Origin of the sequence: Peribacillus sp. TH16, from assembly GCF_016651095.1 — a bacterium.
GTDB lineage: Bacteria > Bacillota > Bacilli > Bacillales > DSM-1321 > Peribacillus > Peribacillus butanolivorans.
This window is the reverse complement of sequence record NZ_JAEKEM010000005.1, coordinates 57,672-115,342: the sequence shown is the minus strand read 5'-3', so window position 1 is coordinate 115,342 and position 57,671 is coordinate 57,672. Positions and strand designations below refer to the sequence as shown.

The following is a 57,671-nucleotide window of genomic DNA, read 5'->3' as shown; positions in this document are numbered from 1 at the left end:
TTTGGGCAGTGCTGTGGCTAATGACTTTGAAAGGGGAAAATGAGAGAAATATAGTGAAAAGTGAATCTACCTTAGTTTCCGAGAAAGTAAAATGGTCAGAGATATATCCACTTTTTCTATCTTCTACTTTTATCTTTACTTGCCTTGCTCTTTTCATGGCTTACTGGATTCTTACATGGTCGTTTATATGGATGCCGACCTACCTTGTTAAAATTATCCATTTAACACAAACTCAGATGGGCTATGCTGTAATGTTCATAGGCCTTGGTTCTGCTCTTGGTGGTATACTTATCTCATTTATATCAGATCGGTTACTTAAAAAAACAAAAAATCTTCGACAATCCCGTGTGCTTGTTGCTGGACCATCTCTAATATTAGCAGCTGTATGTTTTTATTCTACAACAGTTGTCCAAAGTACAATTGGAGCAATTATTGCCTTATTTTTGGGAATGGCGTTTGTAAATGGTATGTTTCCACTTGCACCCCAGATTGTGAATCACTTACTTCCTGAACGAAGAGGATTAATGTCAGGTGTTTTGCTAGGGATTGCAAACTTGTCAGGAATTATTGGTCCAGCTGTAATTGGTTTTGTTGTCCAATCTGCAGGAGATAACATTAGGGTCGGTTTTAATTACTCTGTTCTATTGACTGCCACTTTATTATTAATTGCCAGTCTTATTTTCTGCATTTTTACTAAACCTGATAATCATACGAAAAAATCATCGTTATCTTCTAAGGTTATAAATTTATAGAAAAGTAACAGATAGGAAAACTAACCACCGACCTCTCCGTATACCGTGTGTACCATCCGGTATAACGCTGGTTCAATTAAGTTAAATTCAGAATTGAAAAAGCCGAAGCACTGAATAAAAAAGAGCATGGTTTGCAAATGAAATTAGTAAGTGAATTAGAACGTTAAAAGCCTACATCCCGTTTTTAAGGATGTAGGCTTTTATTGAATTAATATTAGTTCTTTATTTTAAATGTATTTGTACATTATAATTCTAACACAACTACACAATTGTACAATTACACAAATTCATATTTTCTTCTTTATATTATAGATAATCATTCTTGTTCCACCTGTTTTTTCACTTATATTTTTCACTTGTTGCTTTGAAATAAAGTTTGATCAATAACACCTCATAAGCCGGCATTTTACGATAAATAAAAAGAATCCATTTTGAAAAAAGATTGATCAAAATGGATTCTTATCCAGCAGATTTAAGTTTCGGTTTTATAAAAAAGTTTAATTATTTTCTATCTGTCTGCTCTACAATCGTGCCATATTTGTTGAAAACATTGCAAAGCAAGCCCCTTAGAATGTTGATTCTTCACTCCCACCAATGCTTCATTTCACTGAATCTAACGTCCCATAGTTTAGCGTTCCCGGAAACGATAATCGTAATTTCGTTTTCTTTATAATAAAATGGTATCTCTACAAATTCTGCGCCTTTATTATATTGTTCATTGAACTGAGCTCTTACTTTTCCATCTGCCAGTATAGTGACTTCTCCCTTGAAATCACCATTGTCTGGAATGCCATAATAAGAATAGAGTATGACATCTTTCTTGTTCCCCAAGATGTAAGTGTATGATTTGCTTTTATCCCCTTCACTGTTATACACATTCATTTTTGGTTCTATTTTCTTGCCTGCTACGGTGATACTTGGAAGATTTTCAGTCATAGGCATGGTTCCATTCATTTCTTTCACATCGTGTAATGCTTGAATCGGGCTTTCTCTTGTCGCTACAACATAATTGATAGTTTCCGAGACCACGATTACCCCAACTAGAAGAACACCAATAGATAGAGCCGAAGCAATAAGCTTTTTATAAGAAATTTTTGAAGAAAATCCAACTCTATAGGCGATAAAACCTATCGTTGCACCTAATGTATTGGATATAACATCATCTACATCAAAGCTGCCAAGATAAGTTAAAGCCTGCAGCGATTCCAAAACGAGAATCGTTAAGACAAACAAGGATATGAACTTCCCAAAACTGGAACGATACAACAGAGGAATTACTACTCCAAAAGGGATAAAAGCAGCAATGTTTCCAAAGTTATATAACCACGAAAAAGTTGGTTTTGGAAATTGAAGCGGAACTCCTTCTGGAACAAGCATAAATACATATTCATAATCGCCGGTTGCATGATCTAATCTATTAAAAGCAAAGAACATAAAATATAAAATTAAAATTGTATATAAAATGGTTCCTACAATGATAAATTTCCGTAATTTCGCTTCCATAATCTCTCCTTAATTTCGACATATCATTTACAATAAATCTTATCCTACTAAAATATCAGCTCAAAAAAAACGGGAATATGATAATTCCTGTTCGTTTTTTGTAAACGGTTAAACTTTGTTCAAAACGGTACGACTTTCTTATAAACAATACATCTTATTTCAAACCAACAATAATTGGTAAGAGGTTATTTTTGATTTATTCATGAAATATATATTTGAGAAAAATAAAATTAAAGGCTATGCAAACATTCATCCTATAATAAAGAAGGATGAATGTTTGCTTACTATAAACAATATCTTCACTTAGTATACAACTTTTTTGTCTAGTACATAACTTTATTGTAAAGTATACAATTTTTTGTAATTTAACAGGATCTTTAATCAAACAGTATTTTAAATAATCGAACTTTGTTTTAAATGATCAATCTTTTTTATAAAACTACATCACTGACTCATTTTCATTGAGCAAACGGATTATTTCATTGGAACTATCAGATTAATTATTTGAATAGTCTGAAAATTTTTGATATAATAGAAAAAAGGTCAAGGAGTTGGTTTCCTATGGAAAATAATTTGGCTAATACACCACTACAACCTGAAATAAACGTCAAGGATTCTGAATTTGCTGAAATGGTGATAAACAAAGCCCTTCTTAACTTCCGAAAAGAGCAAATCCGAAAAGAGATTGACCAGTCATTACAGGATAAAAACAAAGAAGAATTCCTACGATTAACAGAGGAATTGAAAAACATTTCTTAAAATGTTGTTTATAAAATGAACTTAACATATTTGTAACTTTAAGAAGTACGCCAAAACGCCAATCCCATATCTATAAGGGATTGGCGTTTATTTGATTTTTATCGATTAAGCACGATATTATAAATAAGTTATTATTTGTTCCAAAACTCGTCCTTTTCTGAACACACCACTGTTCGATTTGAAAAGGACGTTTTTTATTGCCTTTATCGTAACAAAACTCTGTTCATTATTCTATGTTCAATAACCTATCTATTTTTATCTTATGTTACAATAAATATAAAGGGAAAATAAGAAAGAGTGATTTGAGTGTTAATTGGATATGCACGTGTGTCGACAGGATTACAAAATTTAGATTTACAGATGGACGCTCTTACGCAATATGGCTGTTCCAAAATTTTTCACGATAAAATGAGTGGGGCAAAAAGACAGCGTCCTGGTTTAGAGGAAGCACTTCAGTATGCACGTGAAGGCGATACGATTGTTGTTTGGCGATTGGATCGATTAGGACGCAATATGCAAGATTTAATTCAAATTGTGAATAGCTTAAATGAACGTGGTGTGGGCTTCCACAGTCTACAAGAAAATTTAACAATGGACAAAAGTAATGCCACAGGCCAATTGATGTTTCATCTATTTGCGGCATTTGCGGAATTTGAACGTAATTTAATTGAGGAACGTTCGGCTGCCGGACGAGCTGCAGCTAGAGCACGTGGTCGACTTGGAGGACGTCCTGAAAAATTTGGACCGAAAGATATTGAAATGATGAAATCACTAATTGAAAATGGTACACCGATTAAAGACGTAGCAGAAAAATGGGGTGTATCTCGAACAACGATTTATCGGTATTTAGAAAAGCAGGAATAATGAAGAAACCCAGCTAATCTTCTCTTATGAAGGTAGCTGGGTTTTAAAGTTACATGTGCAAAATAGCACTTAAAATAAGTGCAAATTATCGCCTAAAGTGACATCCTTTCAATCTACTTATCTAATTCATTTATTATACAACTTAAATTTTACACACAAAATCCACTTAAAATAGCATTTTTAATAATTTACTATGAGTGTACTCTAAATTTACAAATGTTCATTTGAAATAAGGATAAGGTTGTAACTTTGATTTAAATGGATTTCGAAAACGTTCCTATTGGGGTACTCTATTGGAACGAATTTTTGAGAGGTTTTTTTTCAATAGAAGACTCGATAAGATAAAAGCACTGAACTTAGGTAATTTGGACAAGCATGTATTTTTTCATCCCATATATATAGTAGAAAAAGGAGTGTTGTATATATGGGATGGTATAACAAAAGCTACAATCAGCGTCCTCCACAGCTTCCAATCCCACCAGAACCACCAGAACCACCAGAACCACCATCAGTATCAGTCTAAGCTTAAATTGGGGTACAGACATCAAAATGGAAATCTGCTTAGCTTGTAATGGGCTGGGCTTTTTTACTTTTTACGGTATGGCGGAAACTATCAGAACCTTGTTATTGAAAAGAAAAGAATGGAAATTAATACAAATAAAAAAACTCCCCGCAGGGAGCTTTCTAATACCAAAACAAAATCCAATCTTTCCTAATCCACGTTTTCCTTCCATCTCTAAACCTTACTATGTAATATTGATCATTTCCGATACCAACGATTATCCCTACTATGAAACTGTTCCATCTATTCTTTGCCTTGCCTACATAAACTTTCATATTTAACATTTGAATTCCCCCTCTTACTTAATCAAGTGGAGTATATTCTATTAAAATAAACCGTTTAAACCCTCTAGCCATTCAAAATAAAAAAACTCCCCTTATTTATTCATTCGCAGGATTTCATAATCCTTGAAAATATATTAACGGTTAAAAGCAATGAGTTCAGATCATTTTGGCTTCCGGAAGCATAGTTAAATAAAGGAGTAATAGAAAACTCCATATTCTACTAAGTGAGTATTCGAGAGCTATAGCTATCATACCGAGGGAGTTCAACAAACGTAGTGACTAGAACTGTTAAAACGATGAAGATGACGCAACCAAAAGATGTTTGAATCTAATAAGCTATAGTCATTTTTAATCATTTTAATAATCAGTTTATTCTGATATTATAAAAGGGATAAAGATTGGAGGAGGAAATAACATAAAAAGCTTATTTTCAATCTTAAGTACCTTTGTGTTAGTTCTGGTAGGTGGAATGGTATTAGGTACTTCTTCTGCTCAAGCAAGTGTTCCTCAGTATTCTTTTCAAACAGAAGATGGAAAATGGGATGGTGAAATTGGAAATCCTAACAATGGTAGTGACTTAGAGGTAGAACTAGTTTCCCCAATCTATTTAAAGACTTCTTCTGGAAGTAAGTTATTGACTAATTATAGTAATGTATGGTCTCGTCTCTGCAATGCTAGTACTGGAAAGTGCACAGGCTATCATAGCTTAGCAGGTGGAAAGACATTATTCACAGGTATGAAAATAGGTAAATTTTATGTTGATGTGAAAGATGGATACTCTTCTGGCAAAGTATATGGAAAACTACAAATTGTTTTCAAATAACTTGTATTACTTGCTACCCACTCTTAGTGGGTAGCTTTTTATATGAAAAGTTTCTAAAATAAATTAATATCTAAATATTTTTGTATAATTTACTAAAATTGATCTTTACCACTGCCCTTTTTTCCAGAAAAAGAAGTGAAGTTAACTGAATTGACTAGTAAGTTCACAAACGCTACACGAGCCATAATACTAAAAGATACAGTAAATGGTGTTTGTGTAGACATGAAATAAAGTTTGATACTTTGTTAATGAACTAACGGGGCAGGTTAATGGAAGATGAAAAGGGAGAAATAGAATGTTTAATAATTAAGGGGTTAAACCGTGAGAAACCAACATAATCAAGAAAAGACATCCAAATTAAATAAACTCTTTAAGATGTACGAAAAAGGATTAAAGAAGTTTTTAGACCTATTGTTTACAAGATAAATTATACCTCTTGTTAAGCTAACGGGTGCTTTACTTCATTACCAAGCGAATCAGTAGCTCCTTTTGTTATGCAACAAACGGTGCAGGGCAGGTTAAAGAAGGGATTTGGACTACGAAAAAAAGACATTCTGTTTTCAAGAATGTCTTTTATTAATTTATTATTGTATTTTAAGTTTTTCTTTTTCAACAATATCCTTAGCAATATCTTCAATGGTTACATTTCCCAGTACCTTTTCCATAGCAAATTGAGCTGCTGACAACACAGGAGTGATCGAATCTTGAATGTTCCTGCCCACAAGGCAATCAGGGTGCGGATTTTCATGCACACTAAACAATTCTTTTTCCTGCACAACATCGACCGCCTTATAAACGTTAAGTAATGTTATATAAGAAGGTTCCTTGGCTAGTTTTGCCCCTGCAATACCAGGTTGTACTTCAATTAACCCTGCCTTTTTTAACATACCCATAATTTTTCTTATCAAGGTTGGGTTCGTGTTTACGCTCCCCGCTAAGAACTCCGATGAGCTTATTCCCTCTTTATTTAATTCAATAAGAGCTAATATATGAACACCAACGGTAAATCGGCTGCTGATGGACATATCATTCACCTACCTTTTACTTCATCGCAAAGTTTATTACACAGATTAATCATGTATTTAATTTGATTACAACGTATTATACCTTAAAATTTGAAGAAAATATAAAAGGTTTATAAATTGGTTGACAAGACAACTACATGTATCTATTATAAATACATGTATTAGATATAGATACAGGTTAATGCATGTTTAATTTGAATATAAAAAATTATTGGAGGAATACCAAATGAAAATATTAGTAACAGGAGCAACAGGAAAGTTGGGAACGAAAGTTGTAGAAACCTTATTGAAAACTGTACCAGCTAATCAACTGGCTGTAAGTGTGCGAAATCCAGAGAAAGCTGAAGAATTAAGAACTCGCGGAGTAGACGTACGTCAAGGAGATTTTGATCGTCCAGAAACATTGGATACAGCTTTTGCAGGAATTGATCGCTTGTTAATTATTTCTGCGGATGGAGACAATGAAACAAGGATACGTCAGCATTCAAATGCGGTAGTTGCGGCAGAGCGTGCTGGAGTTAAATTTATTGCTTATACTAGCTTGGCCAATGCAAAGGAAAGTAAAAATTTTCTTGCTCCAACGCATCAGGCAACAGAAGAATCCATTCTGAAAACAGGCATTCCATACTCCTTCTTACGCAACAACTGGTATTTGGAGAATGAAATTTCAAGTATTCAAGGTGTTCAAGCAGGAGCTCCTTGGGTGACATCAGCAGGAAATGGCAAGGTAGGATGGGCACTACAACAAGATTATGCAGAAGCTGCGGCATCGGTACTATCTGGTAACGGACACGAAAATACAATCTATGAGCTTTCTGGCAAGTTATTGACTCAGGAAGAACTTGCATCTGCAGTTGGTAATGTATTGGGTAAAGAAGTACCTGTTCAACAGGTTGATGATGCTACTTATGCTGATATTATGAAAAGTGTTGGCTTACCTGATTTCCTTATTCCTATGCTCATTGATATCCAAAAAGGCGTTCGAGAAGGCACCCTTGAAGTAGAAAGCAATGATTTCGAAAAACTTCTTGGACGGTCAGCTACACCAATTAGTGAGGGCTTAACTCAGATCATTAAAGGTATCTCTTAAACAGCATAATTGAACTTAATTTAAACTAGAAAGGTCGGTCGGTTTTAAATATAAGAATCATGCAACGCCAATAAGAGATTACTTGTATTCAATATGTAAAATGTTCATGGGGAAGGTTGCTAAGGCAGCCTTTTTCTTATAGAGCTAAAGGGGCAGGTTAGTTGAACAAGAAAACATTATAAAAGCGACTATATAGCGTGGCGGTAGTGATATGGGAAAGAAAATATGGCTATTGATTAGTTTAGTTCTGACGGTAGTCCTAATATGGTGGATAAGTAAACTAAGCAATGATACTACCGTTGTTTAACATTTACAAGAAGGTTTTAAAGGATGTTTTAATATTTAGTTTAACCAACCTAAAGAGAAAGAACTGGAAATCATAGATGATATCTTGCTATTAGGGATAGCGTCAGGAAAATGCGGATTTACAACGTTAAGGAATTTAAATATTAAAAAGCCTAATTTCTCCATTTAGTGCGAAGAAATTAGGCTTTTTTATTGCTCTATTAAAGTTTCATTTTGTTAGAGTTAGTTTAGTAATCCGCCATATCTGATTAAAAGTTGGTGTAAAGGGTAGATTACTTCTATAAATATTAATGAGGTGATGGAAATGTCTAACATGATGAAACAAGAAGAAATGGAAACATTAAGAGAGTTAATTAAAGACGTAGACACGGCCATGCTGACTACGGTTACTGATGAAGGGCTTGTTTCTCGTCCTATGAAAACACAAGAAGTAGAGTTTGATGGTGACTTATGGTTTTTCACTAAAAAAGAAACTGATAAATATGAAGAAATTTTACATGATCAAGATGTTAATGTGGCTTATGCAGGTAAATCCTATGTTTCCGTCCGTGGAAGAGCAGAAATCGTTGATGATTTAGACAAGAAAAAGGAATTGTGGAGCAAAGTATATGAGAAAATTATGCAAACTTCTTATGATGATCCTAACGTTGTCTTGATAAAGGTAAAAGCGGAAGCAGCCGAATATTGGGAAACCGGTAATTTTACGAAGAAAATCGCCTTTCTCTATAAACGCATGACAGGGCAAAGTTCTAAATCGACAGATGTTAATGAAACGGTTGAATTGAATAAATAACAGCAAAAAGGGTTGTCTGGTTAAAGGACAATCCATTTTGCTATGTTGATCCATTTGTAGCTATATTAAACTCTAGGTTAATACTTCAGAAAGGAAGATGGGAACGTTCGATCCAAATCAAGAATATTGTTATTGACGTAGCTTCCTTAATCAACTAACGGGTGCGTTAGTTCTAGCGTAGGAAATTCGGTGCTATATTTTTCATAAAATGTATTATCATAGTTTTTCGTGTTTTGTCGTCTGGACCATAATTAGAGTGTTCAAAATAGCTATTATTCCCCAGAAATAGGAATCAAATTTGAAGAAGCCGACCAATAAAGGTCGGCTTTTTTCATACTATTTTTATCAGAAGCCTCCGTAACCGCCTCCGCCGTATCCACCGCCGCCACCAACAAAGCTAGCTCCAACAATGATTAAGAGTATAAACAAAACGACTATAAAGGCGAAACCTCCACCAAATCCAAAACCGTCGTCACACCTTGATTCACAACCTGACATACAGAAACCTCTCCTTATTTGTTTTTAAGGAGGAAATTAATTAAATGGGTAATATCACTTAATGCTCTAATTAGGAAAATGACACAAAAGTCTCCATCTCTGTTCATAGGATAAAATTTGGAGGTACCTCTTATTGAGATAACGGATGCGTTAGTTCTATAAGAAGAAGTAAAAAAAGCAGATTCCTTAACGTAGAGGAGATCGACTTTTCAGGTTGGAATTCTTTTAGCATATAAAATTTCCGAAATGGGCGGTATAGCATTGTTGCTACCGTTCGTAAAAGTACACTTTTTCGAACGGCTACCTATAAGAAAGATATACAAGATTATATTAATAAATAGGGACTCTGGACATTTTTAGCATAGACATAGACTTCCTGGAAGCAATTCGCGATATACATGTCGCGAATTTTTTTTGTTCAACAATGGCGCGTAGCACCCATTTCATAGATGCTTGTCCAATCCAATTTAATGCCAGTTTCATAGGATAGAAGTAATGCCTTAGAAAAGGGGTGAAAAAATTGGGTAAGGATAAAAAAGATAAAAAATGTAAAGATTGCGGCCATAGCAAATGCAAATGCAATGATAAAAAATGTAAAGATTGCGGCCATAGCAAATGCAAATGCAATGATAACAAATGTAAGGATTGCGGACATAACAAATGCAAATGCAAATCTAAACAAGGACCACAAGGCGTTCAAGGACCACAAGGCGTTCAAGGACCTCAAGGACCTCAAGGATTCCAAGGACCACAAGGCGTTCAAGGACCACAAGGCGTTCAAGGACCTCAAGGATTCCAAGGACCACAAGGCGATCAAGGACCTCAAGGAGTCATCGGAGTAAATCTTATTTATGTAGCAAATTTTAATGATAATACTGTTTCTGTGATTGATGGTGCAACCAATGCAGTAATTGCTACCATTCCGGTTGGAATCAATCCAGCGGGGGTGGATGTCAATCCGTTAACGGACCGTATTTATGTAGCAAATAGGCTTAGTGATAACGTTTCTGTAATTGATGGAGGAACCAATACGGTGATTGCTACCGTTCCAACCGGGGATGAACCGGGGGATGCAGCAGTCAATATAGCTACTAATGCCATTTATACGGCAAATTTTAATTCATTGGACGCTACTGAAGACGTTACCGTAATTAGTGGATTGACCAATACGGTGGTTGCTACCATTACCATTCCAGGTCTCAATTTAGCCACTGGGATAGGCGCCAATCCATTGACTAACCGAATTTATGTAGCCAATTTCAATTTTGATACCGTTTCTGTAATAGATGGAGCAACCAATGCAATAATTACTAACATTGCCGTCCAAGTTAATCCATTCAGAGTAGGGGTCAACCCAGTCACTAACCGTATTTATGTTTCTAATTTCACCAGTAATACTGTTTCCGTGATTGATGGAGTAACCAATACGGTGATTGCTACCGTTCCGGTTGGGACTACTCCAGGTGAAGTGGGAGTTAATACAACTACGAATGCTATATACGTACCAAATCGAACCACTAATGATGTTTCAGTGATTAGTGGATTAACGAACACTGTGATTGCTACTATTCCGGTCGGGACTAATCCTAATGGAGTAGGAGTCAATCCGATAACCAATCGTATTTATGTAACAAATCAAGACGATAATAGCGTGTCCGTAATTGATGGAGTAACCAATACGGTAATTGCAACCATTCCAGTTGGCGATCGTCCATTTTCGGTAGGAGTCAATCCTTAAGGAAGTTTTGCTAGTTTGGTTCTTTTTACATGACAAAAAGCCAAGGATTTTCTAAAAAATTGTGGCTAACTGTTTCCTTTGATTTTGATGTACGTCTCATTAGAATATACATGTAACTGACTGATTTGTTATCCCCTATATCTATATAAAAAAGTGAGGTAATTCTATATGATCAATGGTGAATTATTAGATGGATTGATCAAACTTGTTGAGGATGCAGGGGGTGTTCTTTTTATCCAAACAGGTACACTAGCTGAACGCCCTCAATCTCAACCAGTTGGAAATTTGTTTATTGATACGAAAACGCGTATCATGTATCGGTTTAATGGACAAATTTGGGAATATTTACTGAGTTCATCTGATGTGATTGCTCCTTCTGTATCTGAAGAAGTCACTGAATCAATTGAAACTGCTGAAGCTACAGATCCTTCCCCAATTATTCGGAAAAAGAGCCCTTTTTAAATTTATATAATTGAATTGGGCTCGATTCCGAACGGTGAAATTTCTCTACAAAACAGCTGTTTGTTGCTATCGTTCGTAAAAGTAGACTTTTACGAACGGTTCTTTTTTGTGCAAAATCATCTGGTTTTAACGTTCATTAAAGATAGAAATCATTTTACGAACGTTCGTGTATTTAGATACACTTTTACGAACGTTTTTGGTAGAATAAGAGAAAAGTAGAAGAGGGAGTGAAAAAATGGATATTCGTAAATTTGGATACATACGAGTCAGCAGCAAAGATCAAAATGAAGGGCGACAATTTCAGGCAATGAAAGAAAAGGGGCTTGATGAACGAGATATCTTTATGGATAAACAGAGTGGGAAAAATTTTGAACGAGAACAATATCAACTATTAAAACGGATGATCCGAAAAGGGGATGTCCTATATATTCATTCACTTGATCGTTTTGGACGAAACAAGGAAGAAATTCTAAAAGAATGGAATGACATCACGAAAAATATCCAGGCAGATATCGTTGTGATGGATATGCCTTTGTTGGATACAACTCAATTTAAGGATAGTTTAGGGACTTTCATTGCAGATCTAGTTTTACAAATCCTTTCTTGGATGGCAGAAGAGGAACGGGACCGTATTCGAAAACGGCAGCGTGAAGGAATTGATGTGGCTTTGCAAAACGGTGTGCCTTTCGGCCGACCGAAAGCACAAGTAACGGAAGAGTTTAAAGAAGTCTATGATTTTTGGAAAGCAGGAGAGATGACAGCCGTTAAAGCTATGGCGGAATTAGGCGTTAAAAAGACGACTTTTTATAAGTTGGTTAAGGAATATGAGAGAGACCTTCAAATTATCAATATATAATAGAAGAAACTCGTTAAAGGCAGTTCTGATGCAAATATGATTTGATAGAAAAAAAGGACTCTTATCCACCGTAATGACGCGAGGTTTAGAAACATGTAAAGACCGCAAAGCTTTCTTGAATAAGTGCTTTGCAGTCTTTTTGTCTCTTGTTTTACTGAAATAAAAATCAATCGTGTTTCCTTCGGAATCCACTGCACGTACAGATACAACCATTGACCTTTTACTTTGATATAGGTTTCATCGACTCTCCAGGAGTCATTTGTTGACTTAAGATGACGTCGTACTCGTACTCTTTCATCTAATTCCGGTCCATATTGATGAACCCCAACGCATAATCGGTGTGTGTGCCATCGATAAGCCACGTTCTTCCATCATCTCCACTAAATTATGAAAGCTCAAGTTGTATCATACCATTTCACTGTTAATAAAATCATGTCAGACTGATAATGTTTCCATTTGAATAAATATTTTTCCACATACTGATCACGCACCTTTTCTAGACTAATAGTATCAGAATGTTCATGATTTAGAGATTAATTGCAATTATCTTGGAGTTTTTACTCAGGAAACCAATTTTGGGCGTTTTCAAAATTCACAAAATATTTTAAATTTTATAATTGACGCAACTATATTAAAGCGTTATCATTATTTTACCGATTAGTTTGTTTAATAAACAAACTAATATTTAAAAGTGATTCTCTCGCTTTAATTTTTTTACATTAACATATGAATTACTACAAATTTATTATCTACTTACATTTTTTAAGTCAATAATGTAAGCGTTTTTATTATCAAAATCTTTGCAACCAGAATAGAAGAGAAAGCAGGGAATATCCATGTCTAGAAAAGATAGAAAGGTTACATTACGTACTAGTATCGGTTTTGGATTAACAGACATAATGGGTGGTGGGGCTTTTACCATTATTGGAGCTTGGCTACTATTTTTCTTTACAACGTTTGCTGGTTTATCACCGGTACAAGCCGCTTCTATCATTGCCATTGCTCGCATTGTCGATGCAGTTATCGCTTTGTTTGTTGGAAGTATATCAGATAATTTCTTTAAGTATAAGTTAGGTAGAATGTTCGGTAGACGTCGCTTTTTCCTATTAATCGGTTCACCTCTAATGCTTACTTATGTTTTATTATGGGTATCAGGAATGAACTACTGGTACTATCTTTTCACTTATTTACTATTCGAAATAATTGCAGCGATGGTATTAATCCCTTGGGAAACACTACCTTCTGAAATGACAAAAGATTTTAAAGAAAGAACTAAAATGTCAACATCAAGAATGTTTCTTTCTGGTACAGGTACGTTTTTAGCTACTTTTGTTCCAGGGCAATTAATTGCTTATTTTGGAGATAACAATGCCAACGCTTACTTAATTAACGGTGCCTTCTTTGCTATACTATTTGCAATCTGTATATTTATTTCGTATAAATCATCATGGGAAAATAAGCTTTCACCTGAGGAAGAAAAAGCAATCCTCGAAAAAGCAAATGAGACTAAAGGATTTGGTGAAACATTAAAAGCCATTGGTTCTGTGCTTAAGGAATTTGCTACAACTTTTAAAATCAAGAGTTTCCGAAAACATTTAGGAATTTATCTTTTCTCATTTACTGGGAAAGATGTATTTAATACAGTATTCATATATTTCTGTATATTTGCATTAGGTACATCTTCTACACTTGGTGCTAATTTACTTTCATTAAGCATCATTGGTATACCGGTGACAATCTTAGCAGGATTTTTGATTGTTAAAGTGGGACCTGCAAATTTATTTAAAGTAGCTTATTCTATAATGATCTTATGTTTAATTGGATTTTATGTTATTTATTTAACTCAACCAAGTTCAATGATCGTTTTGTTATTTATAATTGCTGGGATTTATCAAGTTGGTAGAAGTATATTGGAATTCACTCCGTGGAATGTTTTCCCATTTATTCCGGATATCGATGAAATCGTAACAAGACAAAGACGTGAAGGTCTCTTTGCTGCAGTTATGACATTTGCTAGAAAATCTTCTGTAGCAATTGCTACTATGGCTGTTGGTCTTCTATTAGAATATGGTGGTTTTGTCGAAGGATCAGCAACACAAACACCTGAAGCAATTCATACTATCGTATATACGTTAGTGATTGGGACTTCACTGTTGCTAGTAATTTCAATGTGCATAGCTTTCACTTTCAAATTAAATAAAAAAACACATGAAATCTTAGTAGATGAAATTGATCGTTTAAAAAATAATGGTTCTAAAGCAGACGTTAATCCAAAAACGAAAGAAGTTGTTGAAAGTCTGACTGGTTATGCTTATGAAAATGTATGGCCTGAGGATCCAACCGAAAAGGAGAACGCTTCTTAACTTGTTAACTATTAAAAATCGAGTAGGAGGGGGCGACTAACCCCCTCCTACTCGATTTTATGTTAGGATTAATAATATTTCGAACAGCCAATCAAGAGGGATTTTCTTAAAGTCCTTGGTTTTCCTCAAATCTCGTTTGTACCTAAATTAATGTATTTCCTTGATGTGAGATAATCGAATGGAGAAAATATTTTGATTTTTATCCGTTAAGGACAGGGTTTGTTCATAAAGGTTCAGTTTATACATATGGCCCTTGCAAGTTTCTAAAAACCCATCTTTAAAATAAGTGATTGTCATTATGCCATTTTTTTTCAATGATTTTAATATCATTTGATCATCTCCTTCCTGTCTGGTTTATAAAAGTAATTTTTATGCTAGCAATCCATTATTTATGATAAATAGTAAGAAAGCTAGTGTAACAATCGGTTGTATAACATATAGTATACACCAATAATTGCAAACGCTTTCATCGATATATGAACGTTGTGTGAAAATATCAATTTCTGTAGGATGCATTATATTATAGATTGACCTTCAAAGTAGCAATAAATAATAGAAGAAACTCATCAAAATGAAGCTTTTGTTAAACGAAACAAAGGCTTACTTCTATGTATAGAGGCTTTCACCTTCTAGTTAATAATTAATAATATTTTAAGCTGACTCAACGATTCACGAACAATTCTTTGTCCGTAATTTTTTTTCATACATTCAGAGAAAACGACTAATTTAAATTAGAATATTCAGATTGTTGATGGTGACTCTAACAATTGATTCGTATTATTACTTAGGTCTTTTTATGACTCCCGGTTAATAAAATTTGAAAGATGGTTTTTTTTAAGGGGGATTTAGCTATGACTGAGAATTCACAAGAATTTAATATGAGAATAGCATCTGGAATGTTTGTTGCGCGTTCATTAGATGAAATACGTTTTTGGTCTAGAATTATGAAAGAACACTCTTTATTTCTTAGGCTAGGATTTAGATGTGAAGATACACAGTTAATTGAAGAAGCTAATCAGTTTTATCGATTGTTTGAAAGGATTGAACAGCAATCACATTCATTTACAAATCAAACCGATCCAGAACAAATTAAAAGATTTAATTCGGAAGTCCAACAGGCTGCAACAGGTATATTCGCATTTAAGCGAAAAGTATTAGGACTGATACTAACCTGTCAATTACCAGGAGCAAACAATTTTCCTCTTTTAGTGGATCATACAAGTAGAGAAGCCAATTATTTTAGAAAAAGATTAATTGAATTAAACGAAGGGAAATTGAAACCACTACCTGATGCTATCATTAAAGAGAATGTTTTCTTTTTAAGAATAATGGCCGACCACGCTAAATTTATTGGACACTTACTTGACCCATCGGAAAGAAAGCTTGTAGATATGGCGAGAAACTTTAGCAATGATTTTGATCAATTGGTCTTTCAGGCTACTGATTTAGAGTCTATGAAACCACAATCACAGACCGTTCCTCTCTTGGATCAGTTTCTTGATCAGAATCGAGTGTCTGTAGTATCACTGCGAGATTTTAAGAAAACTGCCCGGGATCTAATTGAGGAATGTAAAATTAAGAGTATTATCCATCCTCTTTTGGCGGATCATGTTTTCCGAGAAGCCGAACGATTCCTTGCAATTATTGATATGTTTGAAGCACATTTGATGGAAGAAAAATAGCAACCTAAATAAGTTACAAATGTATGGAAAATTCATTCCTTAATTAAGAACTAGCGTTTTTTTTTGTCTTATATTGATTAAGAAGATTATGTAGGGAAATTCTTCATAGAGATGAAGGAATCAACCAATTTGAACGATAACAGACGATCTTTGAAGCAAATATAAAGTTGAAGTTTGGATAAAACCATCATTGATGAAGTTGCAGTAAGGGTAAGGGGGCGGAATTTCCCCTTTTTTTGATTCGTGTGGATTTACAACAATAAGAAGTACTTCCATAGGTATTTCAAAAAAAAACCACTAAAGTAAAAAATATGATTAGGAAATAATGACCTTTACCGTGTTTGCTTAAGGAAACTTTTTTTGACAGATGTTATTTCTATGGACTAACAACAAAAGATTGCTATAGACCCACCCACTTAATGCTTGGTAATATAATCAAGTGTTATATTTGGAGGGATAGCCATGGAACAACAGAAGTATAATGAGTTAAAAATGGGTGAACGGGGAGTTATCCTTAGTATCTGCACTTATATATTTTTATCTGCTGCAAAGTTATTTATAGGTTATTCAGCAGACTCAGAAGCTTTAAAAGCAGATGGGCTAAACAATTTGACTGATATCATTGCTTCGATCGCAGTTCTAATAGGTCTGAAAATAGCACAAAAGCCGGCTGATGAGAACCATCCATACGGTCATTGGAAATCCGAGACTGTAGCATCGATGGTTGCTTCTTTTATTATGGTGGCTGTTGGTATTCAAGTTTTATATACAGCTATCTCTTCGGTATTCGAGGGAAGAAAAGAATCTCCTGATTTAATCGCAGCATGGACAGGCATGTTCTGTGCAATAGTTATATATTTCGTATATCGATATAATAGGAATTTGGCGGAGAAAATTAATAGTCAATCAGTAATGGCTGCAGCAAAGGACAACCTTTCAGATGCCTGGGTAAGTATAGGTACGGTAGTCGGAATTATTGGTTCTCAATTTAACCTTGCATGGCTTGACCCTGTAGCAGCTGTTATCGTAGGTCTATTGATTTGTAAAACTGGTTGGGATATTTTCCGAGAAGCTTCACTTAATTTGACAGATGGTTTCGATGAAGAACTGATAGAAACTTATAAAAAAACCATTCTTAATACCTTTGGTGTAAAAGGAGTTAAGGATATCAGAGCAAGGAATTACGGTAATAATACTGTTGTAGATGCTGTTATTCTCGTTAATTCTACTTTGGAAATTAAAGATGCACATGACATTTCTACAAAGGTTGAAAATGTATTAAAAACCGAACACGATGTCTATGAGGTTCATATTCATGTAGAACCGAACTAAAAAGCCGATTATTAAGAAGTGACAACTTGTATGGTACTTTACTGTGTGGTAGTCGGGCATCTTTTGACAATAGTGGATGATGATTAGAAGGGTTTTCCCCCTTTTTTGAGACTCATATAATGTATTGATCGGACAAAATTGTTGAAGGCGTTAAACGAATGAAAAAACTGTGTGGCAAAACAAGCAAAACTAAAAAAGCAGTGGATGTCTGTGAGGGAAAAATCCAATTAGTTGGATTTGGCACATTTGAAGTGCGCGACTGGGCAGCCTGAACTGATAGAAACCCACAAACAGAAGAAGAAATACATATTGCAACTTCAAAAGTTCCCGCTTTTAAAGCAGGTAAGGAATAAAAAGAAGCTGTTAAATAAATTTATTTAATGATAATCGTGAAAAGGGCTCTGGAGATGATATAGTCACCAGAGTTTTTTTGTTTATGTAATTTTTTATTTAAGTGTACTTTTGAAATTTATTATCACTTTACTTAATCTTTACCTTTACAATTTTCCCTCCGGCTTTTTTACCTGCCTGTTCCAATAATTTCGCAAATTTTTTCTTTGTCTCTGTATCCTTCTTAATCTTTTTCATTTTTATATCCCTCGCAATTTAATATTCTTGCTAAATAGTATGACCATGGAAAAGGGAATTCATACTTTATCCGGTTCTAATGCTTGCTTTTCCCCACTATATTGTTAGTAAAGTGGAAAACTGACAAAGTGACCTTAAGGTATTTTCCCATTTTTGCAGAATGTGAGGAGAGAGGAGGGAGGGGATGTCGTCTTTGAACCCTTTTTTCAATGAATGGAAGAAAACGAATCCTAAAGAAAAAGTTATTCAAAAAAAATCTTTGGAAAATCCATCACATCAAATAACGTCGGTGAGAAAAGTGAGAAAGGACAAGCAGCATGATATTAAATTCCCTGTAGATTATGTTATGAAGGTCAAGCTCCGGACGCTTTGCCAAGCATTAAGCCCCAAATATCATCAAAAGACAGGAAAGCCTTTGACACAAACGGCCTGTAATACTTTGTTGCTGCGGTTTGGACTAGCAAGGTGGAGGGATGTGGATTATGTTATGGATTACAAAGACACGAAGGAATATATGCATACCTACCTATTGGAAACGGAATATGGTCAAAAAGGGGGCTTACATGAAGTCGCGATTTTGAAGGATCTTTCTGATCGTAGAGTCGTTTATTTCATGATCCATCATGCTGTTTCCTGGCTGGAAAGAGGGGGTTCCGTTGAAGAAATCCTATAGTCAATTCAGTCTTCTATCGAACAAGCTGCTTTATGGGACTAAGGAAAAAAGGGGTTTTTTAGATTACCTATTGCCTAAATATAGGTATCTACAGATTGAGGTACCCTATTATGAATATTTGAGAGGTGAGGTATTCGTTGAAGACATTAAGGACTTGTTTGAAGAGGCTCCTCAAAATTTGACATTGTATCACCTGATTGCCCTCTTGTATTTTGATTTTCTGGAACAAGTGAAAAAAGGAGCCAAATATGACCAGCTATGTTCCTTTTTGATTTCTTCCAAGAAAAAATTTCTTCAACGCCCGATGATCGAAAAAAGGGTGTTGAAACAGGTGACAACCAATCTTTTCTCTTTTGAGCAAAGGGAAGAAGAGATGGAGGTAACATCAGAAGAAAAACAAGCGGAGATTACACTTCGGATCAAGGAGTCAGAGATTTACCGGGGAGAGGTCTTTCTTCATGACATATCACCGTACTTAATGGATGAAGAACTCACTGTCGAGGATTTACTGGTGATTTTGTTTATGGACTTTCTACAAAGAATTAAAGAAAAGGGAAACTCCAGTCAAACCATGAAGGCCATTTTATTGAACTATGAGGATTATTTTTAATGAGAGAGCAGAGGACAATCATGAAAAAAGGATAGGTGTTAACCACTATCCTTTTTTTTTATGGACTTATACACATTGAATGAATGAATAAATGGGTCATTAAATCATTTATGTAGGTTACTTTATTGTTCAAGCTCATTTGACCGTACATATTGGAGTAATGTTTTTCTTAGTTTGAATCCTTTCAAAAAAGGGAAAAGTCCACCACTTATATTCTCAAACCTCATAAAATATTGAAGGTCGAATTAGAATTAAGACTAAGGTTTAACTTGTTTGTATTCAAAATAATAAAATTAGTAATCTTTATGTATAGAAGAGTGGTTACATGGGAATCATGAGAATAAGCAAATAGAAAAGAGGGGGGAAGACAAGGATTTAATTAATAATAATAATCTCCAAGTTACTTAGTATAATAGAAAAAAGGTTAAGGAGTTGGTTTCGTATGGAGAAGCAATTGCCTGGAACACCACTAGAACCTGAAGTGATGGCTGAAATGGTTTTAAAAAAGGCTCTCAGCGATTACAGGAAAGCCCAAATTGAAAAAAATCGATGAATCATTGAAAATGCGTAATAAGGAAGAGTTTATTCGTTTAACAGATGAATTAAAGAGTATTTCTTAAACTTTTGTACGCACAAAGTAAAAACGCATACAGAAATTTTTTTATAAAAAATAAGGCTCACAATGTAAGAAATCCTTGAATTGGTTTGATTATTAAAGTTTATAGTAGGAATATTGAAATATCCATTAAGGAACAAGGCAAGAAAAAATAAAAAAGAAGCGCAGTCGCACTTAAAAAGCTGGTGAGGTTAAATATTATTTGATATTCCTTTACCTTCAGTTTGGATGGACATAAAATTTTATTATGAGAAACATTCTAAGTAAATAGGAATCTATAGTATTATAACATTTTACATTGTAAGCGCTTTCTTGTATAATTATGATAATCAAATGGTGTGGAACCATAATGGGGTAAGTAGACCGAGGTAGGGTCTATCTTCATAATGATCTTTTAGTTTCACTAATTTTGTAAATATTTTTTGTAAGGATATGAATTAAGATAGCAATAGATGGCTGTCTCAAAAATAATAATTAATTGAAAATCGGGTAAATTTGTGAAAAGCAATTTGACGGTATAAGAGAATGAGAGTTTGTGCATCATCAAGATGAAATGGAAGTTGCGAAGGGGGGAAAAGAAATGAAAAAAAATGGTATTTCGTTAGCCGAATTTGTTCAGGAAGATCGATTTGAACTCAACTCCTACCTTACTTCTTTATTTAACAAACTTAATGACTATGTCCCCAAAAGTCTTAAAGATAAAAGAAATCAATAACAATTAAGCAACAGGAAATAGTGACTCAGGAAAAGCTTTTAAACTTCCTGGGTCACTTTCTTTATTATTGATTCTTGGTTAAGGATGCATGAACCTATTAAGATTGCATCCCCTGGTCTTATGTTATTCTTAGCAGGAATTAGTACAGTATTATGTTAATTAGCATTCGTTTATTTCATTATTTTCAGCAAAAATATACCCTAAGGGAATTCTAAAAAATGATCAGCCATTGAAATTTAGAAAGATATTTTAAAATAAATAAAAAAACAAAGGAATGGAGGGATCCAAACAATAGATTTACCTTCACTAAAATATCAGCTTTCCTGATGAATTGCCTTATTTCGTTAACACTGTTTTTCTCAGATTAGGTTTGGCTCTTGTTATCCCTAATCGATTCTCTTTCTCCTGCTATAGTACTTTTTGTGTTCACTTATTAGCAAGTTTTTCAGCATGCTCTATGCCCTATGTTGTAAGAACAGAACATTAATAAGAAGTTTAGAGATTAGAAGTCATGTAGATAGAAAGCTTTATATAAGGATGAATTTAAAAAAATGGAGGGGAAAAGGTTCTGATAATGGATTTTATCCAGGAGGATTGATTTGAACTACACCATATGTTCGATCAGGGTATAGCTTAATTAGTGAATTGGGAAAGCATGGGGAGCAGCTGGTGATGTTTTTTAAAAGAGCAGAATATTCAAGGTAAATGAACCTAGTAAATTAGTATTTGAAAATATCAATATCGAGATTGGATTTTACATCGTGCAATTGTATACAACACAATCAAGATAGTCCTTACCTACGAATTCATCTCCATATAGATGTCATGGTACTCTAAGTATTCATACTTAATTTCCTTTTAGTTATCGGTCCTCTGAATCGACAAAAAGAGGATGTTTGTTTAAAAAAATACAAAAAAGTGTTTACAAGGAAAAAAATTCATTGTAGTATTTCCTTATAAAGTAAATGAAATCGATTTCATTTTTAGATTTACCGTATAGGCAACCTTTATTCAGGAGATAAAGTGTCTAAACGCTTGAGGTAATTATAGTCATGTCGCAATGATTTTTATATTTTACTTCAAAAAAAGAAAAGGTAATTTAATAAGGCTATTAGGATTTTGAATCAATAGTAACCGATCTGAGTTTTGGAAGCTTTCTTTTCAATTAGAGATTTAGAAGATAATGAAATCGATTTCATTACTTGCTTTATTACAAATTGAGTCTATAACTACTAAACTATTACCGTTGAAAGTAAGAGATCTATTTGTTTGGTCTAAAAAAACCTGACAAAGAATTAAAATGCGGATGGTATTAAAAGTTAAATGAAATCGATTTCATTTAACCTTTAATCGCAAAAGACTGATAATTCCGAAAAAACAAGGAGGAAAAAAGCATGTCATCAGTAACACATGAGGTTAAAAAATTAAAAAACTACATAAATGGTGAGTGGATTGAATCCACCTCAAAGCAAACGGAGATCGTCGTTAATCCTGCAACTGGTGAGGCGATTGCCGAAGTGCCACTTTCAACTAAAGAAGATGTGGATCGTGCAGTTCAAGTTGCGAATGAAGCGTTTAAAAAATGGTCGCAGGTAGCCGTTCCAAAAAGAGCTCGCATATTGTTCAAATATCAGCAGCTCCTAGTAGATAATTGGGAGGAACTTGCGAAACTTGTTACCATCGAAAATGGAAAAAGTTTATCAGAATCAATCGGTGAAGTACAGCGAGGCATCGAGTGTGTGGAGTTTGCCGCTGGTGCACCTACACTTATGATGGGCAAACAGCTTCCAGATATTGCGACAAACATTGAATCGGGTATGTATCGTTATCCAATCGGTGTAATTGGCGGTATCACGCCGTTTAACTTTCCGATGATGGTCCCTTGCTGGATGTTCCCACTTGCAATTGCATGTGGCAATACATTCGTGTTAAAGCCATCTGAGCGTACACCACTTCTTGCAGCACGTATTGTTGAACTGTTTGAGGAAGCTGGTCTTCCTAAAGGTGTATTGAACATTGTAAATGGCGCACATGATGTGGTAAACGGACTTCTTGAACATAAAGATGTGAAAGCTATCTCATTCGTTGGTTCACAACCAGTTGCTGAATATGTTTATAAAACAGGTACAGCCAATTTGAAGCGAGTTCAGGCACTTGCAGGAGCAAAAAACCACTCGATTGTCTTGAAAGACGCCAATCTTGATATGACAGCAAAAGAAATTACAAGTGCGGCTTTCGGCTCAGCCGGTGAACGTTGCATGGCAGCTGCTGTTGTTGTAGTAGAAGAATGTGTAGCGGATGAGTTAGTTGATAAATTAAAACAGGCTGCAGATACCATTACAATCGGTAATGGCCTAGACGACGGCGTTTTTCTTGGACCAGTTATCCGGGAAGGGGCTAAGCAACGGACTATTAGCTATATTGAATCCGGTGTAGCGCAAGGGGCGACCCTTGTACGTGACGGCCGTAAAGACGAGGCCGCAAGTGGCAATGGTTACTACCTTGGGGCTACGATTTTTGATCATGTAACACAGGAAATGAAAATTTGGCAAGATGAAATTTTTGCTCCGGTCCTCTCTATAGTCCGTGCGAAAGATTTAACAGAGGCCGTTGAGATTGCGAATGCATCCGCTCTTGCTAATGGCGCTTGCCTATATACAGACAGTGCAGCTGATGTACGCCAGTTCCGTGAAACAATTCATGCGGGTATGCTGGGCATTAACGTGGGGGTTCCCGCACCTATGGCATTCTTTCCATTCTCTGGATATAAAGATTCATTCTATGGTGACCTTCATGCAAACGGGACAGACGGCGTGGAGTTCTACACTCGAAAAAAAATGGTGACTGCACGCTACGTGAAGTAATCGTATAAATCCCATAGAAAATAAATGAAGTCTGGTCCGTTTAGATACGGGCCAGATTAATCCAATTTTTTGCCTGAGAAACAAGGAGGTACATATGAGCAAATTACTGAAAAAACCAGGAAAACTTGAGGTTGGTGAAGGTGTTACAGTTGTTCAGGAAGTAACGAAAGTAAATTCTCCATTAGAATTTGTTGAGTTTAAAATAGTTGAGTTAGCTTCACACTCTAAATATTCAGAATCATTAAATAAAACGGAGTGTTGTATCGTCGCTTTGACTGGAAAGATCAACGTGACAGTAGGCGAAGAAACATTCCACGATTTAGGCACACGTGAAAGTGTGTTTGAAAAGGTGCCGACGGACAGCATCTACATATCGAATAACAACCATTTTCAAGTAGAAGGTATAACTGAAGCCCGCGTAGCACTATGTTATTCCCCTTCTGAAAAGCAACTTCCGACCAAATTGATTAAAGCAGAGGATGTTGGTGTTGAACAACGAGGTATTTTGAGTAATAAACGGATGGTGCATAATATTTTGCCGGATTCGGATCCGTCAGCGAACAGTCTTCTTGTGGTCGAAGTCTACACAGAAAGCGGCAACTGGTCGAGCTATCCTCCGCATAAACATGACCAGGACAACTTACCAGTAGAGTCGCAATTAGAAGAGTCTTACTACCATGAAATGAATCCACCTCAGGGTTTTGTCTTCCAGCGTGTTTATACGGATGACCGTTCGATTGATGAGACCATGACTGTCGAAAACGGAGATGTTGTCCTTGTACCGGCGGGGTATCATCCGGTAGGGGTACCGGATGGTTATGAATCTTATTACTTAAATGTCATGGCTGGCCCGACGAGGACTTGGAAATTCTACAATGATCCAGATCATGAATGGATCTTAAAGCGGTAAAAAAAAGAAGGAGCTGTTAATTGGATGAACTATACATTTAGTACCGACAAGGAGTTTGACTTGATTGCTATCGGCCGTGCCTGCCTCGACTTAAATGCCAATGAATATAATTGCCCGATGGAAGATACCATGACGTTTACAAAATATGTGGGCGGTTCACCTGCCAATGTTGCCATTGGCAGTGCAAAATTAGGTTTGACTGTTGGATTCATCGGCAAGCTTGCGGATGACCAACACGGACGATTTATCGAGCGGTATATGCGCGAAGCAGGCGTGGATACATCAAATATGGTGATTGATCAGAAGGGGCATAAAACGGGACTAGCATTCACAGAAATCAAAAGTCCTGAAGAATGTAGCATCCTTATGTATAGAGATAACGTAGCCGACCTTCATTTAGCGCCTTCAGAAGTAAACGAAGAATACATCAAAAAATCAAAAATTCTTCTTGTTTCTGGAACGGCCTTAGCGCAAAGCCCATCACGTGAAGCTGTGTTAAAAGCGGTCAGTCTGGCGAAAAAACATCATGTAAAAGTCGTATTTGAATTGGATTACCGTCCGTATACCTGGAATTCTATTGAAGAAACCTCTGTTTATTATTCTTTAGTAGCAGAGCAATCAGACATTTTGATAGGCACGCGTGATGAATATGATGTAATGGAAAACACCGAAAAAGGTACAAACGAAGAGACTGTCCGTTACTTGTTTAACCATTCCGCAGATCTAGTGGTCATCAAACATGGTGTCGAGGGTTCATATGCTTATGCCAAATCGGGCGAAGTATTTCAAGCGAAGGCTTATAAAACGAAAGTATTAAAAACCTTTGGCGCAGGAGATTCATATGCTTCCGCTTTCTTATATGCATTAGTGAGCGGCAAAGAGATTGAAAGCGCCTTAAAATTTGGCAGTGCTTCTGCTTCAATAGTAGTAAGCAAACATAGCTCTTCTGAAGCTATGCCAGTTGTAGAAGAAATTGAGGAACTAATTGCCGAACGAGTGTAAGCAAATTATCTACATAGAGGTGAGCAAAGGATGGGAAAAGTGAGGTTAACAACAGCCCAAGCATTAATTAAGTTTTTAAATCAGCAGTATATCCACGTTGACGGTGAAGAGTATCCATTTGTCGAAGGGATTTTTAATGTATTCGGTCATGGAAATGTCGTTGGAATTGGTCAGGCCCTTGAACAGGATGCGGGCCACTTGAAAGTGATTCAAGGAAAGAATGAGCAAGGAATGGCACACGCAGCAATCGCCTATAGTCGCGAAATGCTCCGCCGCAAAATTTATGCCGTTACCACATCGGCAGGTCCAGGTTCTGCTAACTTAATAGCGGCAGCTGGTACAGCACTTGCTAATAATATTCCTGTCCTTTTGCTCCCGGCAGATACATTTGCCACACGCCAGCCTGATCCGGTGCTTCAGCAACTTGAGCATGAGCACAGTACGGCGATAACTACTAATGACGCTTTTATGGCGGTATCAAGATATTGGGATCGCGTCACTCGTCCAGAGCAGCTCATGTCAAGTCTGATTCGTGCATTTGAAGTGATGACCGATCCTGGAAAAGCGGGTCCGGCGACGATTTGCATCTCGCAGGATGTAGAAGGAGAAGCATTCGATTACGATGAACGATTTTTTGATAAACGCGTTCATTATTTGGATCGGAAAGCGCCAGTGGAACGGGAACTGAATGGAGCTGCAGATCTGATTAAAGCAAGTAAGAAGCCAATCATTATCGTCGGAGGAGGAGCAAGGTATTCCGGTGCACGTGATATTTTAATCAAGCTATCAGACAAGCATAACATACCACTTGTGGAAACGCAGGCTGGTAAATCAACGGTGGAATCATCTTTTACTAAGAACTTGGGCGGAGTGGGCATTCTTGGTACAATGGCTGCCAATAAAGCAGCCCGCCAGGCAGATCTCGTAATTGGTGTCGGGACACGTTATACAGACTTTACAACGTCTTCTAAAACTGCTTTTAATTTTGAAGACACGAAGTTTTTGAACATTAATGTCAGCCGTCTTCAGACATATAAGCTAGATGGATTTCAAGTCGTCGCGGATGCAAAAATAGCGCTTGAGCAACTTGAGGGGTTACTAGAGGGATACGAAACAGAATTTGGTGAAATGTTTGCAGAATGGAAGGAAGATTGGCTTGCCGAACGAGACCGTTTGAGTAGAGTGACATTCAATCGTGAAAATTTTACACCTGAAATTAAAAGCCAATTTTCACAGCAAATCTTGAATGAATACTCAGATGCATTGAAAACTGAATTGGCACAATCCACTGCGATGATCGCAATTAATGATACAGTCAATCCGGACAGTGTGGTCGTCGGTTCAGCCGGATCACTTCCGGGGGACTTGCAGCGTCTTTGGCATACGACAGTTCCGAACACGTACCATCTTGAATATGGCTACTCCTGCATGGGCTACGAAATTGCAGGAACTTTAGGAGCGAAGCTTGCTCATCCGGACCGGGAAGTCTATTCAATGGTAGGAGACGGCAGTTTCTTAATGCTCCATTCTGAATTGATCACGGCCATTCAATATAATCATAAAATCAATATTTTATTGTTTGATAACTCAGGCTTTGGCTGTATTAACAATCTGCAAATGGAGAATGGTAGCGGCACTTATTGCTGTGAGTTCAGAACACATGACAATCAAATTATGAATATTGATTACGCAAAAGTGGCAGAAGGATACGGAGCCAAGACTTATCGGACTAATACTGTTGATGAATTGAAAGCCGCTTTGGAAGATGCAAAAAAACAATCAGTATCTACATTAATTGAAATGAAAGTACTTCCGAAAACAATGACAGATGGCTATGACGCTTGGTGGAATGTTGGTGTGGCAGAAGTTTCTGAACAAGAAAGTGTTCAAAAGGCATATGAAGCGAGGCAAGAAAAATTAAAGACCGCCAAACAATATTAAAAGGAGGAATTCAGAAAATGCAGGAGATTTTATGGGGGATTGCCCCAATTGGTTGGCGTAATGATGACATTCCGGAAATAGGGGCTGAGAATACCTTATCCCACCTTTTAAGCGATATTGTCGTGGCAGGATTTCAGGGGACAGAAGTAGGTGGTTTCTTCCCTGAACCAGCCGCTCTGAATAAAGAACTTCAGCTTCGAAACTTAAAAATCGCTGGTCAGTGGTTCAGCAGCTATATCATCCGCGATGGTATCGAAAAAGCAGAACAGGATTTCCATAAGCACTGCCAATATTTACAGGCTGTCCATGGGGATGTGGCGGTTGTATCCGAACAGACTTACAGTATTCAAGGTGGAGAGATCAATGTATTTAAGGGAAAACCTTACTTTACAGATGAAGAATGGGGAATATTGTGTGTCGGACTAAATAAGCTCGGGAAAATCGCGAGTCAGTACAATTTGAAGTTGGTATATCACCATCATATGGGGACAGGAGTTCAGACATTGTCTGAAATTGATCGTCTTATGGAAAACACCGAAAAAAACTTGGTTCATTTGCTATATGATACTGGACATATTTATGTATCAGATGGTGAGTACATGACACTGTTAAGAAAGCACATTGACCGCATTGGACATGTCCATTTTAAAGATGTAAGACATAAGGTCCTGGAGAAGTGTCGGAAAGAAGAAAAATCGTTTCAAGAGTCTTTTTTAGCTGGTATGTTTACAGTCCCTGGTGACGGGTCCGTTGACTTTGTGGAACCTTTTCATACACTTCTTGACCATCAATATAAAGGGTGGATTGTTGTAGAGGCTGAACAAGATCCATCTGTTGCCCATCCATTAGAATACGCGTTAATCGCTCGCAAATATATAAATGACAGATTGCTCCTAGTTCAAGATTAAAAACTAGAAAGAAGTGATTCATTTGAATAATGAGGGAAATCAAATGGCATTCTTACGCAAGATTATTATTATCTCGACGTTAGGCGGTCTTTTGTTTGGATATGATACAGGTGTTATTAATGGCGCATTGCCGTATATGTCAGAAGAAGACCAACTTAACCTCAATTCACTTACGCAAGGTCTTGTTGCCAGTTCACTTCTTTTAGGCGCGGCACTTGGAGCGTTTTTAGGAGGCCGGCTTTCGGATTATGCTGGTCGCCGAAAAAATATTCTTTTCCTTTCGATACTATTCTTCTTTTCTACGATTGGATGTACGCTTGCACCGAATGTTACGGTCATGATAGCTTGCCGTTTTCTACTCGGACTTGCTGTTGGGGGAGCATCTGTAACCGTTCCGACTTATTTGGCGGAAATGTCTCCTGCTGAACGACGCGGACGAATTGTTACTCAGAATGAATTAATGATTGTAAGTGGGCAGTTGCTCGCATTTATCTTCAATGCCATTCTTGGTACAACAATGGGCGACAGTTCTCATGTATGGCGTTACATGCTGGCTATAGCGGCACTTCCAGCTATCCTTCTTTTCTTCGGAATGCTCCGGTTGCCTGAAAGTCCAAGGTGGCTAGTATCAAAGAAGAAAAATGCCGAGGCTCTGAACGTTTTGAAAAAAATACGCAATACAAACCAGGCAGAATCAGAATATCAGGGAATTAAAGAAACATTCGTTGAAGAAACCAATGTTAAGAAAGCTACATTTAAAGATTTAACCGTTCCGTGGATACGGAGAATTGTTTTTCTCGGAATGGGGATTGCCATTGTCCAGCAAATAACAGGCGTCAACTCGATTATGTACTATGGTACCCAGATTTTAAAAGATGCAGGTTTTGCAACAAAAGCTGCATTGATTGGAAATATTGCAAACGGTGTCATCTCCGTTTTGGCCACGTTCTTCGGTATTTGGCTACTTGGTAAAATTGGGCGTCGTCCTATGCTTATAACTGGATTGATTGGAACAACGACGGCCCTTCTATTGATTGGCATCTTCTCTTCCCTCCTTGAAGGAACGGCTGCTCTTCCATATGTTATTTTATCTTTGACTGTTACGTTTCTTGCCTTCCAGCAGGGAGCCATTTCACCGGTTACTTGGTTGATGCTTTCAGAGATTTTCCCACTTCAAGTACGTGGGCTTGGTATGGGTGTTACCGTATTCTTCCTTTGGATAGTGAACTTCCTAATTGGTTTAACGTTCCCGGTTTTACTTGATAAAGTCGGATTGTCTACAACATTCTATGTCTTTGCGATTTTAGGTATATTGGCTATCACATTTGTGAAAAAATGTTTGCCAGAAACAAGAGGACTTACACTTGAACAGCTTGAACAAAACTTCCGTAACCATGGAAAAGATCCTGTTAAAGAAATAACAAAAATAGTATAAGAGATACAGGTTAATTGGCATAAATGCAGATACGTATAATAGGAGGAATATAATCATGACATTAAATATTGGCGTAATAGGAACTGGAGCAATAGGACGGGAGCACATTAAAAGAATTACAAACAAATTATCCGGCGGGAAAATTGTCGCTGTAACCGATGTGAATGAAGAAGCGGCGAAGCAGGTCGTAAACCAATATGGACTTGAGGCGGTCGTGTATCCGGATGACCAATCACTTGTATCAGATGAAAACGTGAATGCTGTGCTTGTGACAAGTTGGGGACCAGCCCATGAACAAAACGTATTGAATGCGATTGAAGCCGGAAAATATGTGTTCTGTGAAAAGCCACTAGCGACAACAGCGGAAGGTTGCAAGAGAATTACCGAAGCGGAAATGAAACACGGGAAGCGTTTGGTACAAGTTGGTTTTATGCGCCGTTATGACAGCGGTTACGTACAATTGAAAGAAGCCATTGATAGAAATGAAATTGGCGAGCCGCTCATGGTCCGTTGCGTACACCGTAATCCAGAAGTGGATGAGAACTACACAACGGATATGGCGGTCGTTGATACATTGATTCATGAAATTGATGTATTGCACTGGCTAATCAGCGATGATTACAAATCCGTTCAAGTAATTTACCCGAAGAAAGCAAGTCGTGCGCATGCTAACTTAAAAGATCCTCAAATCATCATATTGGAAACGAAAAGCGGGATTGTTATTCAAGCAGAAGTATTCGTAAATTGTAAATATGGCTATGATATCCAGTGTGAAGTCATTGGTGAAGACGGTGTTGCGTATCTTCCTGAACCGGCAAGCATCGTTACAAGGAAAGGCGCAAAACGCAGCACGGACATTTTAATAGACTGGAAAGATCGCTTTATGGATGCGTATGACATAGAATTGCAGGATTTCATAGATTCTATTAAACAGACAGGTCAGCCAAATGGTCCGACTTCATGGGACGGATACATTGCAGCTGTAACAGCTGATGCTTGCGTAAAAGCACAGGAATCAGGCCAAAAAGAACCGGTTGATCTGGCTGAGAAACCTGATTTTTATACGGGGAAAATCACAGTACAGTGAACTTCGTAACACAAACTAAGTGGTGTTGTGGTAAAAATAATTACATTCAAATTGGAGGAAACGACGATGAAACTAGCATTAGATCCAACGATGTATGCCAATTTATCTTTAAAAGAAATGGTCGATAAAACGGCGGAATTAGGCTATGAATATATCGAACTATCACCGCGTGAAGACTTTTGCCCATTCTATAAATATCCTAAAGTAGATAAAGAACAGATTAAAAATTTGAAGCGCTGGTGCAGCGACGCGGGTGTGAAGATCTCATCCTTGCTTCCACTTTACTACTGGGCTGGTCCTGATGAGGACCGCCGCCAGGCTGCAGTTCGCAACTGGAAACGCGCCATCGAAGTGGCAGTGGAATTGGATGTTGATTTGATGAACAGCGAATTTAACGGTTCTAAATTCAATGAAGTTGTATGTGAAGAAAAATTCATTAAATCAATGGATGAGCTCATTCCGGTTTTTGAGAAAGAAGGCGTTAAACTGAACTTACAGGCGCATCCATTCGATTTTATCGAAACACATGAAGGAGCGATGGATATGATTCGTGCCCTTGACCGCTCATGGATCAACCTTGTATATTCAACCGCCCATACGTTTTTCTACGATGATGGAAAGGGTGATATTGCCCCAATGTTTGATTCTGCCGGTGATCGCCTACAACACGTATTGTTTGCCGATACATTCAATCATAAAGCATCCAACGGACTCCGTTATATCGTCAACCCTCCAGGTGTTGAAGCAACCGTTCACCAGCACTTGAACATCGGCGAGGCAGAAGTTGACTTTGATACGATCTTCAGAAAGCTGAATGAAATGAATTTTGATGGTATTGCTACAAATGCAGTATTTGCTTGGATTGACAAAGCAGACTGGTCAAGTAAGCTTATGCTCCAAAAAATGAGAGACGGATTAGGTTTAGCAGAAAGAATTGGAGGTTGACATAATGAAACTTTGTTTTAACCAAGCGACGACGCTTGAGAATTCCAACTTGGACAAAGATCTCAAGTACTGCGAAACACATGGTTACGACTATATCGAAATCCGTACAATGGATAAATTGCCTGAGTACTTAAAAGAACGCTCAATTGATGAACTAGCTGAATTTTTCAATACGAATCATATTAAGCCACTTGCTTTCAACGCTCTTGTATTTTTTAATAATCGTGATGAAGTCGGCTATAAAGCGATTATCGATGAGTTTAAAAAAATGATGGTTATGGCGGAGAAGCTAGGTGTGAAATACGTAGTGGCGGTTCCACTTGTAACAGAAGATAAAATTTTGAAAGAAGACATTAAAAAGAGCTGTGTCGAAGTGTTAACGGAGCTATCTGAGATCGCAAAACCGTACGGTGTGAAAATTGCGGTGGAATTTGTTGGCCATCCACAATGTACAGTAAATACATTCGGTCAGGCATACGATATTGTTGAAACTGTCAATCGTAACAATGTTGGATTAGTGCTCGACTGCTTTCATTTTCATGCAATGGGATCTAATTTGGAAGACCTGAAAAAAGCGGATGGATCGAAAATCTTTATTTTACACATTGATGATACAGAGGATTTTCCAATCGGTTTCTTGACAGACCAAGACCGGGTGTGGCCGGGGCATGGCACTATAGATTTAGACAGTATATTATCTACATTGAAAGAAATCGGTTATTCCGACGTTGTCTCTGTTGAATTGTTCCGTCCGGAATATTATGAACTAGATGCAGAAGAGGCCATTAAAACAGCAAAAGAAACAACAATCCAAGTGATTTCAAAATACTTTGCGCTTCAGACTGTGTGAGTGAATCATGATAATTTCGGGAAACAGAGGTGATAGAATCATGCCTTTAGTATCAATGAAAGAGATGCTTTTAAAAGCAAAAGCAGAAAATTACGCAGTGGGACAATATAATATTAATGGTTTGGAATTCGCCCAATCGTTTTTACAGGCAGCCGATGAAGAACGCGCGCCTATTATCCTAGCGGCTTCTGACCGGCTTGTCGATTATCTTGGCGGATTTAAGACGATTGCTGCTATGGTGAAAAGTCTTATAGAAGAAATGAACATTACTGTTCCAGTTGCCCTACATCTTGATCATGGAGTGAATGTGGAACGGTGCAAGAAAGCGATAGATGCCGGATTTACATCCGTCATGATTGATGGTTCCCACAATCCAATTGATGAAAATATTGAAATGACCAAGCAGGTTGTCGACTATGCCCAGCAGAGAAACGTTTCTGTTGAAGCGGAAGTAGGAACCGTCGGAGGGACGGAAGATGGGCTCGTCGGTGGAATTAAGTATGCAGACCCCAATGAATGTATGCGGATTGTAAAAGAAGCGGAAATTGACGCACTTGCAGCTGCTTTGGGTTCCGTTCATGGTCCATATCAGGGAGAACCGAAACTAGGCTTCGAGGAGATGCAGCAAATTACCAATATGACGAACGTACCTCTCGTTTTACATGGAGGCTCAGGCATTCCGCTACACCAAATCAAAAAAGCGATAGAATATGGGCATGCTAAAATAAATGTCAATACAGAAAGCATACAAGTCTGGTCAAAAGCGATTCGGGAAGTTTTAGCAGCTGAGGGAAAAGTGTACGAGCCACGTTCTATTATAACACCTGCAAAAGCAGCTGTTATCGCTGGCGTAAAAAGTAAAATGTTTGAGTTTAACACAAGCGGAAAAGCGTAAGTTAAAAAGGTGTTCCCAATTACCGTTGCGGGCACCTTTTTGTATATGCCATGTTCAGAAATATCGATTAAAATGATTTTGCATAAAGTGGAAGTGATGTTGCATTGAATACGTTACATACAGTCCCAAATAGGTTTTTATTTTTAGTACTTTCTTTTGTCTTTTGGTTTTCACATTTTATTTATGTTCCTATTTTATCGCCTTACCTTGAATCAATGGGAGGAGATTATACATTTATCGGCATTGTATTAGGTAGTTATGGACTAATGCAATTTCTCTTCAGGCTTCCATTTGGCATATTTTCTGATCTTGTAAAAGTAAGAAAGCCTTTTATCATCTTTGGAATGGTTGTCAGTACGTTGAGCTGCATGACATTTGCATTGACTGATAGTTTAGGGTGGATCCTATTATCCCGCTCGCTAGCGGGTGTTGCCGCAGCAACGTGGGTAGCGTTTACTATTTTATTTTCTAGTTATTTTGCTGAACGTGACCTTCACCGCGCTATGGGCAGTATCTCGTTTGCTGTGGTTACAGCACAGCTTCTTGGAATGATGGTCAGCGGATATATCGTTGATGAATGGGGGTGGCACGCGCCGTTTTGGATTGGCGGAACTATCGGTTTAGCTGGTATCGTCCTTTCACTTTTTATTTTCGAAACGAAAGAAAGGGTTCAAAGAGAGCCGGTGAAATTGAAGGAACTGGTATCTGTTATGCGTGAACCGGTGCTTTTAAAAGTTTCATTTCTATCGATTTTGGCGCATAGCATTATTTTTACGACAATGTTTGGTTTCACCCCGACGTATGCGTTAAAAATCGGACTGCAAACGAGTGATATAGGCATTATTATCTTTTCATTTATGATTCCTCATGCCATTGCCACCTTATTTAGCGGGAAAATATTTGTACCTCTATTCGGTCAATGGAAGTTACTGAAACTAGCATTCGGTCTTACAGCCATTTTTACATTCTGTACGCCATTTATTGATACAAAAGGGATGCTTTGTTTGTTTCAAGGATTGAATGGGTTCTCATTAGGCATTCTTTTTCCATTGTTTTTAGGAATGGCGGTGGAGTCGATTCCCCTTGAAAGAAGAGCGACAGCTATGGGGGCATATCAAGCAATCTATGCGCTCGGGATGTTTGCAGGTCCTTTTATTGCTGGACTTTTGAATTCATATCTCGGGATTTCAGCAGGGTTTTATTTCTCGGGATTATTAGCTGTCGTCGCAGTGTTTTTTATTATTGTATGGAATCACAATGAAAGTACATTAAATGAACAAAAATTGAAATTGAATGGATAAAGCAGAAGTGGAGCATTAACTGATGAAGATTGGTATAGTCACAGATATTTTGGGTTACATGCCATTTGAAGAGATTCTTGATACATGTGTGGATTTGGGGATTAAAGCGCTGGAGTTAGGGTTCGGCAATTGGTCGAAAGCTCCACATATCAATTTGGAGGCATGGTCGGCATGAATTTTGACCTGAGTCATTTATTTTAGATGGGCGGTGACCCCATTTCTGCTCTAAGAGAATTAGGAAGCGCGGTGTATCATGTTCACGCGAAAGATGTCCGGTTAGAAAGAGGAATATATGGTGTCGAGGGATTGATTGATGTTAAACCAATGGAGCGCTTCGGCGACCGGACATGGAATTACGTTGCGCTCAGAAATGGGCATGACATTGGCTAGTAGAAAGAGTTTTTTACTATCATTAAAATGATAGGTTATGAAGGACCGATTGTTCTCGAAATGGAAGATTTAACAATGAACCCATTAACAGGCGTGAAAAAATCTATAAATGTTTTGAAAGAAACGCTCCGAGATAATTAGATATTTAAACATAATGTCTAAATTAATTTATAATAGACTTAATGAAAATGATAAATAGATAAAATAGGCAGGTGGAGATTAGAATATGAAAATGAGCGATGTGGCGAAATTGGCCAACGTATCTCCTGCAACCGTTTCAAGAGTGCTCAGACAGCCAGATTTAGTCAGCGAAGATACAAAACAAAAAGTGCTGCAGGTGATTGAAGAGATGAATTATAAACCTCACATGATTGCCAGTCAGTTTAGAACGAAAGAGACAAAGATTATTCTAGTTGTTGTTCCGGATATCACAAGGCCCTTTTTTTCCGAAGTGCTTCGAGGCATTGAGCATACAGCTGTTGAAAATGGCTATCAGGTTATTTTGGGAGATACGGAAAATGATATCGAACGGGAAAAAGAATACATTGATTTGCTGTACAAAAAGCAGGCGGACGGAGCACTGCTACTAACGGCAAGAATGAATAAAGAGAGCTTGGAAAACCTTTCAAATCAATTTCCGATTGTGCTGGCGTGTGAATACGTTGATGGGCTGGATATTCCGACTGTCTCGATTGACAACGTTAGTAGTGCTAGAAAAGTAACAGAACATTTAATTAAGCTAGGACATACACAAATTGCCCATATTACCGGACCCATGAACATCATCCTTAGCCGGGATCGTCTGGGAGGATTTAAGCAGGCAATGATGAATCATCAATTAAAGGTCAACCCGGAATTTATCCAAGAAGGGGATTACGGCATCGACTCTGGTTATGACCAGATGGTGAAACTATTATCGCTGAAAAACCGGCCGGAAGCAGTGTTTGTCTTTAATGACGAGATGGCCCTGGGAGCCGTTAAAGCGATACAAGATCATGGATTAAGCGTTCCGGAAGATATTGCAGTCGTGGGTTTTGATAACTTGAAGATAGCCTCGATTTTTAGTCCTCATATTACGACCATTGATCAGCCTAAATATGAAATAGGAAAAAAAGCGACGAATTTATTGTTGACCTTAATGAAAGGCGGAACGGTTGAAAAGAAAAAATTTGTTCTGAAGGATGAGTTAATCATTCGGGAATCATGTGGTTCCAAAATGGAGAAAAGCATAAATGCCTAAAATGTTTTGACAGATACTTTTGCCATAAAATTAAGGGCTTCCTTTATGGGTAGCCTTTTTTGGTCCCAAATAAATTAAAGAGGAAAAATTATCGATGTCTATACCATACACCATAAACCTCGATAGAATATATTAAACCTATGAATCTAGGTCGGTTTCAATTTTTTCTCCTAGATTTACTGTCTAAATGATGGCTTTTTTGTCTTCGTAAACCTGTGCCTACTTTTGTTATGAGAAAAAGGGGAACATTGATCCAACTATTCGTAAAATCTTGATTTTACGAATAGTTGGATATAAGAAAGATGTTTGGTATAATATTCTTATAATCATTAGGGAGCGTGCCTTATGAAAACAGAAATGTTTCAAGCAATTCAAGATTTCCTAATAAGCAAAATCAAGCCGACTTTCATTATTGTTTTTGGTTCTTATGCTAAAAACTCTACACATAAAGAGAGTGACATTGATGTGGCATTCTATTGTGAGAATCAGTCACTTACTACATATGAAATATTCAGACTCGCTCAAGATTTAGCGGATAACTTAAAAATTGAAGTTGATTTGGTTAATCTTCGTACAGCGTCAACTGTTTTCAAAGCACAAATTTATACTACCGGTACGGTTATTTATTCAAAGGATGAAACAATACTTAAAAACAATCAAATGACTGCCCTTAGCATGTACGCAAAATTGAACGAGGAACGCGAAAATATCTTAAAAAAAATAGGTGAAAGCGGGTCTATTTATGAAAAATGATGTGATTTTAAACAAAATCAGTGTTATTGAACGCTGTATCAACCGCGTTAAGGATGTTTATGCGAACGACCCAAAAAACTTAAAAGATTATACGAAACAGGATTCCATTATCCTCAATATACAACGTGCATGTGAATCCTCTATCGACTTGGCCATGCATATAGTAGCTGAACAGCGTCTTGGATTGCCTCAGACCAGTAGGGATGCCTTTGATATGCTGCAAACTCACTCGATTATCGACGAAAACATAGCCAAACGCCTTAAAGCTATGGTTGGATTTCGAAACATTGCAGTACATGATTATCAAACCCTTAATTTAGACATCTTGGAAAAGATCGTCGATAACCACCTCGGTGATTTTACGGATTATACAAAACAAATTCTATCTTTTAATTAAGGGGGTTCGATGAGATACAAAATTCGAGACTATCATATTAATACGAATGACGAAGCAACAACGGTACGTGAAGTTTTTGAATCTAGAGAAGCGGTTGAAAGCTATAGCGGATCTAATATCAAATACCCTGGTGGATATGGTTATGTCAAAGTCCCCGTTAGATAAGCCGGATTTTTAAAAATGATTTCACGTTCTTTTCACATCCATTTATACGTAAAAATTGTATTTTACGCAAAAATGATAAATTTTAACAAAGGAGCTACCGTATGGCCAATACCAGACAACATCAAGTTCATGAACAAAAATTGGAACAGCTGGTTAAGTCCATGCCATTCTACATCGCTGAATATGTCGATAATAAACTGGATACTCGATCCCCTTCCACTCTCTTGAATTATGTTCTTGACTATAAATTATTTTTAGAGTGGTTGATGGCAGAAGGTATTGCTGAACAGAAACTTATTAAAGATATCCCTCTTTCAGTGTTGGAAAAATTGAAATTAGTAGAAGCTCAGTCTTTTATAAAGTTTTTGGAACGGCGAAATATTCCCATCAATAAGGAAGAAACGAAAAAGGCTGAAAGGGTATCCGTAAATCGGAAAATTTCAGCATTACGATCCCTTTTCAAGTATTTAACGACTCAAACAGAAAATGATGAAGGTGAACCTTACTTCTATCGAAATGTCATGCTTAAGATTGAAGTGAACAAAGTGAAAGAAACATTAGGGGCGCGCGCTTCCAGAATATCGACTAAGATTTTTCACAACAATGACGATGCTAGATTCCTTGATTTTGTTAAGCATGACTATGAAAAGGAACTACCTGAAAAATCTAGGAAACTAATCTATTTTAAAAGAGACAAGGAACGAGATTTTGCGATTTTATCCCTCTTCCTAGGAAGCGGGATTCGGGTAAACGAATTATCTAACTTAAGGTTACGAGACTTGGATTTTGAGGAAAAACAAATACATGTTTTACGTAAGGGCGGAAAAAAGGATGTCGTAGCTGTCTCTCCTCCATCCATGCAGGACATTAAAGATTACCTGGCTGTACGACAAGAGCGCTATAAGGGGTCAAACGATGATACGGCATATGTATTCTTGACTAAGGTGAATGATGGAGCAACCCCTATTTCCAACCGTGCCATCGAGGCTCTTGTAAAGAAATACACGAAGGCCTTTAAGTCCAATAAATCCATGTCCCCACACAAACTAAGACATACTTACGGCACAAACTTAATGGAGCAATCAGGGGATATCCATTTGCTGATGACTCAGCTTGGTCATACTTCAACCACTACAGCAGCCCTTTATACAAACCCTGAACAGGAAAAGGCCAAAAAGGCTGCAGAACAGTTGGGAGAGCGCAGAACTAATTATAGTGATAAGGATTAAATGATGGAAAAAAGAGAAGATTTTCTAGTCTTCTCTTTTTTAGTATGGAGTGCAAACTTTGAGAGAGGTGTATTCAACCTTAATGTCTAATACTAGTTTCCATCTCACTGAATGACTAACCGTCTACTATCTCAGTACGGTCCTTTGTTAATTTCTTGAAGCCCAATTATTCAAATAACTTCTCATTGTTAAACCTCCGATAGTAGTCTTGGTGCTAGTGAGGAGTTCTCTCTGTGAATGTTTGTAAATCGATTCCACTTTTGTCCGTGTCAATTTTCTTTTTGAGACATTATATATTACGAGACTACTTGTCCAAATTTGAAAATGAGAGAGGGATTTAATATGAGTCATAATGATATTCTATCAACCGGTGTATTAAGAAGACACTCTGCTACTTTATTTCTCACTGTTGAAGCCATGAATGTTGATCCAGATGACTTTCGTACAGTAACCGTTCAAATGTTTGACTGGTCATCAGGTTCTCCTGTTTTATTACCAATGGTAGATCCGGCTTCACAAACACTAGCCCCTAATCAATATGTAACTTTTAGATCAACAGCTCTTCCCGTTACGACTTTTGCTTATGAAGTAAGAATAATCCATCCGGATGACAAAGATGTTGTTACAAATGTTTTTGGACTTAATGATGTTGTGTTTAATCCGCAAGAAGGAAATAATGTTTTACAACATGACTTAGCTAAATTGAAATTGAAATAAAACATACTCGCGAAAAGTATATATTTATAGAACGAAATGTTTAGCAAAAACTATGTAATGAAGGATTAGTAAACCCTAGATTTATAGGTATGATCCAATTTTTTTGATATTTATTTTATATTTAACGATTCACCTGATTTGAATTCCATTTAAATTAATCACAGTATCAGACTGATTGGCTGATATTTTAAGTGAATTTGGACGGGCATAAATGATAATAACAAATAAAGAATATTCTTGGTGATGTAGAACTAAGGCTTTACTTGTTTGGTTAAGAGAAGGTAGAATCCAAAATCACTAGATTTTGTTCCATAATTTATTTTATTTTCATTCTACGAAAATGATACAACGCGATTGGTTGATTAAACTTTGACATCACCATAGGGTCAGGAGAACCATTTTAGACCGGACAGTAGGCTCTGAAAAAGAGCATCTCTTTAGAGGCCATTATAAAATCCAAAATAACTATTTTGGTATTTTTGTTAGCATGTGCCCTCGCATGCTCGTCCTCATATGAATATACTACCAAGAAACAAAAAAATAAGGACTCCATCGTCAGGATACTAATGTGCTTCGATTCCCATCGTTTACCGTGAATATTTCTGTTCTGTCTCAATATTTGAAGAATACTTTTCATTTTGATACATTATTTCATCCATAGTACTACCTAGAATAAGTCTTATGTAAATTAGATATTTCTTTTAACACAAAGAGGATTCCCTCCTTACACCCTCTTGATTCAATCGATATATCCATTATGAATAGCATAGTGGAACAAGATCTTCGGGTTAGTTACGATTAAAACTCTTTATGCACACAGCTAAATCCATTATTTCTGGAGGTTCATTCATAAACTTTTCGAAATTACTGCATATAGATTCCAATTGGAATCTATATGCCTCGTTCAACTGCTTGTAATCTTTGTACCAAAATTCGAAAGTTTTTAGGGCTCAAAGCTGTACTTACATTAACTGTGGCCAATTTTGTTTAAATAATGACTAAAAGCACACTAAAAGCTCCTCGTTAAACTTGCAAACGTGTTTTTTTCCATTTACTTTAAATACAATTCACATGATTTCTGGGGGGCATCGTTTCGATCCTCCAAATCATCACAAGATTATTGAACGTCGGCGAAACTCTACCCTATCAGACCACGTAATTCAACCACAGCATTTTGAGTGATAGTGATGGTGAGGATTTTAATTGGGGCTTCTACATTGCTCAATGTTATTATAGGAGTAGACGAAGATATGCTTGCAGCTTATGAAAAGGCATAATTTAAGTTTCTTGTAGCCCCGGTTGCACCCGTGGCTTCTGTTGTCCCAGAAGGTAGGGTTTTTTCATCCACTTCAATGTTCATTTGCATTTGTATTTACATTTACTATGTCGCAATCCTTAATTTTTTTCAGGTGAGTTTACATTCACTACAATGTTTTGCACTACCTTTTGTCCGTTGCATTGGCATTTTCTATGTCCACAATCCTTACATTTTTTACCCTTAGGCAATTTGGTATCCTCCTTTTAACAAATATTACTGTATCTTATGAACCTAGTATTAATTGGATTGGATGAAAACACCTAATTTTCAAAAATGTAGAACATTTATTAAAACTCTGAGTAAGTGCTTAAAATTCACTAGACTAGGTCATACTTTATTCAGGTTTTGTTACCCAGCCATTAAAGGGGCACACGACTTTTTATAAAAATAGAACAATGTAGATAAATGTTTTAGTGTGACACGAGGCCTATAAACATGAAAAGACCGCAATGTATTCGTGAAGAAGAACGTTGCTGTCTTTATGCCTCTTTGTATCTGATGTGAAAACCAGTCATGTTCCATGTCTACTACGTGAAATAATTCATTAGCTGAAGGAAACAGAACGTAGGTCGATTTTATGGTTTTTTCGGTGGGGACCTTTTGATTCAAGATTTACTTTTAATATTTTGGTACTTGCTTAAGAAGGTGCATTTTAAATTCCTAGAAACCAAAACAACACTCAAGCTGCAGCTGGGTGTTGTTTTGGTACATCTTCAATTAATTAGGCTCTACGGCCGTCCCATCAAAAGCAGATTGATAGATTTTTCTAATATCGTCTTCTAATAAAGGTAGAGGGCTTCTAGCCAAGATTCTCGTTTGCTTCACGCCATCTTGGGTTAGGCTCTCTACAGCTGATTCCGGTACATCAAAACCAGATAAAGTAGGTGGGATACCAACATCTTTCACAAGTCTCTCGAGTTCTTCTACGCATTTGTATGAAGCTTGTTCTTCAGATAAGTAGGTTGAATTTCCACCTAATGCATTCAAAATATCCGCCATCTTCTTTGTGCAGCTTTTACGAATATAGGCCATTACATAAGGTAAAAGGACCGCATTTGATTCACCGTGAGAGATATGGAATTGTCCTCCTAGTGGATAAGCTAATGCATGCACACCAGCTACTCCAGCGTTAAAGAATGCAAGGCCAGCTATATAACTTCCATTACTCATGTCAATCCGTGCTTGCTTGTCACTTCCGTCCTCTACCGCCTTGCGAAGGGATCGTCCAATTAAGCGAATCGCTTGAAGAGCTAAACCGTCAGTCGTCGGGCTTGCATTTACTGAAATATAGGCTTCTACTGCGTGAGTTAGTGCATCAATTCCTGTTGCTGCTGTTACTTTTGACGGAACAGATACAGTCAGCTCTGGGTCAACAATCGCAACATCTGCGAGTAGATAATCGTGTGTAACAACATCTTTTGTCGTTTCTAAGGACAGAACAGAGATATTCGTTACTTCTGAGCCTGTTCCAGACGTAGTAGGAATGAGGATTTTAGGTAATCCCCTCTTCTCTATACTTTTTGTACCAGTTAAATTTAAGTAATCAGCTGCAGATCCTTCATGGCCAGCCAAAACTGCTGCTAATTTTGCTAAATCGAGTGCACTTCCTCCACCGACACCAATAACCATTTCAAACTCACCTGTTCGAGTAAAGGCAACAAGCTTCTCTCCTGTTTCTACAGGTGGTTCAGGGATTACATCAGTGTATAAAGTGACAGAATAGCCTTGCTCTTCAAGTGGAGCTGTTATACGCTCCGTTAGACCAATCTTCGCTAGCATTGGATCTGTAACGACAAGAATTTTCTTTGGTGAATATTTCTCAACTTCAGGTAACAATTGCCTCAAAGCTCCCCACCCTGTATAAGTTAACGGAGTAAAAACTAACTTTGCAATATTCATAGATATCCCCTTCTCTCTTACTCGTAATAGCCTTCATTGGATTTACGGAATGTTTTAAATTGATTAGCATCATGCCCAAACCATACTTGGGAATTTGTTTGATTGGCTATTCTCCGTATTTTTTCAACTGCATTGGAATATCCAAGAGAATCATAGATAATACCAGGTGGCTGAATGGGCGGCCCAAAGCTTTCAGCTGTATAGATAGCGTCAGAAGCTAGAATAATCCCACCGGTTTCTGGCATATTGATTTGAAGCCCCAGCATTCCCCATGCATGTCCACTTCCGAAATTTAGGATATTAATTCCTTCTGCTAATTCAAGATTGTCTTCACTGCGTTTTACTGTTTTCCATTGAAGGTTATTTTTTATCCAGGCATCAATATCTCCCCAGATATAAGCACCCTCTTTTTCGTTTCTAGCATACGTTTGAAGCGCACCGTTTAGCTCATCTTCATGAACAATAATCGTAGCATTCGTAAATAACTCTAAGCATCCAGCATGGTCAAGATGAAGATGGGATGCTACTACGTATTTAATATCTTCGGGTCTTACCTTTAGCTCCTCTAGGCGATTATGAAGATAGCATTCCTCTCCCATATCAATTGGAAACATTTGTTGAGTTGCTTTTCCCCATCTGCCTTCTGGTCCCATAGAGTTAGGGTTACAAGCAGTATCGAATAGGATTTTACCTGCCGGATGGTCAATAAGAACAGTATAGACAGGGAACTCTACAAATTCAGTTTGTGCATTCGGATTGCTTACTGTCGCTGGATTATGCATTGCAATCATCCAGTTTTTATCCATACTCATACGACCGTTGTCCATTACATAAAGTTTCGGGTTAGGCTTAACAATATGAACCATAGTGCACTCCTCCTTAAAAAGTTGTTTTTATTGTAACGAATTTTAATTCGGTCATTTCTTCAACTGCATATTTAATACCTTCACGTCCGTAACCACTGTCTTTAATACCACCATAAGGCATATGATCCAGTCTAAATGTTGGGATATCATTAATAATGACGCCACCGGACTCTAGCCTTTTGGCAGCATTCAATGCATTCATGATATTTTGGGTATAGATGGCCACATTCAGTCCATACATGGAATCATTGACCATATTAATTGCTTCATCGAACTCATTATAGGGAACGATTGAAACAACTGGAGCAAATGTTTCTTGGCAAGAAACAGCCATATCATTTGTGACATTCAGTAAAACCGTTGGTGTGAATACGGACCCTTCACGTTTCCCACCTAGACCAATTTTAGCGCCTTGCTCAATTGCTTCCTTGACCCATGACTCGATTCGGTCCATTTCTTTACGATTAATCATTGCACTTATATCGGTTGTTTCTTCCATCGGATCACCGATTGTTAATTGTTTTGCCTGTTCTATAAAGTGCTTACTAAATGCCTCATAAATGGATTCATGAACATAAATTCTTTGCAGCGAAATACAAACTTGACCTGCAAAAGCAAATGCACCTTCTACGCATCGGGGAATAATTTTTTCTAAAGGTACGTCTGGTTCAACAATTAACCCAGAATTGGAACCTAGTTCTAACGTAACTTTTCGCAAACCTGCCTTTTCCTTAATCAGCTTGCCTACCCCAACACTTCCTGTGAACGTCACTTTTTTGACTCTTTCGTCTGTAATAAGAGCATCACTGAGTTCTCTTCCATCTCCTGTAATCACTTGAAGAGCACCGTCTGGAAGTCCGGCTTGCTGGAAGATCTCAGCAATCAAATACGCACTTAAAGGTGTTTGTTCTGCAGGCTTCAAGACAACTGTGTTTCCGGCGGCAAAGGCTGGTCCTAATTTATGGGCGACGAGATTGAAAGGGAAATTAAATGGGCTAATGGCCACCACAACACCTAATGGTTCCCTCCAGGTAAACCCTAGTCGATTTTCACCACCAGGCGCGGCATCCATAGGAATGGTTTCCCCGTAAATACGTTTCGCCTCTTCTGCTGCAAATTGGTATGTAGCGATGGTCCGGTCTATCTCTCCACGTGCTGCTCGAATAGGCTTACCAGCCTCAAGCACCAAAACGTGAGCTAACTCTTCCCTTCGTTCATGAAGGATTTGAACAACCTCAAATAAAATCTCTGATCGCTTATAGGCAGGCATCTCTTTCATCGTTTCATAAGCCGCCTGTGCCCCTTCAAAAGCCTTTTTGACATCAACTTCGTCTGCCATACTAATGTTACCTATAACATCTCCACTATATGGGGAATGAAGTGCATAGGTTCTATCTTTTGTTTCCCATTTACCATTAATGAATAAACCTTTCGTCTCCATTCAGCGCCTCCTTAAACTTTTTAAAAATTACAAAATATTTTAATGCAAGAACCGTGCCAACATCCGGAATGCTGTATTTTACAGATGTTTATTCATTGTCGAAATCTGATAATGGTGATAAAATTCACCACAATAGAGGCGGTTGTAGTAGCAATAGGCTTTTAAAGGTGGTGAAATAATTCACCAGATGGTGATTATATTCACCATGCTTGGAAGGAGGCTGATGTTCCCCTGAACAAAGATATTTTAGAAAGCATTTTCTCATCCATGTCAAATGGGGTCATTCTTGTGGACCATAATGAAAAAGTTCTGTTAATGAATGCTTCGGCACAAAAGTTATTAAATTATGATCATCAAGACTACATCGGTAAAGATGTTCGCGAGTTTGAACCTAATCTACAAATCTCTCACTTTCTTCAAAGTGGTGAAAGTACAATTGGAGTGAACATGACCATTGCAGGGTTACATTGTATGGTTAACCAGACCCCCTTATATCAGGGTGACAAGTTGATTGGAGCTGTATGTGTTATTCAAGATATATCTCAAATGGAACAGTATCGCTCCCTCTTAAGTCAAATGGAAAAAATCATCGAATTTTCCACAGACGGCCTTTATGTCGTTGATAAAGAAGGATTGACACTTATTGTCAATTCGACCTACGAGGAAATGTCAGGGTTCCAAAGGGAAGAGCTCATAGGTCATAGAATGAGCGATTTAGTGAAACAAGGTCATTTTGACCAATCCGTCTCACTCCTTGTCTTACGGGAAAAAAAGCGGATATCTATTCTGCAACAAATTGGTCAACATAAAGATGTCATGGTAACAGGAAATCCCGTTTTCGATGAGGAAGGCAACATTCATATGGTCGTCACAAGTGTCAGAGACATTACTCAGTTAAATGACCTGACAAATGAGTTAAAAAAGGCAAAAAGTTTTTTAGAAATGAGCCCAAATCGTTACACCTTTTCCTCCGACGGAACGGATGAAAAGGTAATATTTCAAAGTAGTCAAATGAGGGAAATAATCGAGAAAGTAAAACAAATTGCTTCGTTCCCAACAAGTGTTTTACTTTCTGGCCCTTCAGGAGCTGGAAAAGAGGTTATTGCCAATTTAGTTCACCAATTAAGTGATCGAAAAGATAAGCCGTTTATTAAAGTAAATTGCGGTGCTATCCCTGAACAGCTATTAGAGTCTGAACTATTCGGATATGAAAAAGGAGCGTTTACCGGGGCGAGGCAGGAAGGTAAAGTCGGCCTCCTTGAGCTTGCAGACAAAGGAACAGTTTTGCTGGATGAAGTGGGCGAACTGCCCTTTTCCTTGCAAGTCAAATTACTTCGTGTCCTACAAGAGAAAAGAATTCAAAGACTCGGTGGAAGCAAAGTAAAGCAATTAGACATTAGAATTATTTCGGCAACTAATAGGAATCTACAAGAATTAGTGAGAAAAGGCGAATTTCGTGAAGATTTGTATTATCGACTACAAGTTATTGAATTATCTATTCCTCCATTAAGTCAGCGACCAGAAGATGTTGAAATCTTACTTGATCACTTCTTTGCATATTTTTGTAAATTATATAATGTCGAAAAGCATGTATCATCTGAAACAAAACATATTTTACAAAGCTATCATTGGCCAGGGAATGTGAGAGAATTACGGAATTTAGTTGAGAGTATGATTGTTTCAGTCCCATCGTTTACGATTGAGCCCGTGGATCTCCCCCCACATTTCAGCATTCATAGCTACTCAGAATCAGCTCATACCTTAAAACTAAGAATGGAACAGTTTGAAAAAAGAATGATTATCGAAGCTCTACAAAAGAAACCTTCGATAAGAAAAGCAGCTGAATATTTAGGTGTCGATCACTCAACCCTTGTGAAAAAAATTAAAAAGTGGAATATGACAATTCCTCCTAGAGCTTGATCACCTTTCATACCATTGACTGGGATAGTTTTTAAAACTATAAACTCTGATTATTATAGAATGTAGGATTATTTCATAATCCTACATTCTATAATAATCAGAGTTTAGATTCCTTCCCCTATACCAAGGTAGGCAACTTTTGAATAATAAGAGAAAAGGAAATCAATAATGGGGATAATTAATGAAAATATATTAGGGATATGAAATTATATCTTATACCATAAACCTCGGTAAAATATATTATTAGAATAGCCTATAAATCTAGGACACCCTGACATTGTCCTAGATTTATAGGCCATTTATCTCCGAAAAAAAGTAATATGACTTTGGATAAATGAGATTATTTTTTCTTATTCCCTTTTTTCAACGGCAAATGATAGATGTTTGCATTATCAATCATTTTTTTTGCCAACGCAGCTGCGTCCTCTTTTTTCATAGACGGTTCTCCTCCCGATTGTCTTTTTATTCATCTTGGACAGGCTTTTCAAAAGTTATACATGCTTCCCCAGCCACTCTCATATAAATAGAATTAGCCGGGGACTAAATGACAGTGTCCTAACTATAAAATGAGATTTGGAGGGAAAAAGGATGTTAAAAGAAAAGTTGAGATCCACCCGATCGGATAAAAAACGAGATGTCAGGCCAACAATTCCGGTTACGCTAAAGGAATGCATCTACCGGATTTCCTATATCACGAATACACCGGTTAAGGATGTGTGTGTGGATATTTGCGAGGCGGGTGTCGTTTCGAAGAAGGTCATGGAGCATATGTCCGTCTATTTCCGTCGCCAGATTTGGTTGGATCAAACGTTATATAGAGGAGACTTAGCTAATGCCTCAATCAAGAGTGAAATTCCAGCCGGACAGAAGGAACGAATCACCATGCGGTTTTCCCAACGATCTTTTGAGAACATTAGGACCCTAGGCTACGCGTTGGATGTCACACCGACGACGGCTGTTGCCTTGCTGCTGGACGCCAGTGTGAAAAACTCGGATTTCATCAATGAGTATGTCCGGATTTTTTTAAGCAAACACGTGGATGAAGGTAGAATGAGGGAGCTGAAACAGGTCATGACATTCGTCAATAAGAACAATCCATATGAGGAACAGATATCCTGGAGCGCGATTACCTCGTTCATAGTGGATGAAATGAAAATCGGGACCAGCAATTTATCGCAATCAATCAATGGGTGGCTGGATAAACTGAAATAGCAGTACGTTTACGTACTGCTAGACTCTTCGTCAGACCATCAAACAGATACTGGGACTAAAAGAAAAACAACACAAGATTCTCCTGGTGAAGGCAAAACGCAAAAAAAATCTCGACATGTATATCCCGAATTGCTTCCAGGGTCTATGACTATGCTTAAAAAGTATAGACCCCTATTTATTCCAGTCGTCCAGGAAGAGAGAACAACCCCTTACCCCTACTTAGGCCTATCGGCAGTTAATTAAGCTGCAGAGAGTGCTGGCGTCGAACATGCCGGCAACTATACTTTACGAAAAACGTTTGGTTATTGGTTTTACAAGGCCACGAAGGATATCGGCATACTGAAGAAAAAACCCACAACTATTGTTCACTTTATTGTTTTTACACACTTGACTTGGATAAGGAATAAATAAACAGCAAAGACTAAGGCTTTTAAATCCCCTTAAGAGCCCCTTTTAGCGTCCTTACTTTTCGACTCATTGAAAAAATACTCAAAAAAATTCAAACAAATGAGATAGACCATTAAATTGGTTTAACAATGGATTTTTAACACCTCTCTAAAAAAAGAATAAGAAAACGACCCTTTTATTCACTGTCCAACCATCTCCCCATTTCCTTCAGAAAAACCGGATCAACTATCCCCACCAAAATTAACAGCCTCCAATAAATAAAACACGCAGCCTCATCTAACCACGTTAATTACCTCATCTCTCCCAATTCCTTACCTTTACTACACTCTTCCTCCCCACTCTCTCTTACTTACTAATTCTTGCCCAGCCCGTTTACTCCATTTATACATATAACCTACTCTCTACTCCAACAAAATGTGAGTCCCACATAAGCCCACCCTGAATGTTGTAAGTCACACGTCATCCCATTTATAGTGAAATGTTGATATCGTTAAAACATAGGTTTTGCCTAGATATCACCCTCGGTGATATCAGTTTTTCCTTATCCTCTTCCTTTCTTTATTCATTCTTTCCAGAATTTCATAGCCTTTTTATTAGAAGTATAGACGGTGACGTGTTTTTGTTTTGCTGAAGCTCTTGATGCTGTTTTTCAACCCGATTTAACTGCTTATTAACTTCAAGAAAATTAGCTTTTTCTATCTTCACTCCTCTTTTCATCTTGACTTAAATTAAAAACACAATTTAATAAATCCTCACATGTTGATTTATTAAACCGTTTCAAAATGGAAACCTATTAATAGAATACACGTATCCAACATGCGATGATCGACAGCTCATCCCTTATATAAACAGGGCGCAATTTTACATAGAATAAAATCTGCGTTTTTTGAACCAAAGAAGTTGGTTGATTTGCTAAAGCAAAGTTGTATAAAACGGACAAATCTCTTGGCAATTTACACTTTTATTTTTACAAAAGGTACTTACAACAGCGCACATCTTATGAATTGATATAAAAAAGGGAATATCCTTTTCGACTTGAAGAAGAATTGGTGGAAAACAAACTTTTTCTTTAAGAGTTTTCTATGGGTGTCCAATCTAGTATAAAACCAGATTCATATAATATCTCAGAGTTTATAAAGGGGGGAATTAATTTGGCTAAGGATAAAAAATGTAAGGATTGCGGACATAGTAAATGTAAATGCAATCATAAAAAATGTAAGGATTGCGGACATAGTAAATGTAAATGCAATCATAAAAAATGTAAGGATTGTGGACATAGTAAATGTAAATGCGAATCTAAACAAGAACAAAAGGCAGAGCAAAACGTTAAAGTGATTGTAAACGTACCTGCTCAAGCACCTCAAGGTCCTCAAGGTGTTCAAGGACCTCAAGGTGTTCAAGGAGCTCAAGGAGCTCAAGGACTTCAAGGACTTCAAGGTGCTCAAGGAGCTCAAGGAGCCCAAGGTGCTCAAGGACCTCAAGGAGCTCAAGGTGTTCAAGGTGTTCAAGGAGCTCAAGGTGCTCAAGGACCCGGCGTAACCCCTGCATTTGGGTCATTATATTCAAGTGATGATGATGGTAAATTAGCTAAAGAAGAAGTTGCTATGGATTTTGACTTCCCTGGTCCAGTTTTAAATGTGCTAGCAAATCCAGCAACAGATTCAGTAATTATACTGATCGGTGGAGTATATGAAATAAGCGCAGACGTGTTAATATCAACTTTTGAGGGAGTAGTACAATTTGATATTAGAAGTAATAATGTAATTATGCCCGGTTCGCGATTTACAATATTCGGCAACGATATCTTCAATACTATCATCACAACCGGAAAAACGTTCCAAGTTCCTTTAGTTATAGGCGATAGCATAACAGTAGTTCCGTCGTTTGTATCCGGTTCTGTTTTTTATTTCTCCGCATCACTTACTGTAAATCGTATAGGGCCTTAAGGTCATGGCAAGGCTCCCGTTTTTCAGTTCGACTGTGCTTGAATCCCGTTACTGCCAGCTTTTTTATGTAACAATCCTTTATGCTATGTTATTAGTTGAAACGGCTGCCAACTTTAAACATATACAAGGACTTTTCTATTAATTTTTTGATTTTTAATCAAATTCCCTTTGTGATTCACGCTTTGTCAAACATCAGCCCACTATAGGGACATAAAAGGGATATTGAACAATAGCCAATGATCTCATCAAATATCTTCTTTTTTATGCTAAGTAGGTGTCCTATGTCAGTAAACTTTAAAAAAATGCGAGTCCCCATAAGCCCACCCTATCAATGTTGTATGTCCCACGTCAGCCCATTTATAGTGAAACAGTGATATCAGTATTTCCTTATACTTTTATTCCTTTCTTTATTCATTCTTTCCAGGACTACATAGCCTTTTTATCAGAGGTATAGACGGTGACTTGTGTTTGGTTTGCTGTTTTTCAACCCGATTTAAAAGCCTATTAACTTCCAAGAAAATCAGCTTTTTCTTTCTTCATATCTTCCCCCTTTTTCATTTTGCTTAAAGTAAAACACAATTTATCCTCTACATGTTGATTTATTAACCCGTTTCAAAATGGAAACCTATAATAGATTGACATATCCAACATGCCAAGATCGACAACTCATCCCTTATAAATAACAGGGCACAATTATACATAGATTAAAATACGTTTTTCAAACCAATGAAGTTGGTTGATTTGCTAAAGAAAAGTTGTAATAAAACGGGCCAATACCTCGGCAATTTACACCCTTAGTTTATCCTGACTGAATCGGTGATTGAAAAAATTTAAACACCGAGAAAGCCGTTTAAATCGTTCTAACTTTATAAAATCGTTCAAAGACCATCTTAAACACGCAAAAAAATATGTACTGGTTTCCTCTTAAAAATATCAATTATTAAAAGTTAGTAGAATGAAATGAGCTCCCTTTACGTTTAGGCTGTTCTTTTTTGATAATTATTTGTGATAATATGTAACATTTGATTTTGCTTCTGTAAATTGTAATAACCTTTCTAAACATAATAAAATTGCTGTGTAGCCCAGAGACAAGTAAGCCTAATAAACCCGTGTTGAGCCCGTAATTCCTTGATTTAATAAGGGCCATAATCTAACCTCAAAATCAACTTCACTTAACAAAAAAGTCATCTATTAGGAAGTTAGATTCCTGATAGATGACTTTTGAAAAGTTTATTTGATTTTAAAGATAGAAATCCATAGTATACCAAGAGAGTTTCATATTAAATGCAAGAATCATCGAATGTTTTACTGATAAAAAAGATATAGTGTCTGAAAGTGAGTACTATCATTAATACGTACTATTAATTGTATATAATTATCCCTTCAATGTCCCCTCATTCTTTCAATATAGGGATTAAAGTATTCAATCTTTAATGTCCTTCCATCCTTTACTTGTCTAGTTCCATTTCTTTTTTTAACCGGTCTACGAAATTCTCATTGATATAATCTCGGACAAATTTGTCCTTTTTCTCCAAATCGATGTCTTTTCTGAAAAATCCAATTCGCTTCAGGCGCTGATCGTCAGGTAACCTGGTCCAAGCCTGGTTCGCTTCTTCTTCCAATGAGCTCTCAATTTTCCTTTGAATCACCATGGCTTGAAAGCTTTGATTCTTTTTTTCTTCTGTTGACGGTGGCTTGGGTAGGCTTGTGATTAATTGTTTATATTGATTTTTCAGCTCTTCAATTTGGCTGGCAGCCAACTCTTCATAGGTTCTTCTAACTTCCTCGGATATCTGCTTTTTTATGCTCTCTATATCGTCTACATGTGGTGCAGGTTTGTCCTCTTTTACGGGAAACGGGCGTAATTCAAAGTGATTGGGGAGATCTCTTGATATGGCGGAAAGCGCCCATTTCTCCCCCCTTCTTTTTTTGATGAATATTGCTATTTTCAAATCCAAATCATCGTATATCTTCTCTTTCGTTTCCATCGTTCGATTGATGTAATGAATGCTGCTCTTTTCCAAACGTTTAAACCAGCCATCAACCGTATTGATATGTACATGTTGATTATCGAATACTTTGTTCAGCTCTTCTACAAAATCGCTTATTCTCCAATGCCTATTTTCTTTCATGTATTAACCCTCCCCTATTTTTAGGTGCAATGGTTTATGTATTTCTATAAAAAATCGTAATTTGTGTTCCATATGTGTTTAGTGGAGTACATATTGTGTACAACATGTACATAAATGTTAGAGAACAATCTATATATGGTCCACTAATAACTTCATCATACTCTCTATTTTAATATAAAGAATAAAGAAGTTAAAACAAAATGAGTTGAATAAAATGATTCATGTATTCTAAACCAAAACTTTTCACTCCAATTGTAGACTACATACTATATATAGACCACAAAAAGTGAACGGATTATTGATTTGTGTAGACTATTTATGGAGTGTTGACCATAAGTGGTGCATAAAAATAGCGTTGTTCTTAGTATTAGACATCCCGTCCTGTTATTCCTCTATATTAGTTAGAGGGTTGGGCGGGACCTAGCATATTGTTTAGGATTTTCTGTAAAGTAATTTGAATGTGACTTTAAAAACCCCCATCTATGGATGGGGGTTAATCGTCTTCTTCGTCGAAATTCAAGAATGTTTTCTGGGCAAAGCTCTGAATCATGGCATTGGTCTTGAAAACAGGCTTTTTTTCCTCCACTGGATCTGTAAGAAGTTGCTGATCGAAATTTAGTGGGGTAGTAGGCTTTGTCACTACCTGATAAAGAAGCTGACTGATCAATGCCTTCGTATTGGGGTGCTTCACCCATTCTTTTTGATCGGCAGTTAAACCCTCGGGTAGGGTAATGGAGATTTGCGCATTATCTGCATTACCCAGGGCTTTTTGCGAAACGGCCTCAACAAAAATAGGAGCAATTTCGCTGCTAAATTTCCGGCCCAATTCATTCTTCTTTTGGGTTAGATAGTCTACAACATGTAAAGGGGTATCAGGTGGCAAGCGAAAAGAGACCGTTTTTCCAGGTTCAAAGCGTTCAGTCATGGAAAATCACTCTTTGATTAGGGCTTGTTTTTGTGTGGAAATCCCTTTACTTTGCAAATACATCAACAATATCTTGAAATATGCACGGGTAATCATCCAAATGCTATCATCTTCAGATACAAAGCGAAGAGGGTAGTTCTTTTCAGATTGATTCAATTCAGATAGGTAGGGCTTCAATACAAGCGAACCACCGCCAATTTGATAAGCAAGTCGGGTATCTGGGACATTCCGCCACATATCCTTGATCAATTTATATTCCTCTTTTGCAAGAACGGATAGTTCCTCATCGATGATGTCCTTGATGGAAACCCGATTTCCATTTACCCAGATATGATATTGTTCTTCAGGTTGCTCATTTGTAATGATTTCGACCAGGGTCCGACGGCTTTTAATCGTGTATTTGAATTTGGTATACACTTTGCGAATGATGTTATCAAGATAGGTAGAAACACCTTTCTTGATACCGTTACTGTATTCGTTATCAACCTCTGCTTCAGCTGAAATGATAGCAGAATCTGTAGAAAGGCCACCGATATCATTGATTAAGAGGGTTTTTCCTATCAAATCCTCATTTTTGGTGGATCCATCATTGTTTGTTGTTAAATCAACGAATGCCGCGAAACCTTCCGTGTTGACCAGAACTTGTTCAAATTTAATCCGGACGATTTTACCTTCCAAAGATGGTGTTTTCAGGAATTTTACCTCATGCTGTGAACTTTTCAGTTTCTTTCTGAATTCTTTGGCTTTGCCTTGTTTAGTTTCGTCCAGAGGCAGCCCGGTAGATAAATAATAAGAAGCCTCGATCACGCCATCTTCTTCTGTGAACTGCCCGACAGCATCATAGGCAAGGGATGTTAATAGCATGATAACGGGCTGATCGCTATCAGCTTTATCTTGGTCTGGAGTCAATTCATCGTTATTAGGATATTTGGATGCCAATTTTCCTACCGCAAAACTGCCATTTTTATTTTTTAACGCAGAAGAAGTGATTTCTACATGCAAGGCATTCAGAGGGTTCTTTTCCATTTCTACGATTTCTCGGTCTTGTACATTTGCAATAACATTCGGTATGTAAAGGCGGGTTTCAAGGTCTCCCAAAAATCCTTTAACTGCATCATTACCTATATCGATTGATACGAATCTAGCCATATTAGTAAGATTCCTCCTTGGTATTTTTGGATTTTTATTCTACATTCCTTGCAATTGTATGCAATTTGCATACAAAAGTCAAGGGTGCATGCAAATTGCATACACTTATCATTTAATTAATTCTAATAAAGAAGACGTCTTAAGATAAGGTGGGAAATGTAGTTTTATTTTCAATCATGCTGCTCAAAAACGAAGAGGGTTTAAAGAACTGGTATTTTTTGGCTATTAGGGATAAATAATAGTCCATGTCTTGTTGAGTTAGATTTTGCTCGACAAATGGGACAGTATAATTGAAACAGGAAATGAGGGAGAGTTTAATTTAACAATCTTCTAATAGAGCAGATTTAATGATTATTAAAAGAACAATAATCCGTGGTGTTCTTTTCGTCAACGGACCATCGTTTTACCAACGGTTCTATAATTATTTATGAAAGGGGAGTTACTTCAAAGTAGTAAAGCTCATTTTTTTGTGCTGTTGATTTAAGAAGGCCACATTTTCAGTGGCCTTTTTTTCATCTGAATTTGTCAAACTTGTTCAATGTGTAAAAATCATACTATATTTTTTTTTTCTCTTTTAGCCATTCGAGCATCTTTTCGTCATTTTTATTATTCTGGCGTTTGTTTTCTCTCCTGAGATACCGTGAGAGGGTAGTATGGGCAATGCCAATTTCCTCTGCCGTTTTCCTAATGCTCATGTTCAGAGAATCCATAGTCTCTATCATCGTTTCCGGAGACAAGCTGATTTCCATGTCCATTCCAAAATTGAATGACTGTTGGATGTCTATAGAAGGTGTCGCTGAAGGCATATCCAAGATAAATCCTGAATCATTGGAAACAGCTGATTCAACTTGAGCTAATTCTAAGTTCTGGGAAAGAGAATAAGGGTTTTCTTGATCGATAAGGTTCATTCTTTCAAGGATTTCTTCATTGACAAGCCGGTTGGAGTTGATCATCAGTTTTTTTTGATTTTCTCTTACGACCATCTCTGTCGGTAAAATGATAACATTGACCTTTGACCAGTAATTGTTCACCCATCCTTTTTTTCCAACCCGTTCTTCGTCAATCTCTTCGCTATAGGTCCAGCTCTCAATCACGCTGTCCGCCTTCAATTGATCCAAGACGTTTTCGAATTTATCCCTGATTTGTACCCCGTTATACCTGGGTGAGAAATCCATCACTTTCAATAGTGTGGACACTTTAAAGGGCTGCTGCAGAGTCCGTTTAAGGGTCCTGATTTTCCACTGGAGGTTCAAGTATCGGGTTAATCGTTTATGTTCCCTTTGAGTAAAGTGGCTGTATTGGAATACTTTCAGATCCAATACTCCAAGTGATTGGTTTGGTCCATCCAGGTAGGGGGTCAAGATAGGGGAGGGTTTCACTTGCACCGCATAAATCCCTTTTGGCTGCCCCGTCTTTTTATCATAGGCAACTCGCATCTTTCCAATCTCGAACATCCTTTGAAAGTCCTTGAATTCATACAGTTCATTGTCCTGGATATCTTGTGTCTGGACTACTTTTACCTGTTCATCACCAAGAGATACCCATATGCTTGAAAGGGCAGCCACCCGTTTCATGATATTGAAGCGATCCTCTTCACGAAAATCAATTTCTCTACCATGTGCAGACCGTTTCTTTAAATTTCGAAGGCGGAGGGCATCATTACTATGAAATTCGATATATCCGTCCGGGCTCTTGGGTGTCACCATCCATAAGTATGTAATTAAATCAAAGAGGTCGGCTGTCATTTCATCTAAGGAATTGATGGTGGATTCAATCAGCTCTAGCCACATTTCCTGTTGATCGGAGGTGATCTCGGTTGTTTGTAATTCATGGGGACGGAGTTCAGCCAACCCTCTGAACTTTCCTCTGTTGTCGATTATCTCGGTTGCCAAAAGACCAGTCTCCCCTTCTTTGAAGTCCTTTTTCTTCGTTACGATGTCCCTCATTAAATGAAAATCCATATCCATGCTGGAATAAATGTAATCCCGGTGTAGGGCTTCATCAATTTTTTCTTCGTTTACGCTACGCTTAATTTCATCCGTTGGAAATTCATTGATAAAGTGTCCGGCTAAAATGACCTTTATTGTGTCTTTATAGGTGTTCACAGCTTTTTTTATCATGTTTTTGCTGATAGGTTGTTCAAAGTATAACGTCTGGGTGAACAAGGAGTAGAGGGCGCGAAAACTCAATCCCATTGTATAGCCAGGAGCCTGTTTCCTCACTTCTTCCTCAGTCATATGGTAGGCTTCCTGTTTCCATTTCTCCAGAATATAACGCCGGTCATCAAATAAGGTCTTATTTTCTTCGTATATTGATATTTTTAAAAGTTCATAGTTTAAAATCAGAGAATCAGGTATGTTTTCATACTTCATCGATAACATCCTTTCTAGTACATGCAAGGCATTCTATAAAACTAGTAAACGTGGTGCATTCTATTAGATTCATGCAATAATGCACCACTCTTTTGCTATTATAGCAAGGATTTATGGTTTATCGTAATCAAAATGCACCAATTAGTACACAGAGACCGCA

The 57,671-nt window shown here is 37.3% G+C and carries 50 protein-coding genes and 3 pseudogenes (1 of these 53 only partly in view); 40 read left to right on the top strand and 13 right to left on the bottom strand.

The window, feature by feature from the left end; all coding sequences use genetic code 11:
* Nucleotides 1–752 carry the 3' portion of an MFS transporter gene (locus tag JFV29_RS13670; RefSeq protein WP_201184510.1) on the top strand. Its footprint begins 511 nt before the window's first position, so 752 of the gene's 1,263 nt are visible here — the last part of the coding sequence; its start codon lies off the left edge, out of view; the stop codon is at nucleotides 750–752.
* Nucleotides 753–1,334: 582 nt separating this feature from the next.
* Here JFV29_RS13670 and JFV29_RS13665 read toward each other — a convergent pair.
* The gene (locus tag JFV29_RS13665) at nucleotides 1,335–2,255 is read right to left on the bottom strand and encodes a VanZ family protein (RefSeq protein ID WP_201184507.1); all 921 of its coding nucleotides are present in this window, start codon (nucleotides 2,253–2,255) and stop codon (nucleotides 1,335–1,337) included.
* A gap of 561 nt (nucleotides 2,256–2,816) precedes the next feature.
* Between JFV29_RS13665 and JFV29_RS13660 the strand changes: the two genes are divergently transcribed.
* Nucleotides 2,817–3,014, top strand: a complete 198-nt coding sequence (locus JFV29_RS13660; protein ID WP_201184504.1) for an IDEAL domain-containing protein — start codon at nucleotides 2,817–2,819, stop codon at nucleotides 3,012–3,014.
* Between the two features lie 306 nt (nucleotides 3,015–3,320).
* On the top strand, nucleotides 3,321–3,878 hold the full coding sequence (locus JFV29_RS13655) for a recombinase family protein (RefSeq protein ID WP_201184501.1): 558 nt from the start codon (nucleotides 3,321–3,323) through the stop codon (nucleotides 3,876–3,878).
* A gap of 684 nt (nucleotides 3,879–4,562) precedes the next feature.
* On the opposite strand, the gene JFV29_RS13650 is transcribed toward JFV29_RS13655, so the two are convergent.
* Nucleotides 4,563–4,724, bottom strand: a complete 162-nt coding sequence (locus tag JFV29_RS13650; protein ID WP_201184497.1) for a hypothetical protein — start codon at nucleotides 4,722–4,724, stop codon at nucleotides 4,563–4,565.
* A gap of 448 nt (nucleotides 4,725–5,172) precedes the next feature.
* Here JFV29_RS13650 and JFV29_RS13645 point away from each other — a divergent pair, with 448 nt between their 5' ends.
* Nucleotides 5,173–5,547, top strand: a complete 375-nt coding sequence (locus JFV29_RS13645; RefSeq protein WP_342366560.1) for a hypothetical protein — start codon at nucleotides 5,173–5,175, stop codon at nucleotides 5,545–5,547.
* 584 nt (nucleotides 5,548–6,131) lie between these two features.
* Here the strand turns inward: JFV29_RS13645 and JFV29_RS13640 are convergent.
* Nucleotides 6,132–6,572 carry an Rrf2 family transcriptional regulator gene (locus JFV29_RS13640; protein ID WP_048686151.1) on the bottom strand — a complete coding sequence of 147 codons (441 nt, stop codon included), beginning with the start codon at nucleotides 6,570–6,572 and terminating at the stop codon, nucleotides 6,132–6,134.
* A gap of 226 nt (nucleotides 6,573–6,798) precedes the next feature.
* Here JFV29_RS13640 and JFV29_RS13635 point away from each other — a divergent pair, with 226 nt between their 5' ends.
* Nucleotides 6,799–7,662, top strand: coding sequence for an SDR family oxidoreductase (locus tag JFV29_RS13635; RefSeq protein ID WP_144528162.1), 864 nt, complete (start codon nucleotides 6,799–6,801; stop codon nucleotides 7,660–7,662).
* A 610-nt stretch (nucleotides 7,663–8,272) separates the two neighbouring features.
* Nucleotides 8,273–8,761 (top strand): pyridoxamine 5'-phosphate oxidase family protein, encoded by a 489-nt coding sequence (locus JFV29_RS13630; RefSeq protein ID WP_066227270.1) that lies wholly within the window; start codon nucleotides 8,273–8,275, stop codon nucleotides 8,759–8,761.
* Between the two features lie 384 nt (nucleotides 8,762–9,145).
* Here the strand turns inward: JFV29_RS13630 and JFV29_RS13625 are convergent.
* Nucleotides 9,146–9,259, bottom strand: a pseudogene (locus JFV29_RS13625) (YjcZ family sporulation protein); the annotation flags it as partial.
* Nucleotides 9,260–9,840: 581 nt separating this feature from the next.
* On the opposite strand from JFV29_RS13625, the gene JFV29_RS30490 reads away from it, so the two are divergent.
* From JFV29_RS30490 to JFV29_RS13610, 4 genes are all read left to right on the top strand, one after another.
* On the top strand, nucleotides 9,841–10,101 hold the full coding sequence (locus JFV29_RS30490) for a hypothetical protein (RefSeq protein WP_242486868.1): 261 nt from the start codon (nucleotides 9,841–9,843) through the stop codon (nucleotides 10,099–10,101).
* Entirely contained in the window at nucleotides 10,092–10,997 is a 906-nt protein-coding gene (locus JFV29_RS31385; protein WP_446728252.1) for a YVTN family beta-propeller repeat-containing protein, read from the top strand. The genes JFV29_RS30490 and JFV29_RS31385 overlap by 10 nt, the downstream gene beginning before the upstream one ends.
* A 168-nt stretch (nucleotides 10,998–11,165) precedes the next feature.
* On the top strand, nucleotides 11,166–11,459 hold the full coding sequence (locus tag JFV29_RS13615; protein WP_201184480.1) for a hypothetical protein: 294 nt from the start codon (nucleotides 11,166–11,168) through the stop codon (nucleotides 11,457–11,459).
* Nucleotides 11,460–11,694: 235 nt separating this feature from the next.
* Nucleotides 11,695–12,315 carry a recombinase family protein gene (locus tag JFV29_RS13610; protein WP_201184477.1) on the top strand — a complete coding sequence of 207 codons (621 nt, stop codon included), beginning with the start codon at nucleotides 11,695–11,697 and terminating at the stop codon, nucleotides 12,313–12,315.
* 48 nt (nucleotides 12,316–12,363) lie between these two features.
* Here the strand turns inward: JFV29_RS13610 and JFV29_RS13605 are convergent.
* Nucleotides 12,364–12,791 (bottom strand): annotated as a pseudogene (locus JFV29_RS13605) (IS6 family transposase); the annotation flags it as partial.
* 360 nt (nucleotides 12,792–13,151) lie between these two features.
* Here JFV29_RS13605 and JFV29_RS13600 point away from each other — a divergent pair.
* Complete coding sequence (locus JFV29_RS13600; RefSeq protein ID WP_201184474.1) at nucleotides 13,152–14,678, top strand: MFS transporter; 1,527 nt, start codon at nucleotides 13,152–13,154, stop codon at nucleotides 14,676–14,678.
* Nucleotides 14,679–14,825: 147 nt separating this feature from the next.
* Here JFV29_RS13600 and JFV29_RS13595 read toward each other — a convergent pair whose 3' ends face one another.
* A complete protein-coding gene (locus JFV29_RS13595) occupies nucleotides 14,826–15,008 on the bottom strand; it encodes a YolD-like family protein (protein WP_056521496.1) in 183 nt (60 codons plus the stop codon).
* 521 nt (nucleotides 15,009–15,529) lie between these two features.
* Between JFV29_RS13595 and JFV29_RS13590 the strand changes: the two genes are divergently transcribed.
* The 26 genes and pseudogenes from JFV29_RS13590 (at nucleotide 15,530) to JFV29_RS13475 (ending at nucleotide 39,923) form a co-directional block, all read left to right on the top strand.
* A complete protein-coding gene (locus tag JFV29_RS13590) occupies nucleotides 15,530–16,360 on the top strand; it encodes a DUF2935 domain-containing protein (RefSeq protein ID WP_201184471.1) in 831 nt (276 codons plus the stop codon).
* 462 nt (nucleotides 16,361–16,822) lie between these two features.
* On the top strand, nucleotides 16,823–17,692 hold the full coding sequence (locus JFV29_RS13585) for a cation diffusion facilitator family transporter (RefSeq protein WP_201184469.1): 870 nt from the start codon (nucleotides 16,823–16,825) through the stop codon (nucleotides 17,690–17,692).
* Nucleotides 17,693–17,850: 158 nt separating this feature from the next.
* Nucleotides 17,851–18,045 (top strand): annotated as a pseudogene (locus JFV29_RS13580) (HU family DNA-binding protein).
* Between the two features lie 419 nt (nucleotides 18,046–18,464).
* A complete protein-coding gene (locus tag JFV29_RS13575; RefSeq protein WP_201184468.1) occupies nucleotides 18,465–18,953 on the top strand; it encodes a hypothetical protein in 489 nt (162 codons plus the stop codon).
* Nucleotides 18,937–19,563 (top strand): hypothetical protein, encoded by a 627-nt coding sequence (locus JFV29_RS13570; protein ID WP_201184467.1) that lies wholly within the window; start codon nucleotides 18,937–18,939, stop codon nucleotides 19,561–19,563. Before JFV29_RS13575 ends, JFV29_RS13570 begins: the two co-directional genes overlap by 17 nt.
* Before the next feature lie 563 nt (nucleotides 19,564–20,126).
* The gene (locus tag JFV29_RS31700; RefSeq protein WP_446728251.1) at nucleotides 20,127–20,183 is read left to right on the top strand and encodes a hypothetical protein; all 57 of its coding nucleotides are present in this window, start codon (nucleotides 20,127–20,129) and stop codon (nucleotides 20,181–20,183) included.
* Between the two features lie 576 nt (nucleotides 20,184–20,759).
* Nucleotides 20,760–20,894, top strand: coding sequence for a hypothetical protein (locus tag JFV29_RS31080; RefSeq protein ID WP_274606951.1), 135 nt, complete (start codon nucleotides 20,760–20,762; stop codon nucleotides 20,892–20,894).
* A gap of 1,394 nt (nucleotides 20,895–22,288) precedes the next feature.
* Nucleotides 22,289–23,758 carry a CoA-acylating methylmalonate-semialdehyde dehydrogenase gene (locus JFV29_RS13560; RefSeq protein WP_201184465.1) on the top strand — a complete coding sequence of 490 codons (1,470 nt, stop codon included), beginning with the start codon at nucleotides 22,289–22,291 and terminating at the stop codon, nucleotides 23,756–23,758.
* 94 nt (nucleotides 23,759–23,852) lie between these two features.
* Nucleotides 23,853–24,668, top strand: coding sequence for a 5-deoxy-glucuronate isomerase (iolB, locus tag JFV29_RS13555; RefSeq protein WP_201184464.1), 816 nt, complete (start codon nucleotides 23,853–23,855; stop codon nucleotides 24,666–24,668).
* A 24-nt stretch (nucleotides 24,669–24,692) separates the two neighbouring features.
* Nucleotides 24,693–25,670: a 5-dehydro-2-deoxygluconokinase gene (iolC, locus tag JFV29_RS13550; RefSeq protein WP_201184463.1), complete on the top strand. Its 978-nt coding sequence runs from the start codon at nucleotides 24,693–24,695 to the stop codon at nucleotides 25,668–25,670.
* A 30-nt stretch (nucleotides 25,671–25,700) separates the two neighbouring features.
* Nucleotides 25,701–27,611, top strand: coding sequence for a 3D-(3,5/4)-trihydroxycyclohexane-1,2-dione acylhydrolase (decyclizing) (gene iolD / locus JFV29_RS13545; RefSeq protein ID WP_201184461.1), 1,911 nt, complete (start codon nucleotides 25,701–25,703; stop codon nucleotides 27,609–27,611).
* A 17-nt stretch (nucleotides 27,612–27,628) separates the two neighbouring features.
* On the top strand, nucleotides 27,629–28,519 hold the full coding sequence (gene iolE, locus JFV29_RS13540; protein WP_201184459.1) for a myo-inosose-2 dehydratase: 891 nt from the start codon (nucleotides 27,629–27,631) through the stop codon (nucleotides 28,517–28,519).
* A gap of 22 nt (nucleotides 28,520–28,541) precedes the next feature.
* Nucleotides 28,542–29,954, top strand: a complete 1,413-nt coding sequence (locus tag JFV29_RS13535) for a sugar porter family MFS transporter (RefSeq protein WP_201184457.1) — start codon at nucleotides 28,542–28,544, stop codon at nucleotides 29,952–29,954.
* Between the two features lie 55 nt (nucleotides 29,955–30,009).
* Nucleotides 30,010–31,041, top strand: coding sequence for a Gfo/Idh/MocA family protein (locus tag JFV29_RS13530; RefSeq protein ID WP_201184455.1), 1,032 nt, complete (start codon nucleotides 30,010–30,012; stop codon nucleotides 31,039–31,041).
* Between the two features lie 66 nt (nucleotides 31,042–31,107).
* Nucleotides 31,108–31,986 carry a sugar phosphate isomerase/epimerase family protein gene (locus tag JFV29_RS13525; protein WP_201184453.1) on the top strand — a complete coding sequence of 293 codons (879 nt, stop codon included), beginning with the start codon at nucleotides 31,108–31,110 and terminating at the stop codon, nucleotides 31,984–31,986.
* Nucleotides 31,987–31,990: 4 nt separating this feature from the next.
* A complete protein-coding gene (iolI, locus tag JFV29_RS13520; protein ID WP_201184451.1) occupies nucleotides 31,991–32,836 on the top strand; it encodes a 2-keto-myo-inositol isomerase in 846 nt (281 codons plus the stop codon).
* Between the two features lie 40 nt (nucleotides 32,837–32,876).
* Nucleotides 32,877–33,731 carry a class II fructose-1,6-bisphosphate aldolase gene (fba, locus tag JFV29_RS13515; protein ID WP_201184449.1) on the top strand — a complete coding sequence of 285 codons (855 nt, stop codon included), beginning with the start codon at nucleotides 32,877–32,879 and terminating at the stop codon, nucleotides 33,729–33,731.
* Nucleotides 33,732–33,835: 104 nt separating this feature from the next.
* Nucleotides 33,836–35,032, top strand: coding sequence for an MFS transporter (locus JFV29_RS13510; protein WP_201184447.1), 1,197 nt, complete (start codon nucleotides 33,836–33,838; stop codon nucleotides 35,030–35,032).
* 22 nt (nucleotides 35,033–35,054) lie between these two features.
* Entirely contained in the window at nucleotides 35,055–35,207 is a 153-nt protein-coding gene (locus tag JFV29_RS30475; RefSeq protein WP_242485517.1) for a hypothetical protein, read from the top strand.
* Between the two features lie 26 nt (nucleotides 35,208–35,233).
* A complete protein-coding gene (locus tag JFV29_RS30470) occupies nucleotides 35,234–35,422 on the top strand; it encodes a hypothetical protein (protein ID WP_242486194.1) in 189 nt (62 codons plus the stop codon).
* Between the two features lie 226 nt (nucleotides 35,423–35,648).
* Nucleotides 35,649–36,662, top strand: coding sequence for a LacI family DNA-binding transcriptional regulator (locus JFV29_RS13500; protein ID WP_201184446.1), 1,014 nt, complete (start codon nucleotides 35,649–35,651; stop codon nucleotides 36,660–36,662).
* Nucleotides 36,663–37,007: 345 nt separating this feature from the next.
* The gene (gene mntA / locus JFV29_RS13495) at nucleotides 37,008–37,415 is read left to right on the top strand and encodes a type VII toxin-antitoxin system MntA family adenylyltransferase antitoxin (RefSeq protein ID WP_201184444.1); all 408 of its coding nucleotides are present in this window, start codon (nucleotides 37,008–37,010) and stop codon (nucleotides 37,413–37,415) included.
* Complete coding sequence (hepT, locus tag JFV29_RS13490; RefSeq protein ID WP_201184442.1) at nucleotides 37,405–37,812, top strand: type VII toxin-antitoxin system HepT family RNase toxin; 408 nt, start codon at nucleotides 37,405–37,407, stop codon at nucleotides 37,810–37,812. Before mntA ends, hepT begins: the two co-directional genes overlap by 11 nt.
* A gap of 9 nt (nucleotides 37,813–37,821) precedes the next feature.
* Nucleotides 37,822–37,977, top strand: a complete 156-nt coding sequence (locus JFV29_RS13485; protein ID WP_201184440.1) for a hypothetical protein — start codon at nucleotides 37,822–37,824, stop codon at nucleotides 37,975–37,977.
* Between the two features lie 101 nt (nucleotides 37,978–38,078).
* Nucleotides 38,079–39,206 (top strand): tyrosine recombinase XerS, encoded by a 1,128-nt coding sequence (gene xerS, locus JFV29_RS13480; RefSeq protein ID WP_201184439.1) that lies wholly within the window; start codon nucleotides 38,079–38,081, stop codon nucleotides 39,204–39,206.
* Nucleotides 39,207–39,548: 342 nt separating this feature from the next.
* Entirely contained in the window at nucleotides 39,549–39,923 is a 375-nt protein-coding gene (locus JFV29_RS13475; RefSeq protein ID WP_242485519.1) for a hypothetical protein, read from the top strand.
* A 2,035-nt stretch (nucleotides 39,924–41,958) separates the two neighbouring features.
* Here JFV29_RS13475 and JFV29_RS13470 read toward each other — a convergent pair.
* Genes JFV29_RS13470 through JFV29_RS13460 form a run of 3 tightly spaced genes read right to left on the bottom strand, consistent with a single transcriptional unit; the run spans nucleotide 41,959 to nucleotide 45,447 of the window.
* Nucleotides 41,959–43,140, bottom strand: a complete 1,182-nt coding sequence (locus JFV29_RS13470) for an iron-containing alcohol dehydrogenase (protein WP_201184435.1) — start codon at nucleotides 43,138–43,140, stop codon at nucleotides 41,959–41,961.
* Between the two features lie 17 nt (nucleotides 43,141–43,157).
* The gene (gene ahlS, locus JFV29_RS13465; protein ID WP_201184433.1) at nucleotides 43,158–44,006 is read right to left on the bottom strand and encodes an AhlS family quorum-quenching N-acyl homoserine lactonase; all 849 of its coding nucleotides are present in this window, start codon (nucleotides 44,004–44,006) and stop codon (nucleotides 43,158–43,160) included.
* A gap of 13 nt (nucleotides 44,007–44,019) precedes the next feature.
* Nucleotides 44,020–45,447, bottom strand: coding sequence for an aldehyde dehydrogenase family protein (locus tag JFV29_RS13460; RefSeq protein WP_201184431.1), 1,428 nt, complete (start codon nucleotides 45,445–45,447; stop codon nucleotides 44,020–44,022).
* Between the two features lie 231 nt (nucleotides 45,448–45,678).
* Between JFV29_RS13460 and JFV29_RS13455 the strand changes: the two genes are divergently transcribed.
* From JFV29_RS13455 to JFV29_RS13445, 3 genes are all read left to right on the top strand, one after another.
* Nucleotides 45,679–47,367, top strand: a complete 1,689-nt coding sequence (locus tag JFV29_RS13455) for a sigma 54-interacting transcriptional regulator (protein ID WP_274606953.1) — start codon at nucleotides 45,679–45,681, stop codon at nucleotides 47,365–47,367.
* A 588-nt stretch (nucleotides 47,368–47,955) separates the two neighbouring features.
* Nucleotides 47,956–48,579: a hypothetical protein gene (locus JFV29_RS13450; protein ID WP_201184427.1), complete on the top strand. Its 624-nt coding sequence runs from the start codon at nucleotides 47,956–47,958 to the stop codon at nucleotides 48,577–48,579.
* A gap of 1,559 nt (nucleotides 48,580–50,138) precedes the next feature.
* Nucleotides 50,139–50,933 (top strand): hypothetical protein, encoded by a 795-nt coding sequence (locus tag JFV29_RS13445; protein WP_201184425.1) that lies wholly within the window; start codon nucleotides 50,139–50,141, stop codon nucleotides 50,931–50,933.
* A 1,448-nt stretch (nucleotides 50,934–52,381) separates the two neighbouring features.
* Here the strand turns inward: JFV29_RS13445 and JFV29_RS13440 are convergent.
* From JFV29_RS13440 to JFV29_RS13425, 4 genes are all read right to left on the bottom strand, one after another.
* The gene (locus JFV29_RS13440; RefSeq protein WP_201184424.1) at nucleotides 52,382–53,065 is read right to left on the bottom strand and encodes a MerR family transcriptional regulator; all 684 of its coding nucleotides are present in this window, start codon (nucleotides 53,063–53,065) and stop codon (nucleotides 52,382–52,384) included.
* A gap of 493 nt (nucleotides 53,066–53,558) precedes the next feature.
* Nucleotides 53,559–53,990 (bottom strand): hypothetical protein, encoded by a 432-nt coding sequence (locus JFV29_RS13435; protein ID WP_201184422.1) that lies wholly within the window; start codon nucleotides 53,988–53,990, stop codon nucleotides 53,559–53,561.
* A gap of 6 nt (nucleotides 53,991–53,996) precedes the next feature.
* Complete coding sequence (locus JFV29_RS13430) at nucleotides 53,997–55,139, bottom strand: ParM/StbA family protein (protein WP_057219671.1); 1,143 nt, start codon at nucleotides 55,137–55,139, stop codon at nucleotides 53,997–53,999.
* Nucleotides 55,140–55,693: 554 nt separating this feature from the next.
* The gene (locus tag JFV29_RS13425) at nucleotides 55,694–57,511 is read right to left on the bottom strand and encodes a hypothetical protein (protein ID WP_201184421.1); all 1,818 of its coding nucleotides are present in this window, start codon (nucleotides 57,509–57,511) and stop codon (nucleotides 55,694–55,696) included.
* Nucleotides 57,512–57,671 lie beyond the last annotated feature (160 nt).

Coding starts and splice junctions, on each gene's coding strand:
- JFV29_RS13665 (WP_201184507.1), bottom strand. CDS start 2,255: ATGGAAGCGAAATTACGGAAATTTATCATTGTAGGAACCATTTTATAT.
- JFV29_RS13660 (WP_201184504.1), top strand. CDS start 2,817: ATGGAAAATAATTTGGCTAATACACCACTACAACCTGAAATAAACGTC.
- JFV29_RS13650 (WP_201184497.1), bottom strand. CDS start 4,724: ATGTTAAATATGAAAGTTTATGTAGGCAAGGCAAAGAATAGATGGAAC.
- JFV29_RS13640 (WP_048686151.1), bottom strand. CDS start 6,572: ATGTCCATCAGCAGCCGATTTACCGTTGGTGTTCATATATTAGCTCTT.
- JFV29_RS13635 (WP_144528162.1), top strand. CDS start 6,799: ATGAAAATATTAGTAACAGGAGCAACAGGAAAGTTGGGAACGAAAGTT.
- JFV29_RS13630 (WP_066227270.1), top strand. CDS start 8,273: ATGTCTAACATGATGAAACAAGAAGAAATGGAAACATTAAGAGAGTTA.
- JFV29_RS30490 (WP_242486868.1), top strand. CDS start 9,841: ATGATAAAAAATGTAAAGATTGCGGCCATAGCAAATGCAAATGCAATG.
- JFV29_RS13615 (WP_201184480.1), top strand. CDS start 11,166: ATGATCAATGGTGAATTATTAGATGGATTGATCAAACTTGTTGAGGAT.
- JFV29_RS13610 (WP_201184477.1), top strand. CDS start 11,695: ATGGATATTCGTAAATTTGGATACATACGAGTCAGCAGCAAAGATCAA.
- JFV29_RS13600 (WP_201184474.1), top strand. CDS start 13,152: ATGTCTAGAAAAGATAGAAAGGTTACATTACGTACTAGTATCGGTTTT.
- JFV29_RS13595 (WP_056521496.1), bottom strand. CDS start 15,008: ATGATATTAAAATCATTGAAAAAAAATGGCATAATGACAATCACTTAT.
- JFV29_RS13590 (WP_201184471.1), top strand. CDS start 15,530: ATGACTGAGAATTCACAAGAATTTAATATGAGAATAGCATCTGGAATG.
- JFV29_RS13585 (WP_201184469.1), top strand. CDS start 16,823: ATGGAACAACAGAAGTATAATGAGTTAAAAATGGGTGAACGGGGAGTT.
- JFV29_RS13575 (WP_201184468.1), top strand. CDS start 18,465: ATGTCGTCTTTGAACCCTTTTTTCAATGAATGGAAGAAAACGAATCCT.
- JFV29_RS31080 (WP_274606951.1), top strand. CDS start 20,760: ATGAAAAAAAATGGTATTTCGTTAGCCGAATTTGTTCAGGAAGATCGA.
- JFV29_RS13560 (WP_201184465.1), top strand. CDS start 22,289: ATGTCATCAGTAACACATGAGGTTAAAAAATTAAAAAACTACATAAAT.
- iolB (WP_201184464.1), top strand. CDS start 23,853: ATGAGCAAATTACTGAAAAAACCAGGAAAACTTGAGGTTGGTGAAGGT.
- iolC (WP_201184463.1), top strand. CDS start 24,693: ATGAACTATACATTTAGTACCGACAAGGAGTTTGACTTGATTGCTATC.
- iolD (WP_201184461.1), top strand. CDS start 25,701: ATGGGAAAAGTGAGGTTAACAACAGCCCAAGCATTAATTAAGTTTTTA.
- iolE (WP_201184459.1), top strand. CDS start 27,629: ATGCAGGAGATTTTATGGGGGATTGCCCCAATTGGTTGGCGTAATGAT.
- JFV29_RS13530 (WP_201184455.1), top strand. CDS start 30,010: ATGACATTAAATATTGGCGTAATAGGAACTGGAGCAATAGGACGGGAG.
- JFV29_RS13525 (WP_201184453.1), top strand. CDS start 31,108: ATGAAACTAGCATTAGATCCAACGATGTATGCCAATTTATCTTTAAAA.
- iolI (WP_201184451.1), top strand. CDS start 31,991: ATGAAACTTTGTTTTAACCAAGCGACGACGCTTGAGAATTCCAACTTG.
- fba (WP_201184449.1), top strand. CDS start 32,877: ATGCCTTTAGTATCAATGAAAGAGATGCTTTTAAAAGCAAAAGCAGAA.
- JFV29_RS30475 (WP_242485517.1), top strand. CDS start 35,055: ATGAAGATTGGTATAGTCACAGATATTTTGGGTTACATGCCATTTGAA.
- JFV29_RS30470 (WP_242486194.1), top strand. CDS start 35,234: ATGGGCGGTGACCCCATTTCTGCTCTAAGAGAATTAGGAAGCGCGGTG.
- JFV29_RS13500 (WP_201184446.1), top strand. CDS start 35,649: ATGAAAATGAGCGATGTGGCGAAATTGGCCAACGTATCTCCTGCAACC.
- mntA (WP_201184444.1), top strand. CDS start 37,008: ATGAAAACAGAAATGTTTCAAGCAATTCAAGATTTCCTAATAAGCAAA.
- hepT (WP_201184442.1), top strand. CDS start 37,405: ATGAAAAATGATGTGATTTTAAACAAAATCAGTGTTATTGAACGCTGT.
- JFV29_RS13485 (WP_201184440.1), top strand. CDS start 37,822: ATGAGATACAAAATTCGAGACTATCATATTAATACGAATGACGAAGCA.
- xerS (WP_201184439.1), top strand. CDS start 38,079: ATGGCCAATACCAGACAACATCAAGTTCATGAACAAAAATTGGAACAG.
- JFV29_RS13475 (WP_242485519.1), top strand. CDS start 39,549: ATGAGTCATAATGATATTCTATCAACCGGTGTATTAAGAAGACACTCT.
- JFV29_RS13470 (WP_201184435.1), bottom strand. CDS start 43,140: ATGAATATTGCAAAGTTAGTTTTTACTCCGTTAACTTATACAGGGTGG.
- ahlS (WP_201184433.1), bottom strand. CDS start 44,006: ATGGTTCATATTGTTAAGCCTAACCCGAAACTTTATGTAATGGACAAC.
- JFV29_RS13460 (WP_201184431.1), bottom strand. CDS start 45,447: ATGGAGACGAAAGGTTTATTCATTAATGGTAAATGGGAAACAAAAGAT.
- JFV29_RS13450 (WP_201184427.1), top strand. CDS start 47,956: ATGTTAAAAGAAAAGTTGAGATCCACCCGATCGGATAAAAAACGAGAT.
- JFV29_RS13440 (WP_201184424.1), bottom strand. CDS start 53,065: ATGAAAGAAAATAGGCATTGGAGAATAAGCGATTTTGTAGAAGAGCTG.
- JFV29_RS13435 (WP_201184422.1), bottom strand. CDS start 53,990: ATGACTGAACGCTTTGAACCTGGAAAAACGGTCTCTTTTCGCTTGCCA.
- JFV29_RS13430 (WP_057219671.1), bottom strand. CDS start 55,139: ATGGCTAGATTCGTATCAATCGATATAGGTAATGATGCAGTTAAAGGA.
- JFV29_RS13425 (WP_201184421.1), bottom strand. CDS start 57,511: ATGAAGTATGAAAACATACCTGATTCTCTGATTTTAAACTATGAACTT.